This is a genomic window from Streptomyces sp. NPDC086077 (genome assembly GCF_040686175.1).
GTDB lineage: Bacteria > Actinomycetota > Actinomycetes > Streptomycetales > Streptomycetaceae > Streptomyces.
The window spans coordinates 1-56,892 of record NZ_JBFBJT010000008.1 but is presented as its reverse complement, the minus strand read 5'-3'; the positions used below and the strand labels follow the sequence as shown (position 1 = coordinate 56,892).

Sequence of the window (56,892 nt, the reverse complement as noted above, 5' to 3'; positions counted from 1 at the left end):
CGGAGCCCACGACGATGACGTCGTAGTCATAGGCGTCCTGTGGCACGTGTTCTCCTCATTGAGTGTGCGTGCGGGGCCTGGGGGGGGCGTCAGCGGAACCTGAGCGACTTCATCACCCGCAGGCTGCGGCTCATGAACGCCGCGTACTTCTCGTCGTCCATGCCCATCGACGGGGCCATCGGCAGCAGGCGCTGGTGGGCGATCGTCTGGGCCTCGGTGTACTTGAGGATGCCCTCGGAGCCGTGGCGGCGGCCCAGGCCTGAGTCCTTCATGCCGCCCATGGGGGACTGGACGCTGCCGTAGGCCGGCGCGTAGCCCTCGTTGATGTTGACCGTGCCCGTGCGCAGCCGGGCGGCGACCTCGCGGCCGCGGCGGGCGTCCTGCGTCCAGACCGAGGAGTTCAGGCCGTACGGCGTGGAGTTGGCGTGCTCGACCGCCTCGTCTTCGGAGGTGAAGCGGTAGAGGGAGACGACCGGGCCGAAGGTCTCCTCGGTGCAGACGGCCATCGGCGGCTCGACGCCGTCGAGGATGGTCGGCTCGTAGAAGTACGGGCCGATGTCCGGGCGGGCGGTGCCCCCCGCGACGAGCTTCGCGCCCTTGGCCACCGCCTCCTCCACATGCCGCCTGACGGTCTCCAGCTGGCGTTCGCCCACCAGGGAGCCCATGTCGGCGCCGTAGGCGAGGGAGCTGCCGAGCCGCATGGCCTTCGTGCGGGCGGCGAAGCGCTCCAGGAAGGCGTCGGCCACCGACGCGTGGACGTACAACCGCTCGATGGAGATGCACAGTTGCCCGGCGGAGGAGAAACACGCGCGCACGGCGCCGGCCGCGGCCTTCTCCACGTCCGCGTCCTCCAGCACCACCATGGCGTTCTTGCCGCCCAGTTCGAGGGAGACGCCGACCAGACGGGCGGCGGCGCCCTGCGCGACCTCGCGGCCGGTGCGGGTGGAGCCGGTGAAGGAGACGTAGTCGGCGTGCTTGACGACCTCGGGACCGACGACCGGGCCCTCGCCGAGGACGACCTGGAAGACCTCGGCGGGCAGCCCGGCCTCGACGAGCAGGTCGCGGGCCCAGAGCGCGGTGAGGCAGGTCTCCGTGTCCGGCTTCATCACCACCGCGTTGCCCGCGACGAAGGCCGGCAGTGCGTCGCCGACGGACAGCTCCAGCGGGTAGTTCCAGGGAGCGATCTGGCCGACCACGCCACGCGGGTGGCGCAGTTCGGTGACCTTGGTGAGGGTCGGGATGGCGCCCGTGTGCCGCCTGGGCTTCAGATAGGCGGGGGCCTTCCGGCCGTAGTGCCGGGCCGCGACGGCCACGGCCTGCACCTCCTCGTGGGCGTGCAGCCGGGCCTTGCCGGTCTCCAGCTGGATCAGGTCCAGGACCTCGGCCTGGCGCTCCAGCACCAGGTCGTGGAAGCGGAGCAGGACGGCCGCACGCCGCCGTACCGGCGTCCGCGCCCACACGGCCTGTGCGGATCGGGCCGCGGCGAACGCGTGTCGGACGTCCTCCGGCGTGGACTCGGGCAGGTCGGCCAACTTCTCGCCGGTGAACGGCGAGTGGTTGGCTGTCCGGCCGGAACCTGCCACGCCCCGGGTGAGCTGGGCGATCAGCTCGGGGGTGACCACGTCCGCGGCGGTGCGGGCGCCCTCGGGCGAGGGGGCGAGAGGGTTGGTGCCGGTCGTGTGCGTGGCCTGCTCCAGGGCCTGCGAGTCCGTCATGAGCCGCAGGGTATGCCGCGGCGAAGGCTTTGTGTACCCGTCGGTAATAGGGATTCACCGAGTACACACATGCCGCCAGTGATCACTGGCAACAAACGCCCTGATCAGGGCGTTGGCGAGCCCTGACCTGCCTCGATCTCCAGTCGGCCGCGAGCGCCCTTGAACACCGACGTGCCCTTCTTCTCGTCGGGCGTGCCCTTGGGCATGTCGACGCGCAACTCGTACATGCGGCCGCCGTCGGCGAGGATCATCAGCTGCATGACGCGGGAGGGGTCCTCGGCCATGTTGTAGGTGGTGTCGGCGAGGACGGCTTCCCGGCCGCCGAAGGTCGTGCGGGTGTACTGCGTGCGGGCGTCGCCGTCATAACTGTCCCAGGTGGTGTGCGCCGCGCGCGCCAGGGTCATCGGGGAGCCGGGTGCCTTGTCCCAGCGGGTGAGGCGGACCTGGATGGTGTTGTCGAGGTCGTAGACGACCAGACGCGGCGGATCGTCGGCGCTGCCCTCGCGGGCGGCTTCCTCGTAGTCGTCCGGCAGGGAGAGGACGGCGGCCAGGTCCTTCTCGCGGTGCGCGGTCCAGGCGGGGCCGCGGGTCGCGGCGACGCCTGGGGCGGAGCTGCGGGGTGCGGCGGCGCCCGGGGCGGAGCTGCGGGTGGCGGCCCGCTCCGCGGCCTCCGAGTCGTCGGGGTCGGGACGGAAGGAGGATGTCGCGAGCCAGACGCCGCCGGTGACCAGGACGCCGAGCAGGACGGCGGGGACTGGGCGGCGCAGGGGGTGACGGGTCTGCCCGAGGGGCTGTCCGGCGGTCCCTCGGGCCGCATCCGGCGCCGGGGTGGAGCCCGAGGCAGGCGTGGGGCCGCTCTGCGGCAGTCGCGCCGCGTCGCCTTCGGGTACGTCCGCCTCAGCCTCCGGCGCGGGCTCAGGCTTCCCCCGCAGCCGTACCGTTCCCGCGTCGTCCGCGAACCCCTCGAGCGCGGACGCCTCCTGAGCAACCGTCACCGCGTCGCCGGGAACCCCCGGCCAGCCCTCCGCCACCGCGCCCAGCCCCGCGGCGACCTCCTCGGGCGCCGGGCGCCGCTCGGGGTCCTTCGCCAGGAGCCGTACGAGCAGCGGCCCCAGCGGGCCGGCCTGCTTCGGCTCGGGTGGATCCGCGGCGAGGACCGCGGCGAGCGTCGACTCCGGCGTCGTACGGCGGAAAGGAGACCAGCCCTCGACGGCGGCGAACAGCAGAACCCCCAGTGACCACAGGTCGGAGGCCGGGCCCGCGCCGGTGCCGGACATGCGTTCCGGGGCGATGAACTCCAGGGAGCCGACGAACTCGCCGCTGACGGTGAGGGATTCCTCGCCCTGGACATGGGCGATGCCGAAGTCGGTGAGGACGACGCGGCCGTGCCTGCCGAGCAGGACGTTGGCGGGTTTGACGTCCCGGTGCACGATGCCGACCGCGTGGGCGGCGCGCAGGGCGCCGAGGACGGCGAGGCCGATGCGGGCGGACTCGGCGGGCGGTATCGGGCCGCGCCGGAGCATCTCGTGGAGGGACTCGCCCTGGATGAACTCCATGACGATCCACGGGATGCCGTCCTCCTCCACCACGTCGTGGATGGTGACGGCGGACCGGTGGTCGACGCGGGCGGCGGCGCGGGCCTCGCGGTACAGGCGGTGGGCGGCCCGGCGGTGGGCCTCGTCCTCCGGATCGCCCGGCAACCGCGGCTGCTTGACGGCGACTTCACGCTCCACCAGTTCGTCGCGCGCACGCCAGACGGTGCCCATGCCGCCGGAGCCGATGCGTTCCAGCAACCGGTAGCGCCCGCCGACCAGACGTCCGTCGCGCTGGTGTTCGCCGCCGTCACTCATGCCCCATGCCTACCCCGCCGGACACGTGTTTGTCGACGTGGGTTCAGAGCCTGTCGACATCCAGGTTCGCGATCGCCACCCGAGCCACCTCGCGGCCGCGTTCGGTGAAGTCGCCCTTGCTGGGATAGCTGATGGTGAGCTTGTACATGTCGCGGGCGGCGTTCTGGTAGTAGAGGATCTGCATTTCGCGGGGGCGCGGACTCTGGCTGTCGGTCGTCGTGTAGGTGACGGTGTTCTTCGCGGCGTCCTTGCCCTGGTACGTGACCGCGTCGTCCGGCTTGGTGACCGGGTCCGCCGGCATGCTGAAGTCGTAGCTGCCGCTCTCATCGAAGACGCGGTCGTCCTCGTACATCTCGGCGCCCGCGGACCCCTGGATGGAGTTGCCCGTGTCCTCGGACTTCTTGTCGAGGCTCAGCCCGATCCAGATGCTGCCGCTCGGGTCCGTGTACGTCACCCAGTGGCCGTCGTCGGTGTCCTCGGGCACCTTCCGCTCGTAGCCGGCGGGGAACGCGAGGGTCGCGGCGACGTCCTTCTCGGCCTTGGTCTTCCAGCCGTCGGGCAGTGGGCCCGCGAACGGGTCGGCGAGCACCAGGTACGCCGCCACCGCGGCCGCGACGACCGCCGCGCCCAGCCCGAACAGCGTTCCGCGGCCGATCCGGACACCGCCCCCGCGCGCACTGTCACCGCCGACCGTCACGACCTGCGTGGCCACCGGCTCGGGCGGGTTGGCGGCCGCCTCCAGCAGGGAGCGGACCTGGGCGGCGTTCGGGCGGCGGGCCGGGTCCTTCTGGAGCAGGCCGCTGATGACCTCGGCGAGCGGCCCGGAGGCCGACGCGGGCGGTGCGGGCGTGGCGTTGAGGACGGACTGGAGGGTGGCCGGCGTGTTGCTGCGGCGGAACGGCGACACGCCCTCCGTGGCCGCGTACAGCACGACGCCCAGCGACCAGAGGTCCGAGGCCGGACCGGGGCGCTGGCCCAGCACCCGCTCCGGCGCGATGTACTCGGGCGAGCCGACGAAGCCGCCGGTGTCGGTCAGGTTCGTCTCGCCCTCGATCTGCGCGATGCCGAAGTCGGTGAGGACGACGCGGTCGTACCGGCCGAGCAGGACGTTGTCCGGCTTGACGTCCCGGTGCAGGACGCCGGCGGCGTGCGCGGCCTCCAGCGCGCCGAGCACCTCGAGGCCGATCCTGGCCGCCTCGCGGGCGGAGAGGGTGCCCTCCTGGAGAGCGTTGCCGAGGGAACGCCCCCGCACCAGCTCCATCACGATCCACGGCCGGCCGTCCACCACGGCGACGTCGTGCACGTCGACCACCGCCGGGTGGTCGAGCCGGGCCGCGGCGCGGGCCTCGCGGCGCATCCGCTCGAAGGCGTTGTCACGTTCGCGCTCGGGAAGGTGGTCCGGAACGCGGGGTTCCTTGACCGCGACCTCCCGGTCCACCGTCTCGTCCTTGGCACGCCACACCGTGCCCATGCCGCCGTGCCCGAGCTTGGCGAGCAGCCGGTAGCGCCCGGCGATCAGCCGCCCGGCGCCGGGGTCGTCCCGGGCGGGCCGGTGGGCGGGCTGCTGCGGTGCCTGGTGCGTCGGCTGGTGGGGCGCCTGGTGCGCGGGCTGCCCGGGCGCCTGGTGCGGGGGCTGTTGCGACGGCTGCTGGGCGGGCCGCTGCTGCGGCGACGCGGCCTGGGCGGGCGACGCGTACGGATTGTTCGGGTGCGGCACGGCGGCGGGCCGAACCGGCGGTTGCAGACCGAAACTCGTTGGCTCGTCGGCCCCGTAGTGGGCTCCCCCGTCGTTGCTCATACGTCCATGCATATCGCGGCAGGTGGCTTTGCATCCACCGCCAGGAGCCACCGGTCACAGACCCGTGACCCGGCTCGTCGCATATCTGCTATTCCGGTGGGCTGTTGGAACCACTGGCGGACGGCGACGCGGACGTACTCAAGGACGTGCTGGGCGTCGGGCTCACCGGCGGACCGTCGCCGTCCCCGGCACCCCCGTTCACGAACAGCGCCGCCGCCGACACCGCCACCATCGCCGCGACCAGCAGCACGATCACCACACGGTCCCGTGAGGTGCGTTGCGAGCGGACCGGTTCCGGCGCACGGCCCGTCTCGAGGAAGTCCCGCAGCATCCGCTCGGCCTGCGCCGCGTCCAGCCGCCGTTCCGGGTCGCGTTCCAGCAGCCCGAGTACGACGGGCAGCATCGGACCGGCCTGCGCGGGCGGCCGGATCGGCGCGGCGACCACGGCGTGCAGGAGGCCGCCCAGCGAGTCGCGGTGGAAGGGCGACTCGCCGCTGACCGACGTGCACAGCAGCACGCCGAGCGACCACAGGTCGGAGGCCGGGCCCGTCCCCGACCCCGACATCCGCTCAGGGGCGGTGTATTCGGGCGAGCCCACGAACGTCCCCGACTCGGTGAGCGTGGTGGCGCCCTCCACCTGGGCGACGCCGAAGTCGGTGAGGACGACGCGGCCGGTGCCGGACTCGATGAGGACGTTCGCCGGCTTGAGGTCGCGGTGCAGGACACCGGCCTCGTGTGCCGCGCGCAGCGCGCCGAGCAGGGCGATGCCGATCCGGGCGGCCTCGCGGGCGTCGACCGGACCGTCCGCGGCGATGCGGTCGGCGAGGGAGCCGCCGTCGATCAACTCCATCACGATGTAGAGGCGTTCGTCGTCCTCGACCACGTCGTGGACGACGCTGATGTGCGGGTGCCGCAGCTGGGCCAGCGCACGGGCCTCGCGCAGCGTGCGGTCGCGTGAGGAGCGGGCGCGCGCCGCCGACGGGGAGTCGTCCGGGACGAGTTCCTTGACGGCCACCTCGCGGCCGAGCAACTGGTCGGTGGCGCGCCAGACCACGCCCATGCCGCCCCGCCCGACCGTCGCCTGAAGGCGGTAACGGCCCGCGATGACACGCTCGTCGGACCCCTCGCTCCCCATGAGCACATCATGCCCCAGCCGGAGCGCGCCGCTCCGGGCCGAACGGGTGGCATGGCCGACAAACGCCCATGTCGCGCGGGTACGTTGCACGGTCAACGACCTGGCTCGCACCGCTTTCCGGTCAGGCCGGCACGCCGCTCAGGAGGGCTTCACCGGCCGCCATCCCCGCAGCAGCGTGTCGAACTGTTCGCGCGTCGTCTCCCAGTCCGCCGCGGGCGCCGACATGTAGATCGCGTACTCGACCCCGTCACGGGTCAGGTACATCTCCTCGATCGCCCGGCGCGGCCCCGCGTACTCGCCGGGGTCGGTCTCCAGCGCCGTCCACGTGTACTCCCACAGGGACCCCTCGCGGTCCCGGTAGATGTTCTCCTCCATGGTCACGCGCTCGTACCGGGCCAGCCGCTGAAGCTGCTGCTCCAGGTCCAGCTGGTGCTCGTAGGGGGCGTCGAAGTCCGGTGACTTGTCGATGGCGATGCGCACGAAGTGCGTGCCGCCGTCCGGCGAGTAGTCGATCTGCGTCAGATCGCCCTCGACGCCGTAGACCTTCCGTTGCCAGCGATCACTGGGCAGCGAGAGGCTGAAACCCGCCGGGTCGTCCTTGCGCACCCAGGTCGCCGGGACGGAGTCCTGGGGCTCCGGGGCGTCCGGGGACTCCGAGGGGGTGGCGGACGAACCGGCCGACGAGGACACGCCGCCCGGGTCGCGGCCCTCGTCCCACTGCTGCAAGAGCACCGCGCCCGCGCCGCCGACGACCGCCGCCGTGGCCACGACGAGGGCCAGCGTGCGCAGCCTGCGACGCCGCCCGGCCGGCACGGCGGTCGGTGGCGGGCCCAGCGGGTTCGGCCGGGAGTGCTCCCGCGGCTCCTGGCGCACCGGCCCCAGGTCCGGCTGCCCGGCCGGGGGCACGAGCACCTCGGTCACCTGCGGGCGGCCCCCGTCGGCCACCTCGGCGAGCAGCCGCTCCGCCTCGGCGGACGAGGGCCGCGCGGCCGGTTCCTTGCGCAGCAGCGCGGTGATCACGGGCCCGAGCGGACCGGCGTACCGGGGCTCGGCGGGGTGCTCCTCGACGACGGCCTGCATGGTGGACAGCGGCGAGGTGCGGCGGAACGGCGAGGTGCCCTCCACCGCCGTGTACAGCGTCGCGCCGAGCGCCCACAGGTCGGAGGCCGGTCCCGGGTCGTGACCGCGGACCCGCTCGGGGGCGAGGTAGTCGACCGAGCCGACGACCTCTCCGGTACGGGTGATCGTCGTGTCGCCGTCGATCTGCGCGATGCCGAAGTCGGTGAGCAGGACGCGGCCGTCGTCGGCGAGCAGGACGTTGCCGGGCTTGACGTCCCGGTGCAGGACACCGGCGGTGTGCGCGGCCCGCAGGGCGCGCAGCACCCACATGCCGATCCGGGCGGCCTCCGCCGGCTCGACCCGGCCCTGCGCCTTGACCGCGTCGGCGAGCGAGCGGCCCTCGACCAGCTCCATCACGATCCACGGCCGGCCGTCGTGTTCGAGCACGTCATGGACGGTGACGACGGCCGAGTGGTTGATCCGCGCGGCCGCTCGCGCCTCTGCCCGGGTGCGGGCCAGCATGACGGCCTGATCGCTGTCGGAGACGTAGAGGGCGGCGGTCAACTCCTTGATCGCGACAGCCCGGTGCAGCACCTCGTCATGGGCGCGCCACACCCGTCCCATGCCGCCGCTGCCGATGGCGTCGGTGAGCCGGTAGCGGCCTCCGATGAGCAGGCCCTGCATCTGATTCACGTTTCCCCGCAATGTTCTTGACAGGTTCAGCGTAGGGACAGGCCCGCGAACGGGGAACCACGGGGGGCCCAAGGAAACCGCACTGTGACGGTTGTCGCTTTCGGTGACGACAAGCAACCATCGGGCCAACTGCCCCGATGCGTTCAGCCGGTGGCCTGATAGGTCGCCGCCGCCTGCTCGTAGAGCCGGGTCACCTCGTCCCGCTCGGCCTCCGGGCCGCGCACCTGGAGCACGTGGTAGCGCCCGTCCAGGAGCATCGCGAGGTTGCGCACGAACAGGTCGCGGCCGGCGTCGTCACTCCAGGTGAACTGGCCCTCGGCCATCGTCCGCCCGCCCACCTCGATGGTCTTCAGACCGGTGGAGGTGGCCCAGCTCGACTCCCGGTACGGCCGCAGCTCGGGCTCCCGCTCCCGCTGGTACGCCATCGGATCGCCGCCGTACTCGTCCGAACCGTCCCTGCCCGGTACGACGATCAGCTCGAAGTCGCCCTGGGAGTACACGACCTGGCCGCTGCCGTTCTTCGGCGCGCGCTGCCAGCCCTCGGCGACGGCCACGCGGAAGCCCTCCGGGTCGTCGTGCAGGGTGAAGCCCTCGGCGACGTCGGACTGGGTGCCGCTCGGTTCGTCGTCCGGCGAGTTCTGGTCGGGGCGTGGCTCGCTGCTCGCCTCCGGTGTCGGCTCGGGTGCCTCACCGACCTGCCCGGCGGCCCCGGTCCGGTCGGGGCTCGCACCGCCGGCGCCCTCGCCGGCCTTCGGCATGAACAGCATGGCGTACGCGATCGCTCCGGCCAGCGCGAGCAGTATCAGCACGAGCAGCGTGCGTCCCAGGCTGCGCGGCGAACGCGTCTTCTCCCGGTCCCGCTTGTGCCGCCCGTGCCGCGCGGGCAGTCCGGCGCGCCGTCTGCGCACCAGCTCGCCCTTGCGGCGCACGATCGGCAGCCGGCTGGCGTCGGGCGGCGGGGCGGCGACCACGTGCACCCCGGCCTCCGGCTCGGGCGCGGACCGCACCAGCGAACGCAGCCAGCCGCGCAGCTCCTCGAAGTCCAGCCGCTCGGTGGGGTCCTGACGCAGCAGCGACTCCACGACGGGGCGCAGCGGCCCGCACTCCTCGGCGAAGGCGGGCGGCTCGGCACACACCAGCTGCACCAGCTCGGCCGTCGACTCCTCCGGGTAGGGCGCATGCCCCTGTACGGCCCTGAAGAGCAGAGCGCCGAGCGCCCACAGGTCGGTCGCCGGGCCGATGGGCGGCGCGAGCTGCCAGTTCTCGTGCACCGGCCCGGCCTGCTCCGGCGCCCACCGCTCGGTCACCGGTCCGACCACGGCCATCCGCGCCTGCCGCGCCCGCTCCGCGGCCAGCGCGGTGGCGGGACCACGGCGGGACGCGGGGGTTCCGGCCACGAGATCGTCCCAGCGGGTGCCCGTGGGAGAGCCGGCACGGGCCTGGGGTGCTGAGGGCGCCACCTCGTGGGCGGGGGCGGGTACGACGGGGTGGGAGAGGCCGTTGCCGCGGGCCGGGGGCTGCATGCCCGGCCGCGCGAGGCCGTCGCCCTGGGGCGGTACGCCCGGCTGGGCCAGACCGTCGTGGTGCGGCGGCACGCCGGGCTGGGCGACACCGTTGCCGTACGGCGGAACGCCCGGCCCGGCCAGGCCGGTGCCGTGCGGCGGCACCACCGGCTGGGCGAGACCGTTGGCCTGGGACTGGCCGTGGTGCCCGGCTCCGGCACCGGTGTTGCGCGGCGTCGCGCCGTGCCAGGGCGTGGGGGGCACGCCGTACGGGTCCGCTATCCGCCCCGGCGGGTTGCCCTCGGGTCCGCGGGCGTACGGCGGCTGCTCCGTGCCGCCCTCGGGTGCGGGGCGGGCGCCGGGCAGGGCCGCGCGGCCGCTCTGCTCGGCCTCCTGGACCCGGGCCGCGGCCCGCGCTCCCGCCCGGTACGCGGCGATCGCCCCGGCCCGCGCCGCGCGGATGTCCCCTCCGGACTCCTGCGCCCTGCGGGCCGGCGCGGCCGAACCGCCCACGCCCTCCGCGACGTCCGCGCCGGGCACCGGCAGCCCTCCGGCCGCCCGGGCCTCGATGGCGGCCCGCCGGGCGGCCTCGGGGTCACCGCCGCCGAGAGCACCCGCGCCGGGTCCGCCGACCCCGTTCAGCTCGGGTGCCCCGGCGGCCCCGAACGTCCCCCGGGCCGCTCCCAGAGCTCCGGCGGCCCCGCCGCCGTCGCCCCCGCCGCCGTCGTCGTACAGAGGCGCCGGCACCGGGTCGTACCCGCACAGCGCCTCCTCCGCCGCACCCACCGCCAGGCCGGTCAGCATGACCCGTCCGTCGTCGCAGACGAGTACCGTCCGCGCGGTGATGTTCCGGTGCACCCAGCCGTGCGCGTGCAGCACCCGCAGCGCCGTCAGCACGTCGGAGGCGACCTCGGCCGCCCGATAGGGCGTCAGCGGCTGTTCGGCGAGCAGCGCGGCCAGCGACCGCGCGGCCACCAGCTCGCTCACCACCCACAGCGACCCGCCCTCGGCGAACACGTCGAAGACCTGGTCGAGCCGCGGGTGATCGGGGATCGCGGCAGCCGCCTGCGCGGCCTCCACCGCACGCCGGACCGCCGGGTCCGTGGGCCGCCGCACGGCTCCGCCCCGTTGGGCGGGTGGCCGCCGGGCCGCGCGGTCACGCGCCGTGAACCCCTCGGGCAGTCCCTCCGCGTCGAGCACCTCGGCCTCGACGACCTCCGGCAACGGCACCTGCCGTACCAGGACTTCCTGTCCGCTGTAGGTGTCGAAGGCCCGCGTCTCGGTGAGTTCGTACTCGTCGGAGGGGGGCAGCGGCAGGCGGTAGCGGTCGGCGAGCACGCGCCCCGCGTAGTCGTCCACGTTGCCTCCCCCGGCCGCCCGGTGGTCAATTCCGTTCGTGTGGCGTCTCGTTCCCGATGCGTTCCCGATGCGTACGGTTCGCAACCACTCACGATACGTGCCGGAGGCAACCCGCACGGAGGGGATGGGAGATCTCACGAGATCTCATGCGCCCGGCCCGTTCCCGGGCCCCGATCACGCCTTCGGCTGGAAGGAGTCGGTCAACGTCCGCCACGTGGACTTACGCAGCGTGCCGTCCCATGTCGCGGCCTTCGCCGTGTACATCAGCGCGTAGCCCTGCTGCTCGTCGACGACGAACCCGCGGTCGATCGTCCGGTACTTCGTGCCCCCGTCGACGTAGGTGAACTCCCAGTCGGCCGTGTTCCAGCCGCGGTAGTCCACCTCCGCTATGCGGATCCGGTCGTACTGCGAGCGCGTCATGTAGCGCTCCTGGTTCTCCCAGTCCTGGACGGGGTCGTCCTTGGGCGTGGAGGTCCAGGCGATCAGCAGCTTCTGCCCGTCGGGTCCGGTGAACCGGTCGCCCGCCGCGTCCGACGACCCGTACTTCCAGCCCTTGGGCAGTCCTATGGAGTAGCCCTGCCCGCCCTTGTACGTCGACTCGGCGGCCGTGCCGTCCGAGGAGCCCTTGCCGTCCGAAGACCCCTTGCCGTCCGAGGAGTCGTCCGTCTCGTCGCCGCCGTCCCCGGCCGCCGCCCCGCCGCTCGCGCCGGGCGTGTTGCGCGGCGTGGCCCCGGCCGACTCCGTCGCCGCGCCGTCCGTGCGGGTGCCGCCGTCGTCCGACTTGGTGTCGGCGCCCGAGCTCGCCTCGGTCGCCGTCCCGTCGCCGCGGGCGCCGGACCGGTCGGACCCTCCGCCGCCCGCGTTGAGCACGACGGCCAGCACCACACCGAGCACGGCGAGCGCCACGACCACGGCGATGACCACCAAGGTCCGCCGGGGCACCACGTCGGTGAGCGGCGCCCTCGGCACCGGCCGCGGCGGCAGGTCCGGCGGCGTCATCACGGGCCAGCCGGAACTCCGGCCGCCCGAGGTGCCGTTGCCGCCCTGCGCGCCGGAGTCGGACGCCGACCCGGCGCTCGTACGCCCGGCGGCCGCGTCCGGACCGCTCGCGTTCCCGGCGCTCTTCCCGGTGGCCGCGCGCGCCCCGGTCGTCGCGCCGGTCGCCGCAGCGGCCTTGCGGGCCGATCGCAGCGCCCCGCGCAGCCGGTCGGCCCCGTCCCTGCCCTCGCCGCGTGCCGAACTCCCGCTCTTCTCGGGGGCGTCCGGCTGCGGGGGCAGCGGCACGACCTTGGTGGCGTCCGCCGGCTCGGCCGTCTTGGGGTCGGGCGCGTTGATGACCGACTTGAGCATGGCCCGGGCGGCGGCGTCGTCGATGCGCTTCTCGGGGTCCTTGGTGAGCAGCCCGTAGATGACGTCCTTGAGCGGGCCGGCGTGCTTGGGCTCCTCCAGCGGCTCGGTCATCACCGCGGTGAGCGTCGCGATCGCCGAGCCCTTGTCGTACGGCGGGGCGCCCTCGACCGCCGCGTACAGCAGACCGCCGAGCGACCACAGGTCGGCGGCGGGGCCGGGCTTGTGGCCGCGGGCGCGCTCCGGGGAGATGTAGGAGGGCGCGCCGACGAGCATGCCGGTGGAGGTGATGGACGGGTCGCCCTCGACCTGGGCGATGCCGAAGTCGGTGAGCACGACCCGGCCGTCGTCGGCGATCAGCACGTTCGACGGCTTCACGTCGCGGTGCAGGATGCCCTCGCGGTGCGCGGAACGCAGCACGTCGAGGACGGCGAGGCCGACCTCGGCGGCGCGCCGGGGCTTCAGCAGGCCGTCCTCGCGGATGACCTCGGCCAGGGACTTGCCCTCGACCAGTTCCATCACGATCCAGGGCCGGTCGTCCTCGTCGACCACGTCGAAGACCGTCACCGCGCTCGTGTTGCGGATCCGCGCGATGGCCTTGGCCTCGCGCAGCGTGCGCGTGATGAGCCGGCGCTTCTCGTCCTCGTCGATGTTGGTCGGGAACCGCAGTTCCTTCACCGCGACCGTCCGGCCGAGGGTCTCGTCCTCGGCGCGCCACACCGTGCCCATGCCGCCCCGGCCGAGTACGTCTCCCAGCCGGTACCGCCCCGCGAGAAGACGCTCGCTCTTGTCCTGACGAGTGTCCTGACGGGATGTCCCCGCCCGCTCCGCCTCCGACATGCGTCCCCTCATGCAACCCGCCCTGACAGAGCCTCCATTGTCCCTCACCCGACAAGCGGCTCTCGCCCCGGGTGCCCCCCGCTCCTACAACGGCACGATGTCGGGCGCCCCGAGCCTCGCCGCGTCCGCCGTCAGGTCGTCCGGCTGGCGCTGCGACTCGCGCTCGGCCTCCACCCGCTTCTCGTAGTGCTGGACCTCGCGCTCGATCTGGTCCTTGTCCCAGCCGAGCACCGGCGCCATCAACTCGGCCGCCTCACGTGCGCAACGGGTACCCCGGTCGAAGGTCTCTATGGAGATGCGGGTGCGCCGCGTCAGCACGTCGTCCAGATGCCGCGCACCCTCGTGCGACGCGGCGTACACGACCTCGGCGCGCAGATAGTCGTCGGCGCCGGTGAGCGGTTCGCCCAGCGAGGAGTTCCCCCCGATGAGGTCGAACAGCTCCTCCGCCATCGACCCGTACCGGTTCAACAGGTGCTCCACGCGGACCACATGCAGGCCGGTGCGCGCGGCGATCCTTGCCCGCGCGTTCCACAGCGCCCGGTACCCCTCCGCGCCGATCAGCGGTACGTCCTCGGTGACGCACTCGGCGACCCGCAGATCCAGGCCGTGCACCGCCTCGTCCACCGCGTCCTTGGCCATCACCCGGTACGTCGTGTACTTGCCGCCGGCGACGACGACCAGCCCCGGCACCGGGTGCGCGACGGTGTGCTCGCGGGACAGCTTGCTGGTGGCGTCGGACTCTCCGGCGAGCAGCGGCCGCAGACCGGCGTACACCCCCTCGACGTCGTCGCGCGTGAGCGGCACGGCGAGCACCGAGTTCACATGCTCCAGCAGATAGTCGATGTCGGCGCTGGACGCGGCGGGGTGGGCCTTGTCCAGGTCCCAGTCGGTGTCGGTGGTGCCGATGATCCAGTGCCGGCCCCAGGGGATGACGAACAGCACGGACTTCTCGGTGCGCAGGATCAGCCCGGTGCTGGAGTGGATGCGGTCCTTGGGCACGACCAGATGGATCCCCTTGGACGCCCGGACGTGGAACTGTCCCCGCTCCCCCACCATGGCCTGGGTGTCGTCGGTCCACACACCGGTCGCGTTGACTATCTGCTTGGCGTGGATCTCGTACTCCCCGCCTCCCTCGACGTCCTGCACGCGGGCCCCGACCACCCGCTCGCCCTCGCGCAGGAAGCCCGTCACCCGGGCGCGGTTGGCCGCCCTCGCCCCGTACGACACGGCGGTGCGCACCAGCGTGGCGACGAACCGGGCGTCGTCCATCTGGGCGTCGTAGTACTGCAGAGCGCCGACCAGCGCGTCCTTCTTCAGCGCGGGTGCCACGCGCAGGGCGTGACTGCGGCTCAGGTGCCGGTGCACCGGCAGGCCACGGCCGTGCCCGCGGGCCATCGACATGCCGTCGTAGAGCGCGACGCCCGAGCCCGCGTAGAGCCGCTCCCACCCCTTGTGCTGCAAGGGGTAGAGGAAGGGCACCGGCTTCACCAGATGCGGTGCCAGCCGCTCCAGCAGCAGGCCGCGCTCCTTCAGCGCCTCGCGGACCAGGGAGAAGTCGAGCATCTCCAGATAGCGCAGGCCGCCGTGTATCAGCTTGCTGGAGCGGCTCGACGTGCCCGAAGCCCAGTCCCGTGCCTCGACCAGGCCCGTGGACAGGCCGCGTGTCACGGCGTCCAGCGCGGTGCCCGCGCCGACCACTCCGCCGCCCACGACCAGCAGGTCCAGCTCCCGATCGGCCATCGCCGCGAGCGACTCGGCGCGCTGCGCCGGCCCCAGTGTCCCTGTCCTCACTGCTGCCTCCCGCTCATCGCCTCGCGTCGGCCGCACCCGTCGGGCGAGACCCGGTCCACATCCCCCACGCTCAAAGTCTGACCGCGTCGTCCGACTTCAGCCACCACACATCTCCAGCCTGTGGACAACCTGCCCGGAGATCGGCACCCGGAAGCCGCGAGAACGCGGACACGAGCACGGACACGGCCGAGCGCAATACCGCAAAACGGTCATATTTACTCCTAGTCTGACTGTGCGCTCGCTCGTCCTGTCCACAGGGCTTGCGCACCTGTCCCGCTTCGGTTACTGGGAAGGACGGCCCACTCCATGCCCGCAGACCTCGCCGTCATCGGACTCGGCCCGCTCGGCCTGCCGCTGGCCCAGGCCGCTGTCGCCGCCGGCATCCCCACCGTCGGCTACAAGACCGGCCCCGAGCCCGGCTCGCTCAGCCCCGCCGAACTGCGCCGGATGCTCTCGGGGGGCTTCCGGCACGCCGCGGGCCCGAGCGAGCTCGGCCGGGTGCGCACCGCGGTCATCTGCGCTCCGACCCCCAGGAACGCGGACGGCGGACTGGACCTGAGCCAGGTGGAGGCGGCCGCCCGCACCCTGGCCGCCCGGCTGCGCCCGCACACCACGGTCATCCTGGAATCGCCCGTGTACCCGGGCACGACGGAGGAATTCCTGCGCCCCGTGCTCGAAGAGGGCTCACAGCTGCGCGCCGGCCGCGACTTCCACCTCGCGTACTCGCCCAGCCGCGTCGACCCGGGCAACCGCGACTTCGCCCCGGCCAACACGCCCAAGGTCATCGGCGGCCTCACCCCCGCCTGCACCGAGTCGGCCGCCGCCTTCTACGGCCGCCTCACCGACAAGGTCGTCCGCGCGCGGGGCCCCCGCGAGGCCGAGACCGTGCAGCTCCTGGAGACCAACTACCGGCACGTGAACATCGCCCTGGTCAACGAGATGGCCGTCCTCTGCCACGACTTGGGCGTCGACCTGTGGGACGTCATCCGCTGCGCGGAGACCAAGCCGTTCGGCTTCCAGGCCTTCCGTCCCGGCCCCGGCGTCGGCGGCCACGCCGTCCCGCAGGACCTGACCGGCCGCGCGGGCCGCGGCCTGCGCATGGTGGAACTGGCCCAGCAGGTCAACAGCCGGATGCCCCGCTACGTCGTCCAGCGCGCCGCCACACTCCTCAACGAGCACGGCAAGTCGGCCCGCGGCGCGCGCGTGCTCCTGCTCGGCGTCACCTACAAGCCCGACCTCGCCGACCAGCAGGCCACCCCCGCCCAGGAGGTCGCGATCCGCCTGATGGAGCTCGGCGCCTCCGTCAGCTACCACGACCCGCACATCCCGTCCTGGAGCATCCTGGACCGCCCGGTCCCGCGCGTGGACTCCCTCTACGAGGCCGCCGCCGAGGCCGACCTCACGATCCTGCTCCAGAACCACCGCACCTACGACCTGCAGGGCCTTTCGGTGAAGGCGCAGCTCCTGCTCGACACCCGGGGCACGACTCCCACCGGCGCGGCACACCGTCTCTGACCGGCACGTGGGCGAGGAATTCGCTGGTGGAGCGGCCGGGGGTGCCTGTTACTCTTCGGCGTCCCTGTCGCACACCTGTGCGCGGATGCCCATCGTTCATCAGTCCCGTGGGGGGATTTCTGTCATGACCCAGTCAGTGCCACCGCAGCCGACCGACGGCAACCCGTTCGCCCAGCAGCCGGTCCCCGTCCCGCCGGCACCGTCCGCGCCCGCGCGGGGCAACGTCGCCCTCGGCGTCCTCGCCGCCGTCGTGGCTGCCCTGGTCAGTGCCGGGGTCTACGGCGCCGTCGTCGGCGCCACTGAGTACGAGATCGGCTTCGCGGCGATCGGCGTCGGCTTCGTGGTCGGTTTCGCGGCCGGCAAGGTCGGCGGCGCCAACCCGGTGCTGCCCGTGCTGAGCGCCGTGCTCTCCCTGGGTGCCGTCTACCTCGGGCAGCTCGTCGGCGCCGCGATCCTCGCCGCCGATCTGCTCGGCGTCTCGGCGACCGAGATGTTCACCGGCCACATGGACCTGCTGATGGAGGCCTGGCAGGAGTCCGCCGACGCGATGACGTTCCTGTTCCTGGCCATCGGCGCGTTCGCCGCGTACTCGGGCGCCAAGAAGGCGGCCGCGTAGTCGAGCGGACCGAAAGGGCCCGTCCACCGAGCGGTGGACGGGCCCTTTCGCGTAGGGCGGCCTGCCGGCGGCACGCGGACCTACCGGCGGTGCTGCGAGTCCGCCACCGTCACCTCGACGCGCTGGAACTCCTTGAGCTCGCTGTAGCCGGTGGTGGCCATCGCGCGGCGCAGGGCACCGAAGAGGTTCATCGAGCCGTCCGGGGTGTGCGACGGGCCGGTGAGGATCTCCTCCAGGGTGCCGACCGTGCCGAGGTCGACCTTCTTGCCGCGCGGCAGTTCCTCGTTGACGGCCTCCATACCCCAGTGGTGGCCCTTGCCCGGGCCGTCGGTCGCGCGGGCGAGCGGGGAGCCCATCATCACCGAGTCGGCGCCGCAGGCGATCGCCTTGGCCAGGTCGCCGGACCAGCCGACACCGCCGTCCGCGATCACGTGCACATAGCGGCCGCCGGACTCGTCCATGTAGTCCCGCCGGGCCGCCGCCACATCGGCGACCGCCGTGGCCATGGGGACCTGGATGCCCAGGACGTTGCGCGTGGTGTGCGCGGCGCCGCCGCCGAAGCCGACCAGCACGCCGGCCGCGCCGGAACGCATCAGGTGCAGGGCCGCGGTGTACGTGGCACAGCCGCCGACGATCACCGGCACGTCCAGCTCGTAGATGAACTGCTTCAGGTTCAGCGGCTCGTGCGAGCCGGAGACGTGCTCCGCCGACACCGTCGTACCGCGGATGACGAAGATGTCCACGCCCGCGTCCACGACGGCCTTCGAGAACTGCGCCGTGCGCTGCGGGGAGAGCGCGGCCGCGGTGACCACGCCCGAGTCGCGCACCTCCTTGATGCGCCGGCCGATCAGCTCCTCCTTGATCGGCGCGGCGTAGATCTCCTGGAGGCGGCGGGTCGCGCTGCCGGCGTCCAGCTCGGTGATCTCGTCGAGCAGCGGCTGCGGGTCCTCGTACCGCGTCCACAGGCCTTCGAGGTTCAGCACGCCCAGGCCGCCGAGCTCGCCGATGCGGATGGCCGTGGCCGGTGAGACGACCGAATCCATGGGAGCGGCCAGGAAGGGCAGCTCGAAGCGGTAGGCGTCGATCTGCCAGGCGATCGAGACCTCCTTCGGGTCCCGCGTACGGCGGCTGGGGACGACGGCGATGTCGTCGAAGGCGTACGCCCGGCGGCCGCGCTTGCCGCGCCCGATCTCGATCTCAGTCACGTGTGTGGCCTTTCCCTGATGCGTTACAGCGCCTTCCAGTATCCCCGACGGGTACGCCAAGGGCGGCCCCGGAACCCCGGGACCGCCCTTGAGCAGGCCTCGCGCGCGCGTGGCCGACACCTACTGCGCTACTTGCGGCTGTAGTTCGGCGCCTCGACCGTCATCTGGATGTCGTGCGGGTGGCTCTCCTTCAGGCCGGCGGAGGTGATCCGCACGAAACGGCCCTTGGTCTCCATCTCCTCGATGGTGGCGGCGCCCACGTAGCCCATGGTCTGGCGCAGACCGCCGACGAGCTGGTGCAGCACGTTGGCCAGCGGGCCGCGGTAGGGCACCTGGCCCTCGATCCCCTCGGGCACGAGCTTGTCGTCGGAGGCCACCTCGGCCTGGAAGTAGCGGTCCTTCGAGTACGACCTGCCCTGGCCGCGGGACTGCATGGCACCCAGCGAGCCCATCCCGCGGTACGACTTGAACTGCTTGCCGTTGATGAACAGCAGCTCGCCCGGCGACTCCTCGCAGCCGGCGAGCAGGCTGCCCAGCATCACCGTGTCCGCACCGGCGGCGAGCGCCTTGCCGATGTCGCCGGAGTACTGCAGGCCGCCGTCGCCGATCAGCGGGATACCCGCCGGACGGGCCGCGAGCGAGGCCTCGTAGATGGCGGTGACCTGCGGGACGCCGATGCCCGCCACCACGCGCGTGGTGCAGATCGAACCGGGGCCCACGCCCACCTTGATGCCGTCGACACCGGCGTCGATCAGGGCCTGCGCGCCGTCGCGGGTGGCGACGTTGCCGCCGATCACGTCGACGTTCACACTCGACTTGATCTTCGACATCCAGCTCAGGGCGTTGCTGCTGTGGCCGTGGGAGGTGTCCACGACCAGGAAGTCCACACCGGCCGCGGCAAGCGCCTGGGCGCGCTCCAGCGCCTCGGGGCTGGCACCCACGGCGGCGCCGACGAGCAGGCGGCCCTCGGCGTCCTTGGCGGCGTTCGGGTACTTCTCCGCCTTGACGAAGTCCTTGACCGTGATCAGGCCCTTGAGGACGCCCGCGTCGTCGACCAGCGGCAGCTTCTCGATCTTGTGGCGTCGCAGCAGCTCCATGGCGTCCTGACCGGAGATGCCGACCTTGCCGGTGACCAGCGGCATCGGGGTCATGACCTCACGCACCTGACGGCTGCGGTCGCTCTCGAAGGCCATGTCGCGGTTGGTGACGATGCCCAGCAGCCGGCCGGCCGGGTCGGTGACGGGCACACCGCTGATGCGGAACTTGGCGCACAGCGCGTCCGCCTCGGCGAGCGTGGCCTCCGGGTGCACCGTGATCGGGTCGGTGACCATGCCCGACTCGGATCGCTTCACCAGGTCGACCTGGTTCACCTGGTCCTCGACGGACAGGTTGCGGTGCAGCACACCGACGCCGCCGAGACGGGCCATCGCGATCGCCATGCGCGACTCGGTGACCTTGTCCATGGCGGCGGACAGGAGCGGGATGTTGACGCGGACATTGCGGGAGATGCGGGACGAGGTGTCGACCGCGTTGGGCAGCACCTCGGACGCGCCCGGCAGCAGCAGCACGTCGTCGTAGGTCAGCCCGAGGGTCGCGAATTTTCCGGGCACTCCGTCGACGTTGGCAGTCATGACACCTTCCCCAAATGGCCTTGCTCGGTGCGGATGTCCATGCTAACGGGAAGCACGGCCGGCAAATTCCACGGTTGTGGACGGTTGAGGGCTTCGTATGTTCGTACGGAAGGCCGCTCGCGCATGTTCATCCGCCGGGCCCGTCTACTGTTCGGCGAGCGCTCGCAGTCTGCTGAGCGCGCGGTGCTGGGCCACCCGGACCGCGCCTGGTGACATTCCCAACATCTGACCGGTCTCCTCCGCCGTGAGGCCCACGGCGATGCGCAGCAGAAGCAGCTCGCGCTGGTTCTCGGGCAGGTTGGCCAGCAGTTCCTTGGCCCACTCGGCGTCACTGCTGAGCAGCGCCCGCTCCTCGGGACCGAGCGAGTCGTCCGGCCGCTCGGGCATCTCGTCGGAGGGGACCGCCGTCGAGCCGGGGTGCCGCATGGCCGCCCGCTGGAGATCGGCGACCTTGTGCGCGGCGATGGCGAAGACGAAGGCCTCGAAGGGGCGTCCGGTGTCCCGGTAGCGCGGCAGCGCGAGCAGGACGGCGACGCAGACCTCCTGGGCCAGGTCCTCCACGAAGTGGCGCGCGTCCCCCGGAAGGCGGGAGAGCCGGGTGCGGCAGTAGCGCAGCGCCAAGGGGTGCACATGGGCAAGCAGGTCGTGCGTGGCCTGCTCGTCCCCCTCGACCGCGCGGTGGACGAGCGCACCGATCGCCCCTGGGGCTGTGGCCGCCTCGTCGTCACGCATCGGTCCATGGTGCCTTGCGGCCGGATGGTCCGCGGCACTGCCTCCGTTGTTGTGCACCGAAGCGTTATGAGTAGGTGCGCCGGAAGTCATCCCCTGCGCCCTCCCCTTCCGCTCGACCGACTCGTCCCCGAGGAACTCCACACCTCAAGGATGCGGCATCCGCGCCGAAACAAGCAGCGTCCGTCCTCCGGAACGCCCCGCCACGACTGCCGCCCGCGGGGGATCCGGGCCGCCCCGGTCCCTCGGCGCGACCCCTGTGACCACGTACGACAGCACTCAGGACGACGCGATCACCCGTACGCCGGAATGCCACCGGCCGCACGACGAAATCCGTGGCCCGTCGGTCGTCCCCACGGACACGTGACCCGTCCGAGCACCTGGTACGGATCCGGCGGGCCGTCGCCCCGGAAGCGCGCCGGGCACCGACCCGACACACCACCCAAGCGCCTGGGCGCCCGGCATGCGGGACGGAAGCCGGCGGGTTCCGCACGGGCCCGGTGTGGGCGGCGCCGTGCGGCGGGCCGGCGTTCCCGGACCGGCAGGGAGGTACCCCCATCGTGTCGCCTCCTCCCCCATCCGAGCGGGGGCTCGTCGCCGCCCCCGCTCACCGGGACACGCGTCAGCGCACCAGACCCCAGCGGAAACCGAGCGCCACCGCGTGTGCGCGGTCCGAGGCGCCGAGCTTCTTGAACAGACGGCGGGCGTGGGTCTTGACCGTGTCCTCGGAGAGGAACAGCTCGCGGCCGATCTCGGCGTTGGAGCGGCCGTGGCTCATGCCCTCCAGCACCTGGATCTCACGCGCGGTGAGCGTCGGCGCCGCACCCATCTCGGCGGACCGCAGCCGCCGCGGGGCGAGCCGCCAGGTCGGGTCGGCGAGCGCCTGCGTGACCGTGGCACGCAGCTCCGCCCGCGAGGCGTCCTTGTGCAGGTACCCGCGAGCGCCGGCGGCGACCGCGAGGGCCACTCCGTCGAGGTCCTCGGCGACGGTGAGCATGATGATGCGCGCACCGGGGTCGGCTGACAGCAGCCGCCGCACCGTCTCGACGCCGCCCAGTCCGGGCATGCGTACGTCCATCAGAATCAGATCCGAGCGGTCGGCACCCCAGCGGCGGAGGACTTCCTCGCCGTTGGCCGCCGTCGTCACGCGCTCGACACCGGGCACGGTCGCGACCGCGCGGCGGAGCGCCTCTCGGGCAAGCGGGGAGTCGTCGCAGACGAGGACGGAAGTCATGGCCGCCCTCCGCAGCTGATGCGCGTCACCTTGAGCCTCCAGGCTGGTACGAAATCGTCACCTGTGCGGTCGACCGTCTCGGACGCCTGCCCGAGCGCTTGTGTTTTCAACCGCCTCCGCACTCTCAACGACGGTCACTCGAAAGAGTTACGGGGCCGTGTGCCATCTTCGGCACTCTACGTGAGGGCGCGGACACGGTGCAGACATGCACGAGGGACCCGCAATCTTTCATCACAACCCATGCCCCATTTAGACCCATTTCTTCCCATCTACTGGTGTCTGAGGCTAGATTCGCAATGAGTCATATTTTCATCTCCTTAGATCGTAGATGTACGGTCGTGGGCACCGTATCCGCTCAGAACGGCTACAAGGGGTCACACAATGGCAGATTTCTCCCGCCTTCCCGGACCGAACGCGGACCTGTGGGACTGGCAGCTCCTCGCTGCCTGTCGCGGGGTCGACAGTTCGCTCTTCTTCCATCCGGAGGGCGAGCGCGGGGCGGCGCGGAGCGCTCGCGAGAACTCGGCCAAAGAGGTCTGCATGAGGTGCCCTGTCCGCGCCCAGTGCGCGGCACACGCCCTTGCGGTGCGCGAACCGTACGGCGTGTGGGGCGGGCTGACCGAGGACGAGCGCGAGGAGCTCATGGGTAGGGCCCGTCACCGGCTGGTGCCGGCGTCGACGGGCGGCAACACCGCTTCGAACACCTGAAGGAACGTTTCTCCAGATGGAGCACGCCCGAGCGTGTCTCTGACCTCCGACGCGCGTGGCTAGCGGGTCGCCGCCCGCGCCAGCTGATCCAGCGTCGCCCGCACCGCCGGCACCTGCGCCAGATCGGGCAGCGTCAGCGCGACGATCTCCCGCCGCACCGCCGGTTCCAGCGTCACCGCGCGCGCCCCCCGGGGCCGTACGGACTCGATCGCCAGTTGTGGCAGTACCGCCACCCCCAGCCCCGCGCCCACCAGGCCGATCACCGCCGGATAGTCGTCGGTGGCGAAGTCGATGCGCGGCGTGAAGCCGGCCCCCGCGCACACCTCGATCAACTGGCCGCGGCAGCGCGGGCAGCCCGCGATCCACGGCTCGTCCACGAGTTCACCGATGGCGACGGACCGTGACCGCGCGAGCCGGTGCCGTTCGGGCACCAGCGCGACCAGGCGGTCGCTCAGCAGCGGCCGTACGACCAGGTCGTCCCATTCCTCGGCGCCCACCGCACCCTCGTAGCGGAACGCGAGCGCGACGTCGCAGTCGCCGGCCCGCAGCTTGTCGACGGACTGGGGCGGCTCGGCCTCCTCCAGGGACACCCGGGTGCCGGGGTGTGCGGCACGCAGGGCGGCGAGGGCGGTCGGCACGAGCGTCGAGCTGCCGCTGGGGAAGGACACCAGCCGGACCCGTCCGGCGCGCAGCCCGGCGATCGCGGCGACCTCCTCCTCGGCGGCGGTGAGCCCGGCGATGATGCCCGCGGCGTGCCGTACGAGCGCCTCGCCGGCCTGCGTCAGCCGCATCTCCCGTCCGGTGCGCACCAGCAGGGGCGTGCCCACGGAGGTCTCCAGCGCCTTCATCTGCTGACTGACGGCGGGCTGTGTGCAGCCCAGCTCGCGCCCCGCCGCGGAGAAGGAGCCGGTGGCGGCGACGGCGCGCAGGACGCGCAGATGACGAGCCTCGATCACCCTCCAAGCATAAGCGAGTCTTGGGTACCACGGCGAATAATGCGTGGACGCTTTGGCCCTTGTCGCCTACCGTTCCGCCATGAGGCTTCTGTCTGTGAACCTGGGCCGCGCCAAGGCCGTCACCTACACGGACCACCCCCAGGGCATCACCGGGATCGACAAGCGCCCGGTCGACGAACCCGTACGCGTGGCGGCACCCGGCCCGAAGGGCGTCGGGGCGAGCGGGCTGGCCGGGGACGCGGTGTGCCACACCCGTCATCACGGCGGCGACGACCAGGCCGTGTACGCGATGGCGCGCGAGGACCTCGACGCGTGGGAGCGCGAGCTGGGACGCCCCCTGACCAACGGCCGCTTCGGCGAGAACCTCACGACGTCGGGCCTCGACGTCTCCGGGGCGCTGATCGGCGAGCGCTGGCGGATCGGGCGCGAGGTGCTGCTGGAGATCACCTCGCCGCGGATCCCCTGCCGAACCTTCCAGGGCCATCTGGATGAACGGGGATGGGTGAGGCGGTTCACGCGTCGGGCGGCTCCGGGGGCGTATCTGCGCGTCCTGGAGCCCGGCGAGATCCGTGCGGGCGACCCGGTCGAGATCGTGCACCGGCCGGCCCATGAGGTGAGCGTCGCGCTGGCGTTCCGCGCGGGGACGACGGAGCGGACGCTGCTGCCGCGGCTGCTGGAGGCCGGCGCGTCCCTGCACCCGGAGTGGCTGGACATGGCGAGCGGGTACGCGGCGCCCCAGGACGCCTGACCGCAGGTCACGAGGGTGTAACCCGCGAAAACTTCACTGTCGGCGCCCGTCGGCGCGCAGCCCGGGTCACTACCCTTGGCCCATGACAACGGCTCTGATTACGGGATCGACCGCGGGAATCGGCGCCGCGTTCGCGCGGCGGCTGGCGGCGGACGGGCACAACCTCGTCCTGGTGGCCCGCGACACCAAACGCCTCCGCGAGCAGGCGACCGAACTGCACGACCGGCACGGCATCGAGGCCGAGGTACTCGGCGCCGACCTGGCGACCGACGCCGGCATCGAGGCGGTCGCCTCCCGTCTCGCCGACCGCAAGAACCCCGTCGACCTCCTGATCAACAACGCCGGTTTCGGCAACAAGGGCCGCTATCTCGACGTCTCCATGGACGACGAGCTGAAGATGCTCAAGGTGCACTGCGAGGCCGTCCTGCGGCTGACGTCGGCGGCGACCGACGCGATGCGGGAGCGGGGCCGCGGCGGCGTCGTGAACGTCGCCTCGGTCGCGGCCTTCCTGCCGCGCGGCACCTACGGCGCGTCCAAGGCCTGGGTCGTCCAGTTCACCCAGGGCGCGGCCCGCGACCTGGCGGGCACCGGCGTACGGCTGATGGCGCTGTGCCCCGGCTTCGTCCGCACCGAGTTCCACGAGCGGGCCGGTATGGGCACGGACAACATCCCGGGCTGGATGTGGCTCGACGCGGACAAGCTGGTGGCCTCGGCCCTCGCGGACCTGGCCCGTGGCAAGACCCTCTCGGTCCCGGACCCCCGCTACAAGGCCCTCATGGGTGTGGTGAAGGTGGCGCCGCGCGGACTTCTCGGCGGCGTCAGCTCGCGGGCGGGACGGAAGTACGGGCCTCAGTAGCCGGTGTCACCGCGCTCCGGCGTGGTCGCGGGGCCGCCGCTCCTCGGTGGCGGCCAGGCGCCGGGCGGAGCTGGTGGGACAATGGAGCCGTGCACCGGGACCCAGGGGGGACGGGAGGCGGGCCATGACATTCGTACAGGTCATCGACTGCAAGACCACCCGGTTCCAGGAGCTGGATCGGCTGATGGACGCCTGGGTCGAGCAGACCAAGGGCAAGCGGACCGCGACGCACAGCCTGATCGGGAAGGACCGGGGCGACGCGTCGCACTTCATCGAGATAGTGGAGTTTCCGTCGTACGAGGAAGCGATGCGGAACTCGACCCTCCCGGAGACCGACCGGATCTTCCAGGACATGATCGCCCTGTGCGACGAGACGCCGACGTTCACCGATCTGGACGTGATCCGGGACGAGCAGTTGTCCAGCGCCACGGTCCGGCGGTTCTTCGACCTGGCGGGGACGCCCGGTCAGCTGCCGCCGCTGGACGAGGTGATGACGGAGCACTACCGCGGTCATGATCCTGCGAACGTGGAGGACACGATCGGGATGGATCACGTCCGGCGCGAGATGCGGGTCTGGCGGGACGGGTTCGACTTCGCCTTCAGCATCGAGGATCTGATCGCCGAGGGCGACCGGGTGTGCGCGCGGTGGTTCTGGAAGGGCACGCACAAGGGCGAGTTCCTGGGGATCGCGGCCACCGGGAAGGCCGTCACGATGACGGGTACCACGGTCTTCCGGTGCGGCGGGGACGGAAAGCTCGCCGAGGGATGGTGGGAGTACGACCGGCTGGGGCTGATGGAACAGCTGGGCGCCCTCGACGAGATGGAGCGTTAGGGCCGCCGAGCAGGTACTGGCCGAAGAGGTACTGACAGACCCGCGAGGGGAAACAGCGAGGCCCGGCACCCATCGGGTGCCGGGCCTCGCCAGGTGTGGCCGAGGTCAGTGCGCGTGACCGTGACCGTGGCCGTGGCCCGCGGCCTCCGGCTCCTCTTCCTTCTTCTCGACGACCAGGGTCTCGGTCGTCAGCAGCAGGGAGGCGATGGAGGCGGCGTTCTCCAGGGCGGAGCGGGTGACCTTGACCGGGTCGATGACGCCGGACTTGATCAGGTCGCCGTACTCACCGGTGGCGGCGTTGTAGCCGCTGCCCTTCTCCAGCTCGGCGACCTTGGAGACGATGACGTAGCCCTCCAGGCCGGCGTTCTCGGCGATCCAGCGCAGCGGCTCGACGGCGGCGCGGCGAACGACGGCGACACCGGTGGCCTCGTCGCCCTCCTTGCCGAGGTTGTCGTCGAGCACCTTCACGGCGTGGACGAGCGCGGAGCCACCACCGGAGACGATGCCCTCCTCGACCGCGGCGCGGGTCGCGGAGATGGCGTCCTCCAGACGGTGCTTCTTCTCCTTGAGCTCGACCTCGGTCGCGGCGCCGACCTTGATCACGCACACGCCGCCGGCCAGCTTCGCGAGGCGCTCCTGGAGCTTCTCGCGGTCCCAGTCGGAGTCCGTGGCCTCGATCTCGGCCTTGATCTGCGCGATGCGGCCCTCGACGTCCGCCTTCTTGCCGGCACCGTCGACGATCGTGGTGTCGTCCTTGGTGACGGTGACGCGGCGGGCGCTGCCGAGGATGTCCAGACCGACCTGGTCGAGCTTGAGGCCGACCTCCTCGGAGATGACCGTGGCGCCGGTGAGGGTCGCCATGTCCTGGAGCATCGCCTTGCGGCGGTCGCCGAAGCCGGGGGCCTTCACCGCGGTGGCGTTGAAGGTGCCGCGGATCTTGTTCACGACGAGGGTGGAGAGGGCCTCGCCCTCGACGTCCTCGGCGATGATCAGCAGCGGCTTCGAGGCGTTGCTCTGGATGATCTTCTCCAGCAGCGGCAGGAGGTCCGCGATCGCGGAGATCTTGCCCTGGTGGATGAGGATGTACGGGTCGTCGAGGACGGCCTCCATACGCTCCTGGTCCGTCACGAAGTACGGCGACAGGTAGCCCTTGTCGAAGGCCATGCCCTCGGTGAAGTCCAGCTCCAGACCGAAGGTGTTGGACTCCTCGACGGTGATGACACCGTCCTTGCCGACCTTGTCCATCGCTTCGGCGATCAGCTCGCCGACCTGCTGGTCCTGGGCGGACAGCGCGGCGACGGCGGCGATGTCGGACTTCTCGTCGATCGGGCGGGCGGAGGCCAGCAGGTCCTCGGATACGGCCTTGACCGCGGCGTCGATGCCCTTCTTCAGGGCGGCCGGGGAGGCGCCGGCGGCGACGTTCTTCAGGCCCTCACGGACCAGCGCCTGGGCCAGGACGGTCGCGGTGGTCGTACCGTCACCCGCGATGTCGTTGGTCTTGGTCGCCACCTCCTTCACCAGCTGGGCGCCGAGGTTCTCGTAGGGGTCCTCGACCTCGACCTCGCGGGCGATGGTGACGCCGTCGTTGGTGATGGTGGGGGCGCCGAACTTCTTGTCGATGACGACGTTGCGGCCCTTGGGGCCGATCGTCACCTTCACCGTGTCGGCGAGCTTGTTGACGCCGCGCTCGAGGGCGCGACGGGCGTCCTCGTCGAACTTCAGGATCTTCGCCATGGCAGCGGGAGCCCTCTCGGAAAGTCTGCGGTAAATGAACTGCGCCCCGGACGCCCGGCTTCGTTATCGGTCGCGGGGGCCAGGGGCGCAGCTCAAACGGTGTGCTGTGGGTGAACTACTTCTCGATGATCGCGAGGACGTCGCGAGCCGAGAGGACGAGGTACTCCTCGCCGTTGTACTTCACCTCGGTGCCGCCGTACTTGCTGTAGAGAACGACGTCGCCGACGGAGACGTCGAGCGGAAGACGGTTGCCGTCCTCGAAGCGGCCCGGGCCCACGGCCAGGACGACGCCCTCCTGGGGCTTCTCCTTGGCGGTGTCCGGAATGACCAGGCCAGAGGCGGTGGTCTGCTCGGCGTCGAGCGGCTGGACCACGATGCGGTCCTCGAGCGGCTTGATGGCAACCTTGGAGCTGGTGGTCGTCACGATCCGACCTCCCCCTTCGGAGATCTCACGGGGTTAACTGTCTGAGGTGGCGACCAGGTGGATCCGTCGTCGCGGGTGCCGGACCTGCCCGTCGCTGTGTTGGCACTCTCCAGTGGGGAGTGCCAGAGCCGAGACTATGACTGCGGTTAGCACTCGGTCAAGCGGAGTGCCAATTGGCCGCGGCGCGTCGGCCGTGGCGACCGGTGCCGCACCTCAGAGGTAGTCCTCCAGCCGCCCCACCGTCAGCCCCGCCTCCTGGACCCGCCGGAGCAGGAGGGTTGTGCGCTCGCGGAGCATGGGCTCGGGCGTCTCGGTCGAGGGGACCGAGACGATGTCGCCGGGGCGCAGGCGGACGGGGCCCTTCATGAAGGTGAGGTCGGCCGCGTTCATCGTGGCGCGCCACAGGACGATCGCCTTGATGCCGCAGTCCACGGCCGCCTTCCGGGTCGTCGTGTCGTACGTGCCGTAGGGCGGGCGGAACAGATGCGGGCGGACGCCGAAGCGGACGCGGAGCTTCTGCTGCTGGCCGCAGATCTCGGCGCGCTGGCCGGCGTACGGCAGCCCGCGCAGGGCGGCGTGGTCGAGGGTGTGGTTCTGGACGCTCGCGCCGACCGCGCGGAGCCGCGCGAAGTGGCCGTAGCCGGGGCCGACGACGCTGTCGGTGAGGAACATGCTGACCGGCAGGCGCAGTTCGCGGACCATGTCGACGAAGCGCGGGTCCTTCTCGGCGCCGTCGTCGAAGGTGAGGAAGACGACCTTGTGGGAGGTCGGGATGCGGTCCAGGACCGGGGCCAGTCCGTCCACCGGCCGGGCGACGTGGCGCAGCGGCGAGGGCGGCGGGGAGAGCGGCGCGGACAGCCCCCAGCGGCGGTGGGGCGGGGGCTGCGAGGCCGCGGAGCCGGGTGCCGCCCCCGCTTCCACGGACCGCCCGTGCGGGCCGTCGGGCAGGGCGCAGCTGGTCAGCAGGGCCAGCAGCAGCGCGGCCCCGGCCGTCCACCCGCGCCGAATCACAGGTAGTCCTCCAGGCGGCCCACCGCGTATCCCTTCGCCGTGACCTTGTCGAGGAAGACTCGGATCATGTCGGGCATCTCGCCCGCCCAGTCGTCGGTGCCCCGGAAGTGGCTGAGGACGATGTCGCCGGGGTGGATGTCGCGGTCCCACTCGCGGTAGTCCCAGCGGTCCACGAAGACCTCCTCGTTCCACAGCGGGACGTGGGTGACGCCGCAGTCCTTGGCGGCGTGCAGGGTGTCGGAGTTGTAGTTGCCGTAGGGCGGGCGGAACAGGAGCGGGCGTTTGCCGTAGCGCTCCTCGATGACGTCCTGCATGCCGCAGATCTCGCGCTTCTGCTCCTCGTAGGACAGGCCGGGCAGGTAGGGGTGGTTGAGGGTGTGGTTGTTCAGGCCGACCCCCCTGGCCTGCATCTTCCGGAAGTAGCCGTAGTCCTCGCTCACCAGGTAGTCGCTGAGGAACGCGGTGTACGGGATCTTCAGGTCGCTCATCATCCGCAGGAACGCCGGGTCCTTCTCGGCGCCGTCGTCGATGGTGAGGAAGACGACCTTCTCCTTGGTGGGGACGGTGGTGAAGACCGGCGGAAGCCCCTGCTCCTCGTGTCCGTCCACCTCGAAGCCGTCGCGGGTGGTGATCTCCGGTTTCCGGGCGGGCGGTGCCGGTGCCCGCAGCGGGGTCTCCTTCAGGCCCCAGCGCTTCGCGGCGGCGACCCGGGCGGCCTGCTCGGCGCGGAGTTTGGCGGCGTATCCGTCCAGGGCGCGGGCCGGAGGCGCCTTGAGGGGCGGCGGCGCCTCGGTGCTCCGGGTGCACCCCGAGGCGATGGCGGCTGCGGTCAGTACGGCGACCCCCGCCATGGTCGTCGTGGCCCTCCGGCGGCCATTCGGCCCTTTTTTGTCATTTTGTACTACTAGTTCCATGGGGCCGGATCCTCCCAGGCCCCGCCCCCGAACCCCCGCTGACACCGCCGCCGGAGGCGGACCATCCACCGACTGGCCGACAATGTCCCGGTGAACGACCTCGCCCCTCTCCTCACACCCGAAGGCCGGGCCCTCCTCGACGAGGTGCGCGGCACCGACCCCGCCCGCGAACTCGCCGTCGCCACCCGGCTGCGCCGCGACCATCCGGCCGATCTGGTGTCGGCGGCGCTCGGCCAGGCGCGGTTGCGGCAGCGCGCGGTGGCCAAGTTCGGGACGGCGGACGCGGAGCGCATGTACTTCACGCCCAACGGGGTCGAGCAGTCGACACGGGCGAGCGTGGCGGCGTATCGCGCGCGGCGCTTCGTCGAGCTGGGCGTGACCTCCGTGGCCGACCTGTGCTGCGGGATCGGCGGGGACGCGATCGCCCTCGCCCGCGCCGGGATCCGCGTCCTCGCCGTGGACCGCGACCCGCTGACGGCGGCCGTCGCGCGGGCGAACGCCGAGGCGCTGGGCCTGGACGGGCTCGTCGAGGTGCGCGAGGCGGACGTCACCGAGGTGGACGTGTCGGCGTACGACGCGGTCTTCGTGGACCCGGCGCGCCGCGGCGGGCGGGGCCGGATCTTCGACCCGGAGGCCTACTCGCCGCCCCTGTCCTGGGCGGTCCGGGCGGCCGCGACCGCCCCGCACGCCGCCCTCAAGGTCGCGCCCGGCATCCCCCACGAGGCGGTGCCCGACGCCGCCGAGGCGGAGTGGATCTCGGACGGCGGGGACGTGAAGGAGGCGGTGCTGTGGTTCGGCACCGAGCCCGGCCTGGTGCGCGCCACCCTCCTCCCCGGCCCGCGCACCCTCCGCTCGCGCGGCCTGCCGAATCCGGCGGTACGCCCGGTCGGGCGCTATCTGTACGAGCCCGACGGCGCCGTCGTCCGCGCCCATCTGGTCGCCGAGGTGGCCGCCGAGGTCGGTGGCGGGCTGGTCGACGAGACCATCGCGTACGTCACCTCCGACGAAGCGCACCCGACGCCGTACGCCTCCGCCTACGAGATCACCGACCGACTCCCTTTCAACGTCAAGAAGTTGAAGGCCCTGTTGCGGGAGCGGGAGGTGGGGATCCTGACCGTGAAGAAGCGGGGCTCGGCGGTCGAGCCGGAGGAACTCCGCAGGAAGGTGAAGCCGCAGGGCCCCCACTCCGCGACGGTGTTCCTGACCCGGGTCGCGGGGGCCCCGACGATGCTGATCGGCCACCCGGCGAACTGACCGGCCCCCGAGGCGGCCGCAGCCGCGGTCAGCCGCAGTCGGCCGCCCGGCGCAGCAGCAGCTCACGCTCCCGCTCGTTGCGGGCCAGGGCCGCCGCGCGCTCGAACTCCGCGCGGGCCTGCTTCCTGCGGCCCAGCCGGCTCAGCAGGTCGCCGCGGACGCTCGGCAGGAGGTGGTAGTCGCGCAGGGCGGGTGCGGCGGACAGGGCGTCGACCATCTCCAGGGCGCGGGACGGGCCTTCGGCCATGGAGACGGCCACGGCTCGGTTGAGTTCGACGACCGGCGACGGGGCGCGGTCGGCGAGCAGGCCGTACAGCGTCGCGATGCGCGGCCAGTCGGTCTCCTCGTACGTGTACGCGTGGGCGTGGCACGCGGCGATGGCGGCCTGGAGGGCGTACGGGCCCGGGGCGCCGGTGGCGGTGGCGCCGGCGCGGGTCAGGGCCGTGATGCCGCGGGCGACGAGGAGGCGGTTCCAGCGGCGCCGGTTCTGGTCCTTGAGGAGCACGGGTTCACCGTGCGGGCCGGTGCGGGCGGCCGTGCGGGACGCCTGGAACTCCAGGAGCGCGGTCAGGCCGTGGACCTCGGGCTCCTTCGGCATCAGACCGGACAGCACGCGCGCCAGGCGCAGGGCGTCCTCGCACAGGCCGGGCCGCAGGAGATCGTCGCCTGCCGTGGCCGCGTAACCCTCGTTGAAGATCAGGTAGATGACGTCCAGGACGGAGGACAGACGCGCCTCGCGGTCGGGGCCGTAGGGCACCTCGAAGGCGATGTTCCTGTTCGCGAGCGTGCGCTTGGCGCGGACGACGCGCTGGGCGACCGTCGCCTCCGGGACCAGGAAGGCGCGGGCGATCTCGGGTGTCGTCAGGCCGCCGAGCAGGCGCAGGGTGAGGGCGATGCGGGCCTCGGAGGACAGCACCGGGTGGCAGGCCGTGAAGACCAGCCTCAGCAGGTCGTCGTCGATGCCGTCCGGGTCGGCGGGCTCCTCCGGCGGGGCCGCGCCCGGCAGGTCCCGGCCGATCTCCTGGAGCTTGCGGGCGTAGTTCTCCCGGCGCCGGACCAGGTCGACGGCGCGATGCCGGGCGGTGGTCATGAGCCAGGCGCCGGGGTTGTCGGGCACACCGTCCCGCGGCCACTGCTCCAGCGCCGCGACCAGTGCGTCCTGCGCGAGTTCCTCGGCGATGCCGACGTCCCGGACGATCCGGGCGACGGCGGCGATGATCCGGGGCGACTCGATGCGGAAGACGGTCCCGACGGTGTGCCGGGCTGCGTCCGCGCTGCCGCCCGGGGCGGCGGTGGGCTGTGGTTCCACAGCCCACCATCGAACACCCCGCGCGGCCCCGGGCCAAGCGGGACCGGGGTGGACTCAGCCCTCGGCGACCTCGCGCACCTCGCAGGTCACCGTCCAGTGCGCCTCGTGCACCTTCAGGAACCGCTTGGTCCACTCGATCGCCTCGGCCATGTCCTTGGCCTGCACCAGGGCGTATCCGCCGACGACCTCCTTGGTCTCGGTGAACGGCCCGTCGGTGACGGAGATCTGACCGCCCTCGTAGCGCACGCGGGTGCCCTGCGCGGACGGCGTCAGCCCGGCGGTGTCGAGCAGCACGCCGGCCTTGGTCATCTCCTCGATCAGTTCCCCCATCCGCCGCATCAGCTCGGGGCTCGGGCCCTCGGCGGGCGCGTTCCTCTCGTCGATCTGCACGAGCGACAGGTAACGGGGCATGGTGGCTCCCTCGGTAGTCGTGTTGGCTCCTCACCCATGCGTCGAACGGCGTCCGCGCGGATCGACACCCTCGCCGAATTTCCTCGGAACTTTTTCCGCGACCCCTTCCGCCCGCCCGCGGGCCCGCCCACGCCCTACCGCAGCGACTTCCACAACTCCCCCGCCTCCGGCTCGTCGGCCACCACCCGGTTCGGGTCCGAGGCCGCCGGGAGGACCGGCATCATCACCGTCTCCATGGCGTCCGCCGGCAGCCCCCGCAGGCTCTCCCCGAACCCCACCAGCTCGGACAGCGAGTCCAGACCGGTGTCGGTCGTCAGGCTCCCGGTCACCGCGTCGGCGACCTCGTACAGTCGGGTCGGGTCCGACAGCAGGCTGGTCGACGCGATCTGCTCCAGCAGCGCCTTCACGAGCAGGTGCTGAAGGCCTATGCGCCCCAGGTCGCTGCCGTCCCCGATGCCGTGCCGGGTGCGGGCCAGGGCGAGGGCCTGCTCGCCGTCGAGGTGATGGGTGCCGGCCGTCAGGGTCAGATGGCTGTCCTCGTCGTCGATGTCCTGCCCGGTGGTGACGGTGACCCCGCCGAGGGCGTCCACCAGCTGGGCGAAACCGGCGAAGTCGATCTCGATGTAGTGGTCCATACGGACGTCGGTCATCGACTCGACGGTCTTCACCGCGCACACCGGACCGCCCAGCTCGTACGCGCTGTTGAACATGACGCCATGGGCCTCGGCCGACTCACCACCCGACTCCAGCGGGCAGGACGGGCGGGTGACCAGGGTGTCGCGCGGGATGCTTACCACGCTGGCCTCGGTGCGCCCGGCGCCGAGGTGCACGACCATCGCCGTGTCGGACCGGGCGCCCTCGCTGTCTCCGCCCCCGAGGGCCTGGTTCCGGGCGCTCCCGCGTGAGTCCGAGCCCAGCACCAGGATGTTCAGGGCCTCCTGGGGCGGTGTCGAGGCGGATGAGGGGAGGGCGTGCGTCGGCTTCGCCGGGCGGTCGTCGCCCAGGGCGCTGTTGATGTCGACGCTCGTGATGTTGTCGTTCAGCCGCCAGTAGACCCAGCCCGCCCCGGCGCCCCCGAGCACCAGCGCGGCCGCGAGCACCAGCCCCGCGGCCTTCAGCGCCCTCGGCCGTCGGCCTCTCGGGCCCTCGTCCCCGTCCCCGCCGTGTTCCGTTATGTGTCCCGTCACGGACAGGAACGTACGTCCGAATTGTTACCAGCGGGGACCCCGAACCCTGTTTTCTTCGGAAAATCTAAGACTTCTCCAGCGCTCGGTGATCCGAAAGTTTCGACGGTGCGGCCGTACTGCTGCGCACCACCAGGCTCGTGGCCAGCTCCACCCGCGTCGTGGCGGCGGCCGCGTCCCCGCGCCCCAGGTCCAGCACCAGCCGGGCCGCCGCCTCCGCCATCTCCGTCAGCGGCTGCCGTACGGTCGTCAGCGGCGGCCCCACCCAGCGCGCCACCGGCAGGTCGTCGAACCCCACCACGCTCACGTCCTCCGGCACCCGCAGCCCCAGCTCACGCGCCGCCTCGTACAGCCCGAGCGCCTGCAGGTCGTTGCCCGCGAAGACGGCGGTCGGCCGGTCCGGGCGGCGCAGCAGCTGAAGGCCGAGCCGGTAGCCGGCGTCGTGGTGGAAGTCGCCGGCCACGACCAGTGAGGGGTCGACCGGCAGTCCGGCGGTCTCCAGCGCGGCCCGGTAGCCGTCCACGCGGGCCCTGCTGCACAGCATCCGCGACGGCCCGGTGATCGCGCCGATCCGGGTGTGCCCCAGCTCGACCAGGTACCGGGTCGCGGCGAGGCCGCCCTGCCAGTTGGTGGCGCCGATCGAGGGCACGTCGGTGCCCGGGTCGCCCGCCGGATCCATCACCACGAACGGGATGGAACGGCTGGTCAGCAGCGCCCGCTGGGACTCGTCGAGCTCGCTCAGCACCAGGATCACGCCGTGCGGGCGACGGGCGGCGACCTGGTCGGCCCAGGTCCGCCCGGGCGTCAGCCGGCCCGCGCTCTCGGAGAGCACGACGCTCAGACCGGCCTCCCGGGCCACGTTCTCCACCCCCCGGATGACCTCCAGGGCCCAGGCGCTGTCCAACTCGTGGAAGACCAGGTCGATCAGCGGTGAGCGGGTCGCCTCGGCCCGGCGCCGCCGGTAGCCGTGGGCGCGCAGCAGGCCCTCGACGCGGTGGCGGGTGGCGGGGGCGACGTCGGCCCGGCCGTTGAGCACCTTCGAAACAGTCGGCGCGGAGACTCCGGCCTCGCGGGCGATCTCGGCGAGGGTCGCGGTCTGGGCGGACCGCCGTGCCGTCCGGGTCTGAGGGCTTTCCGGGGGAGTCATGGCGGCGATCGTATCCCTGCGCGACCTCTTGACGGACCCCATGCGGCGCCATACGTTCCCGGAACATTCGAGCTTCTGGCCGAAACATTCGGTCATCGAGCAACGTTCCGCGCACGAAGAGAGTCGCGAGAGGATGCGTGCTGTCATGGGGTCTGGGTCCCTGGGGTCCACCACGTCGCCCGACGGCGGGCGTACGTTCAGCAGGCGCTGGATGCTCGGCGCCGGTGCCGCCACCGTGCTCACCACGGGCCTCACCGCCTGCGGTTCCGGCGGTGACTCCGGCGGCGCGGGCGGCGCGCTCACCGCCCTGGTGTACGGCGACGACGCGGCGAAGGTGCAGCAGGCGGCCGTCGAGCGGTTCAACGCCTCCAAGGCGGCGAAGAACACGGGCGGCACCGTCAGGCTGGAGAAGGTACCGGGCTCCGAGTACCCGGCCAAGCTGCGCACGGCGATGGGCTCGCCCAACGCCCCTGACGTCTTCTTCAACTGGGGCGGCGGCTCCATCAAGGCCTACCAGGAGGCCGGCCAACTGGTCGACCTGACCGACGTCATCGAGGGCGACCCGATCCTCAAGGACGGCTTCCTGCCTTCGGTGCTGGACGCGGGCGCCCTGGGCGGACGCCGGTACGGCATACCGATGCGCGGCATGCAACCGGTGATCCTCTTCTACAACAAGGCCGTCTTCGCCGAGCACAAGCTGCAGCCGCCGACCACCTGGGACCAGCTCCTCGACACCAACGCCAAGCTGAAGAAGGCCGGCATCACCCCCTTCGCGCTGGGCGGCACCGACATCTGGCCCGAGCTGATGTGGCTGGAGTACCTGGTCGACCGCATCGGCGGCCCCGAGGTGTTCGCCCGGATCCAGAACGGCGACTCCGCCGGCTGGGGCGACCCGTCCGTCCTCAAGGCGGCCGAGACGGTCCGCGATCTCGTGGACGCCGGCGCCTTCGGCAAGGGCTTCAACTCCGTGTCGTACGTCAACGGCGGCGCCCCGGCGGTCTTCGCGCAGGGCAAGGCGGCCATGCACCTGATGGGGTCCTGGGAGTACTCCACGCAGCTCGGCAAGTTCCCGGACTTCGCCAAGAAGCACCTCGGCTGGGCGGCGTTCCCCGCGTTCGACGGCGGCACCGGGGACGTGCGCAACGTCGTCGGGAACCCCACCAACTACTGGTCGGTCAACGCCCGCACCCGCAACAAGGACGCCGCGATCGCCTTCCTCAAGGACTGCGCGTCGCAGGCGTACGCCAAGGACCTGGTCGCCAACGGGGACATCCCGACCACTTCCAACGCGGCCGAGCTGCTGAAATCGGCGCCCAACCCCGAGTTCGCGGCGTTCCAGTACGAGATGGTCGAGCGGGCGCCCGCCTTCACGCTGAGCTGGGACCAGGCGGTGGACCCGGGCGTCCAGACGCCGATGCTCACAGAGATCAACAAGCTGTTCGTCGGCCAGTCGACGCCGAGCCGGTTCGTGTCCGCGCTGAAGGAGCTGAAGTGAGCGCTCCCGGCGCGGCCCCCCGCACCGGCCGGCCGCACGCCGTCTGGGCCCTGCCCGGCGTCCTGTTCTTCGCGTTCTTCGCGGTGGCGCCGATGGTGCTGGCCTTCCTGCTGTCCTTCACCGAGTGGAACGGCCTCGGCGACCCGAGGCCGGTGGGACTGGCCAACTGGCGCCGGCTCCTGGACGACCCCCGCCTGACCCAGTCCCTCTGGCTGACGGTTCTGCTGACCGTCGTCAGCTGGGCGTTCCAGACCGTCGTGGCATTGCTGCTGGGTGTCTGGGCGGCGGGCCGGCAGCGCAACCGGGCGATCCTGTCGGCGGTCTTCTTCGTGCCGTTCCTGCTCTCCTCGACGGCGATCGCCCTGCTCTTCTACGCGCTGCTCGACCCGAACTTCGGCATTGTCCAGAAGGACACCCTGGGCTCCTCCAGCGGCGCGTTCCTCGCGATCGTCTTCGTCGGTGGCTGGCAGTTCATCCCGTTCCACACGCTGATCTACCAGGGCGGCGCCCGCCAGATCCCGCCCGTGCTCTACCAGGCGGCGGCGATCGACGGCGCAGGCCGCTACCGCCGGTTCGTCTCCGTCACCCTGCCGCAGCTGCGCCACACCGTCACGACGTCCAGCGTCCTGATGGTGGTCGGCTCGCTGACCTACTTCGAGACGGTCCTGATCCTCACCCAGGGCGGCCCCGGCACGGACACCGCGATCCTGCCGTACCTGATGTACGAGGCGGGCTTCAAGAGCTACGACTTCGGCTACGCCAGCGCCATCGCCTCCTTCCTGGTGGCGGCGGCGACCGCGCTGTCGCTCCTGCTGGTCCGGCTGTCCGGCTTCGGCGCCATGCGCAGCGTCCGGGAAGGGATGTGACGCCATGGCGCACGACACGCTGCCGCACCCCGTGAAGACCTCCCGTCGCGACCGGCCGTCCGCCCCGGCGCCGCGCCGCCGCCGCTTCTGGCCAAGGCACGTCAACCCGCTGGCCGGGCTCGGCTCGGTGCTCTGGCTGGCGGTCGTGATCGTCCCGATCTACGCGATGATCTCGGCCTCCCTCACCCACCAGGACGAGGCGCTGGGCCGCAACGCCCTCCAGCCGCCCACCCGTCCCACCCTCGACAACTACAACACCGTTCTGAACAGCGGCTTCGGCCACTTCCTGGCCAACACGGCGCTCGTCGCGGCAGCGGTCGTGGCCATCGTCCTGGTCCTGGGTACGCCGCTCGCCTACGTCGCCGTACGCACCCGCACCCGGTGGTCGGGCGCCGCCTTCCGGCTGTTCCTGCTGGGCGTGGCGATCCCGGCGCAGGCGGTCGTGGTCCCGCTCTACCTGATGATCGCCAAGCTGAACCTCTACGACAGCCTGCTCGCCGTCATCCTGCCCACGGCAGCCTTCGCGATGCCGGTGTCCGTCCTCATCCTGACCGGCACCCTGCGCGACATCTCGGAGGAGCTGTACGAGGCAATGGCCCTGGACGGCGCCTCCCCGCTGCGGATGCTGTTCCAGCTGACGATCCCGCTGGCCAAGGGCGGCATCAGCACGGTCGTCATCTACGCCGCGCTCCAGGCCTGGAACGGCTTCCTCTTCCCGCTGATCTTCACCCAGTCCGACGGGCCGCGCGTCCTCACCCTCGGCCTGTTCAACTACGTCAGCCAATTCGGCGTGAACGTCCCCGCCCTGCTCGCCTCGGTCGTCCTGTCGGGCGTCCCGATCTTCGCCGTCTACTTGGTGGCGCGGCGGGCCCTGGTGGGCGGCCTGATGGGCGTCGGTGGCAAGTAGCGCCCTCCCTACGCGTTCGACGACAGGAGTTTCATGACCACCGCCCCTTGGCGTGACCCCGGCCTGCCCGCGGACGTCCGTGTCGCGGACCTGCTCTCCCGGATGACCCTCGAAGAAAAGACCGCCCAGCTCTACGGCGTGTGGGTGGGCGCCGGCACGGACGGCGACGGAGTCGCCCCGCACCAGCAAGAGATGAGCGACGACTTCGACTTCGACGAGCTGATCCGGCACGGCCTCGGCCAGCTCACCCGCCCGTTCGGCACCGCCCCCGTCGACCCGGAGGCCGGCGCCCGCTCCCTGGCCCGCGCCCAGCGGCGGATCGCCGCGTCCGGCCGCTTCGGCATCCCGGCGCTCGTCCACGAGGAGTGCCTCGCCGGCTTCACGGCCTGGCGCGCGACGGCGTACCCGGTCCCGCTGGCCTGGGGCGCCACCTTCGATCCGGAACTGGTGGCGGAGATGGCCCGGCGGATCGGCGCCGACCTGCGCTCGGTCGGCGTCCACCAGGGACTGGCGCCCGTGCTGGACGTGGTCCGCGACCCACGCTGGGGCCGGGTCGAGGAGACGATCGGCGAGGACCCGTACCTGGTCGGCACGATCGGCGCCGCCTACGTGCGCGGCCTCGAGTCGGCCGGGGTCGTGGCGACGCTGAAGCACTTCGCCGGGTACGCCTCCTCCGCCGGGGCCCGCAACCTGGCGCCCGTCCGGGCCGGGACCCGCGAGTTCGCGGACGTCACGCTGCCGCCGTTCGAGCTGGCGTTGCGCGAGGGCGGCGCGCGCTCGGTGATGGCGGCGTACACGGAGACGGACGGGGTGCCGGCCTCGGCGGACATGACCCTGCTGACGGAACTCCTGCGCGAGGAGTGGGGTTTCACCGGCACGGTCGTCTCGGACTACTTCGGCGTCGGCTTCCTCCAGACCCTGCACCGCGTGGCGGGCACGGACGCCGAGGCCGCGCACGCGGCGCTGGCGGCCGGGATCGACGTGGAGCTGCCGACCCTGAAGTGCTACGGGCGGCCGCTGGCGGAGGCGGTCGGGGCGGGCGAGGTGCCGGAGTCACTGGTGGACCGGGCGGCCGGGCGGGTGCTGCTCCAGAAGTGCGAGCTGGGGCTGCTGGACGAGGACTGGCGGCCCGAGCCGCCGGAGCGGCCCGTCGATTTGGACTCGGCGGCGAACCGGGCCCTGGCCCGCCGGCTGGCGGAGGAGTCGGTGGTCCTGCTCGACAACCCGGACGGACTGCTGCCTCTTCCGCCCGACACCCGCGTCGCCGTGGTCGGCCCCCGCGCGGCCGACCCGCTCGCGATGCTCGGCTGCTACTCCTTCCCCTCCCACGTCCTGCCCCGCCACCCCGAGGTTCCCACCGGCATCGAGATCGCCCCGCTGCTGGAGGCCCTGCGCACGGAACTCCCGGACGCCAAGGTGACGTTCGCGCAGGGCTGCGAGGTCGCGGAGCCAGACCCGTCCGGCATCGAGGAGGCGGTGGCGCGGGCGGCGGAGGCGGATGTGTGCGTGGCGGTCCTGGGCGACCGGGCGGGCCTGTTCGGCCGCGGCACGTCGGGCGAGGGCTGCGACGCGAGCGACCTCCAGCTCCCCGGCGTCCAGGCGGACCTGCTGGACGCGCTGGTGGAGACGGGCGTCCCGGTCGTCCTCGTCCTGCTGACCGGCCGCCCGTACGCGCTGGGCCGCTGGCAGGGCCGCCTCGGAGCGGTGGTCCAGGCCTTCTTCCCCGGCGAGGAGGGCGGCCCCGCGGTGGCGGGCGTCCTCTCCGGCCGCGTCAACCCCTCGGGCCGCCTCCCGGTGAGCGTGCCGCGCGACCCGGGCGGCCAGCCCTGGACGTACCTCCAGCCGCCCCTGGGCCTGGCGGGCGAGGTCAGCAACCTGGACCCCACGCCGCTGTACCCCTTCGGCCACGGCCGTTCGTACACGGCGTTCACCTGGGAGGACGTCGCCGGCGGCGACCCTCGGGTCCCGACGGAGGGCTCCTACGAGCTGTCCGTCACCGTCCGCAACACGGGCGACCGCGAGGGCGCGGAGGTCGTCCAGCTCTACCTGCACGATCCGGTGGCCTCGGTGACCCGTCCCGACGTCCGCCTGATCGGCTACCGCCGGGTGACCCTGTCCCCGGGCGGGGCGGCCCGCGTCACCTTCCACTTCCACGCGGACCTGTCGTCCTTCACGGCCCGCTCGGGCCACCGCGTCGTGGAACCCGGCGCGCTGGAACTCCGCCTCGCGGCGTCGAGCACGGACGTCCGCCACACGCGACGCCTGACGCTGCACGGCCCGCGGCGGCTACTGGGACCGGCCCGACACCTGGTGTGCGAGACGGATGCCCGTCCCCTCGACTGACCGGCCCGGACGGCCGCCGAGCCCCGCCCTCACTCCTCGTCCACCGACTCGAACCGCCACCGATGCACCGCCCGCGTGACCAACCCGCCGTCCGGCTCCGGCAGTTCCGGCAGGCCGGCGTCGGGGGCCGCGTCCCACCACGTGATGACGAGGACCCGGTCCTGCGGTGCGCGGAAGGTCTCCCGGCGCAGCGGGCCGGGGTCGAGGCGCTGTGCGCGTGCCCACGCCAGCAGTTCCTCCCCCCGGCCGGGCACCGCCCGCGCCTCCCACATCAACGCGACCGTCACGAGTACAGGTTCTCCTTGCTGACCTCGTGCACGTGGTCGTGCCCCGGCACGTGCGGGTCCGTCACCGGCAGCGACGAGTCCGCCGACAGGTCCCAGCTCGACGCCGGCCGGTTGCGCGCCACCATCTCCGCGCCCAGCGCCGCGACCATCGCCCCGTTGTCGGTGCACAGCTTGGGCCGGGGCACCCGCAGCCGGATTCCCGCCGCCTCGCACCGCTCCGCGGCGAGGGCCCGCAGCCGGGAGTTGGCGGCGACACCACCGCCGATCATCAGGTGGTCGACGCCCTCGTCACGGCAGGCCCGCACGGCCTTCCGGGTCAGCACGTCCACGACCGCCTCCTGGAAGGACGCCGCCACGTCGCGCACCGGCACCTCCTCCCCGGCCGCCCGCCTGGCCTCGATCCAGCGGGCCACGGCCGTCTTCAGACCGGAGAAGGAGAAGTCGTACGCCGCGTCGCGCGGGCCGGTCAGACCGCGGGGGAAGGCGATCGCGTCCGGGTCGCCCTCTCGCGCGTAGCGGTCGATGACCGGACCGCCGGGGAAGCCCAGGTTCAGCACCCGGGCGATCTTGTCGAAGGCCTCACCCGCCGCGTCGTCGATGGTGGCGCCCATCGGCCGTACGTCGGAGGTGATGTCGGAGGACAGCAGCAGCGACGAGTGGCCGCCGGACACCAGCAGCGCCATCGTCGGCTCGGGCAGCGCCCCGTGCTCCAGCTGGTCGACGCAGATGTGCGAGGCGAGGTGGTTGACACCGTACAGCGGCTTGCCGAGCGCGTACGCGTAGGCCTTCGCCGCCGACACGCCGACCAGCAGCGCGCCCGCCAGTCCCGGACCGGCCGTCACCGCGATGCCGTCGAGGTCCTTCGCGCTGACCCCCGCCTCCTTCAGCGCCCGGTCGACGGTGGGGATCATCGCCTCCAGGTGGGCGCGGGACGCGACCTCGGGCACCACACCGCCGAAGCGGGCGTGCTCGTCGACGCTGGAGGCGACGGCATCCGCCAGCAGGGTGGTGCCGCGGACGACGCCGACGCCGGTCTCGTCGCAGGAGGTCTCGATCCCCAGGACCAGGGGTTCGTCAGCCATGTCGGATCTCGGTTCCTTGTACAGAGGTTGCAGGGTCGGTCAGGCGCATCACCAGGGCGTCGACGTTGCCGGGCTGGTAGTAGCCGCGCCGGAAACCGATCGCCTCGAAGCCGAAGCGCTCGTAGAGCTTCTGGGCGCGGACGTTGTCGACCCGGCATTCGAGCATCACCTCGGCGCACTCGAACGCGGTCGCCGCCCGCAGCAGTTCGGTCAGCAGCCGCCCGCCGAGGCCGGTGCCCCAGTACTCGCGGGCCACGGCGATCGTCTGGACGTCGGCGATGTCACCGGCGGAGGCGAGCCCGGCGTACCCGGCGACGCGGTCGCCGTCCTGGGCCACGAAGTACCGCCGGGTCGCCCCGGGGCCCCGAGCGTGGGCGAGCTCGGACCAGAACATGCCCCGCGACCAGGCGTCGTCGGGGAACAGATCCCGCTCCAGCTCCAGCACGGGATCGAGGTCCCACCAGCGCATCTCCCGCAGCACGGGCGTCACGGGCTCGGTCACCTCGGTCACTTGGGGGTGACCACCTTGTAGTTCTTGGGCACCTGCGCGTCCGGGCGGCGCAGGTAGAGCGGCCGGGCGGGCGGCAGTTCCTCGCCCTTGTCCAGCCGCTCGACGGCCAGCCGGGCGAGCGCTGCGGCCGAGACGTGCTCGGGCTCGTACGCGACCGGGAAGGTGTCCGGGTACAGCAGCGCGCCCGCGCCGACCGCGGGCAGGCCCGCGACCTCGGCGGCGATGTCGGCGGGCCGGTCGACGGCCGGGTCCGTGACGCGGGTACGGGAGTCGTCGTACCGCGCCCAGTAGACCTCCTTGCGGCGGGCGTCGGTCGCCACGACGAAGGGGCCTTCCCTGTCGGCGGCGTAGGCGAGGCCGTCCAGCGTGCACACGCCGTGCACGGGGACCCCGAGCGCCAGCCCGAAGGTGTCGGCGGTCATCAGCCCGACGCGCAGCCCGGTGTACGGCCCCGGGCCGATCCCGACGACGATCCCGGTGACGGCGCCGAGTCTCAGACCGGCGTCGGTCAGGACGCGGTCGACGGCCGGAAGCAGCAGCTCACCGTGCCGGCGGGCGTCCACCTGGCTCGACGAGGTGATGACGTCCGTGCCGTCGTGCAGGGCGACGGTCACGGCGGGGGTGGCGGTATCCAGAGCGAGCAAGAGCACGCAATCAGCGTACGGCTCCTCGTGGCCGGTGGCGGACGCCATGGCGTCGACGGCCCGTCCGGGCTCCGACACGGTGCCCGGTCGCGGGCACGGCCGCCCGGATCCACCCGCTTTGTGCTGCTACCGTCACCTACGGTAACCACAAGCCAGGACTTACGAGACGCGGAGGTGGCGCCGTGGCCAGCACCAGCGCCGGCATCGTGACCGGGCTGACGGCGGCCGCCCTCACGGCGGTCGGCTTCCTCGCCTATCAGGCGGCGGCGACCGTCCCCGCCGAACTGAGCGCGTCGCCGAACGGCGCCGGCGGATCACCCGCGGCGGCCGCGTCCAAGGCCCCCCGCGACAAGCGGCACCCCACCGCCCTGCCCAGCGGCTCCGGCGTCGGCGAACGGGTCGTGTACTCGCTCGACGACGACCGGGTGTGGCTGGTCGGCCCGCGCAACCGGGTCCAGCACACGTTCAGGGTGATGCCGAGCGCGGTCGACCCGGCGCCGGGCACCTACGCGGTGACGTCCCGCTCGGGCGAGACCACCGGCTCCGACGGCACCCAGGTCGAACACGTCGTCCGCTTCACCAGCGTGGACGGCGTGGTCATCGGCTTCAGCGCGGCGGTGGACGGCAGCACCGCGCCACCCGACCCGGCCGTGCGGACCGGGGGCATCCGGGAGACGCGGGAGGACGGGGACGCGATGTGGATGTTCGCGACGATCGGTCAGAAGGTCGTCGTCATCCGGTAGGTGCCGCAGGTGCGCGGCGTCGCGGGTCAGCCGACAGCGGGCGTCATGGGGTCAGCCGACAGCCGCCGCGTCACGGGCAGCCGGCGCTATGCCGCTTCGCGGTGGTCCACGTCCCGCCGGGGCGCCGGCGGCTCAGGGGCGCGCGGCGGAGTGGAGATCGCCTTCGCGGCGGCGCAGGAGGCCAGCAGATCGCGCATGGACACCCCGGCGGGCGCGAGGGGGCGCGGCTGCGGTGTGCGGTCCGTGGTCGGCATGGACGCCTCCTGAGGGCGGGGGCGGAGCCAGTGGGTGCAACTTAGGCACACCTAACTAGCGACTGGATACCATGTGACCACGTCCGGGACGCCGGGCGCAACATCTTGCCGACGTCTTGTCGGAATGCTCATGCCGTCACGCGGACAGCGACTCCAGGTCCACCGGTGCCCAGCGCTCACCGAGGCCCGTGAGCGTCACGCGCCGCACCTCGTCCGTCGTGTCACCGACGGCCCGGTGGATGGTGACCTGCAGCCGCTCCTCGGTCAGCTCCTCGACCTTGCCCTCTCCCCACTCCACGACGACCACGGACTCGGGCAGCGAGACGTCGAGGTCGAGGTCCTCCATCTCGTCCAGCCCGCCACCCAGGCGGTAGGCGTCGACATGGACGAGTGGCGGCCCGTCCACGAGGGACGGATGCACACGGGCGATCACGAACGTCGGTGAGGTGACCGCTCCGCGCACGCCGAGCCCCTCGCCGAGCCCCCGGGTCAGCGTGGTCTTGCCCGCGCCGAGCTCGCCGCTGAGCATGACGAGGTCTCCGGCGCGCAGCAGTTTGGCGAGCCGGCGGCCGAGGTCACGCATCTGCTCGGGCGAGTGGACGATCAGCTCGGTCTCAGCCGGGTTGTGCGGTGCCGCTGGTGCTTCCATAGCCACCCACGGTAGCCCCTGCGGGCACGGCACCCGCGCGTGTGAGCAGGTCGGCGAGCCGGTCGGTGACCACTTCCGGGTGCTCCAGCATCACCAGATGCCCGGCGTCGGGCACGAGGACCAGTTCCGCGTCGGGCAGGAGACCGGCGATGGCCTCGCTGTGCTCGCTCGGCGTGACGAGGTCCTTGAGCCCGGCCAGCACCAGCACCGGCAGATCCGCGAAGTGGGCGAGCGCCTCGGTCTTGTCGTGGTCGGTGAACGCCGGATAGAACTCGGCGACGACGTCGATGGGCGTGCCCTCGATCATCCGCTCCGCGAATCGCGCCACGGCCGGGTCGATGTCCCGGGTGGCGAACGAGTACCGTTTGATGATCCCGGCGAAGAGATCGGCGACCGCCCGCCGCCCCTTCTCCACCAGCTCCGCCTGCTGCCCCAGCGCCCGCAGCACGCCGGGCAGCACCCGCCGCACCGCGTTGACTCCGGCGACGGGCAGCCCGAAGTTGACCTCGCCGAGCTTCCCCGAGGACGTACCGACGAGCGCGACCGCGACGACCCGGTCCCGGATCAGCTCGGGACACTGGTCGGCCAGGGCCATCATGGTCATGCCGCCCATGGAGTGCCCGACCAGCACGATCGGCCCCTCGGGCACGGCCGCGTCGATCACGGCCTTCAGATCCCGGCCCAGCTGGTCGATGGTGACCGGCGCACCGTCCTGGACCTGCGCCGCCCCGCGCCCGGAGCGGCCGTGGCTGCGCTGGTCCCAGTGCACGGTCCGTACGACCCCCCGCAGCGCCGCCCGCTGGAAGTGCCAGGAGTCCTGGCTGAGGCAGTAGCCATGGCTGAAGACGACGGTGACGGGCGCGGGTGCCTTGCGCCCGAAGAGCCGGCGCCGCCGCGGCGAGACGCCGGCCTCGGCCTCCACCTCGTCCACCTCGTAGTACAACTCGGTGCCGTCGTCGCCGTAGGCCCGGCCGGGCGTGCCGCGCAGCGCGCCGTACGGCCCCGTCGAGTCGAGGGCGAGCCGGGCCTTCCTTCGCATGCCGCGGCCGACGGTCATCCGCTCTATCGCGACGCCGGCGGCCGCCCCGGCGGCGATCACACCTATGGCGGCGCCGGCGACGCCGGTCACCTTGCGCCAGTTTCCGGCCACCCCCGTGGCGGAAGCGACGGCCGCGGCGGCGTCGGCGACGCCCTCCGCACTGCTCTCGCTCACGTACCGCTCCTCTTCGCCGGATCTGTTGTCGTACGCCGGTCCTGCTGGTTCCGGGCCCCGTCGGGTCAGCTGGTGCGGGCCCGCCCCGCGGGACGGGGTGGCCCCGGCCCGGATACCCGTCCTGTTTTCCGTTCACCTACCCCTGAGGGGCTGTTCCCGGCCGACCTGTTTCCGCCCGCCCCGCCGGCGGCTCCCCATCGACGTCGACGTAGACGCGCGGGACGCGCGTTCCGATGCGGGTCACGATCTCGTACGCGATCGTCCCCGCCGCCTGCGCCCAGTCCTCTGCGGTGGGCTCGCCCCGGTCGCCGGGCCCGAACAGCACGGCCTGCGCACCCACCGGCGGCTCGTCTCCCCCCAGGTCGACGACGAACTGGTCCATCGCGATCCGTCCCGCGACGGTCCGCCACTTCCCGCCGATCAGCACCGGACCGGTCCCCGAGGCGTGCCGCGGGATGCCGTCGGCGTAACCGAGCGGGACGAGGCCGAGGGTGGTGTCGCCGGGCGTGGTGTACCCGTGGCCGTAACTGACCCCGTGCCCCCCGGGCACCTGCTTGACCAGTGCCAACGACGCCGACAGTGTCATCACCGGCCGCAGCCCGAAGTCGGCCGGTGTGCCGATCTCGGGGCTGGGCGAGATGCCGTAGAGGGCGATCCCCGTGCGTACCAGATCGAAGTGGGCCTCGGGAAGCGTGAGGGTGGCGGGCGAGTTGGCGATGTGCCGCACCTCGGGGCGGGCGCCCTCCCCCTCGGCGTACGACACCATCTCCCGGAAGCGGCCGAGCTGGAGGGCGATGGAAGGGTGCCCCGGCTCGTCGGCGCACGCGAAGTGCGACCACAGGCCCGTGACCCGGACGAGCCCCTCGGCCTCGGCCTGTACCGCCGCCGCGACGAGCTCGGCCCAGTCGTCGCCGGGCTGGCATCCGTTGCGCCCGAGCCCCGTGTCGGCCTTGAGCTGCACGCGGGCGGGCCGGCCCGCGCGCCGGGCGGCCTCGATGACCTCGCGCAGAGCCCACATACCGCTCACGGACACGTCGATGTCGGCCTCGACGGCCGCACGCCAGGGCCCGCCGGGCGTCCACAGCCAGCACATGATCCGGACATCAGCCGGGATGCCCTCGGCCGCCCGCAACGCCAGGGCCTCCTCGGGCGTGGCGGTGCCCAGCCAGCCGGCCCCGGCCGCCACGGCCGCCCGCGCGCAGGGCAGCGCGCCGTGCCCGTACGCCTCGGACTTCACCACGGCCATCAGGGCCGCGCCGGGCGCATGGGCGCGCAGCGCCCGCACGTTGGCGCGCAGCGCGCCAAGATCGATCTCAGCCCGACCGCGCAACGGCGCGGTGCTCGGCAACTGTGCAGTGGTACTCATCGCGCCCAGTCTCTCAGAGCGATCGGACATCCCTTCGACCCCGACCCCGTGGACCGGGGCCGCGCCACCTGCCTGCCCCTACCGGTGGTTCCGGACCTCTCTCCGGCCTTCCCCCCGCTCGGCGCGGCCCCGTAGCCCCCCGTGGGGGTTCACTGCTCAATCCCGCCGCACATCCCGCCAGGCCCCCGGAATCGCCTCCGCCACATCGAGGGCCCCCACCGGCGCGCCGTCGGCCGCGAGCCTTCCGGCCAGCCCATGCAGGTACGCCCCCACGCTCCCCGCGTCCCGCGCCGAGAGCCCGGCCGCCAGCAGCGACCCCGCGAGCCCCGACAGCACGTCGCCGCTCCCGGCGGTGGCCAGCCAGCCCGTCCCGGTCGGGTTCACCCGTACGGCGACTCCGCTCCCCGCGTCGGCCACCAGCGTCGTGGATCCCTTCAGCAACACCGTCGCCCCGTACCGGCCCGCCAACTCCCGCGCGGCGCCGAGCCGGGCGCCCTCGACCTCTTCCCGGCTCACCCCCAACAACGCCGCCGCCTCGCCCGCGTGCGGAGTCATCAACGTCGGCGCGCTCCGCCCCCGCACCGCCCCGGCCTCCGCCAGCCGCAGCCCGTCCGCGTCCACCAGCACCGGCACATCGGCCCTCAACGCCTCGGCGACCGTGCCCGCGTCGTCCCCGGCCCCCGGCCCCACGACCCACGCCTGTACACGCCCCGCCCGCCGCGGCCCCTGGTCCGACACCAGCGTCTCGGGGAACCGCGCGATCACCGCGTCCGCGGCAGGCCCGACGTACCGCACGGCCCCCGCCCCACCTCGCAGCGCCCCGGCGACCGCAAGCACGGCGGCGCCCGGATACCGGGGCGACCCGGCGGCGATCCCTACGACCCCGCGCCGGTACTTGTCGCTCTCAGGAGCCGGCACCGGCAGCAACGGGGCCACGTCCGCGTACTGGAGGGCCTCCAACTCGGCGCTCCCGCGCGGCAGCTCCAGTCCGATCTCGACGAGCCGCACCGACCCGGCGTACTCCCGCGCGGGATCCACCAGCAGCCCCGGCTTGTGCGTCCCGAACGTCACCGTCAGCTCCGCCCGGACGGCCGCCCCCCGCACCTCCCCGGTGTCGGCGTCGACCCCGCTCGGGAGGTCGACGGCCACCACGGCCGCCCGCGCCCGGGCAGCGGCCTCCGCCAACGGCACGGCCTCGGACCGCAGCCCGCCCTTCCCCCCGATCCCCACAATCCCGTCGACGACGAGATCGGCCCGCCCGATCAGCGCCTCGGCGCCGTCCACCCCCGCGAGGGAACCTCCGGCCCGCCGCAGCGCGGCGAGCCCGCCCGCATGAGCCCGCTCCGGCGAGAGCAGCACGGCGGTCACCCCCGCGCCCCGCCGGGCCAACCGCGCCCCGGCGTAGAGCGCGTCACCCCCGTTGTCCCCGCTCCCGACCAGCAGCACCACGCGGCTGCCGTACACCCGTCCCAGCATCTCCGCGCAGGCGACCGCGAGCCCGGCCGCCGCCCGCTGCATCAACGCCCCCTCCGGAAGTCGCGCCATCAACTCCCGCTCGGCCGCCCGGACCGTCTCCACGCTGTACGCAGTACGCATACGCCCGAGTCTCCCGCACACCACCGACACCGGCCCACCCAGCGACGGGTTGCCACCCCATTGCCCTGGACAACCCCCGGTCGACCGGCCGACGCGTCCGCCCCTCGACCCGGCCCGGGGGTCTCACCCTTCCGCGATGACGACGGCGGAGGCCACCCCGGCGTCGTGGCTGAGCGACACGTGCCAGGACCGCACGCCGAGTTCCGCCGCCCGCGCGGCGACCGTCCCGGCCACCCGCAGCCGCGGCTGCCCGCTCTCCTCGACGTAGACCTCGGCGTCGGTCCAGTGCAGCCCGGCCGGCGCGCCGAGCGCCTTGGCGACCGCCTCCTTCGCGGCGAACCGCGCCGCCAGCGAGGCGATACCCCGGCGCTCCCCGCTCGGCAGCAGCAACTCGCTCCGCAGGAACAGCCGCTCGGCCAGCGCGGGCGTCCGCTCCAGCGACGCCCGGAACCGATCGATCTCGGCCACGTCGATCCCGACCCCGATGATGCTCATGCCGAGCACCCTAAGCGCGAGGCCGGGCGCCGGCATGGAGGCGCTGGTTCCCTTGCGCACCGGCGCCCGGTGCGACGCGGGTGCCCGCCGGGCGGGAAGTGATGCCCGATTTCACACATTCCGCGCACTGTGCGCCCTGGCGGGTCACATCACCCGGGAGGGAACGCCCGAAGGGCCCGGTCAGTGACCGGGCCCTTCGTTGCGACGCGCACCCTTCGGAACGCTCTACCAGCGATACCAGCGGCCACGCTTCCCACCTGTGCCTGCGGGCCGGACCAGGAAGCCCAGCAGCCACAGGACGATCACGATGATCGCGATCCACCACAGCGCCTTCAGTGCGAAGCCGGCACCGAAAAGGATCAGAGCCAGCAGAAGAACGAGAAGAAGGGGAACCATATCTATCAACCTCCAGGACGACGAGTTCCCCGCTTCCGAGCGGACAAGCACACGGGATTTCCGATCGTTTAGCCCTTGCCGATGCGGTAACCCGGACATCACCAAACGCCGTGACGACGTTGGGATGTGGAAACTCATGACTGGCAACCAGAAGGCGAAGGCCAAGGCAGAGCAGCTGGTGGGCATGGCGAAAGAGGCCCTCGGCCGCACGTCCGGCAACCGCCGCATGCACGCTTCGGGCCGCTCGAAGAGCGCCCAAGGCGACGCACGCCAGGCCTGGGAGAAGGCGAAGGACGCCTTCCGCCACTGAGCCCGGACGGGACACCGGGACAGGGACGGTAATGGGTGCGGGCCCCTTTTCGATCGGGGTCCCGCACCCATTACCGTCCCTTTTCATGCCGCACGGATCTCACGCCACACGAATTTCCCCCGATCACCCTCCCGCGCCAATGGCTGCCACCCCCACACATCGGCGCACGCCCGCACGAGCGCCATCCCCCGCCCCGCCTCCACCTAGCTGTGAGGCGCGAACCAACGGCACGCCAGCTCCGCCTGGCGACCGAGCTGCGCAGACTCCGCGAGTCGGCGGGCCTCAACGCCCGCCAGGCGGCCGCGCTGCTCGGCGTGAGCCCCGCCCAGATCACGCACATCGAGTCCGCACTCGCAGGAGTGAGCGAGAAGCGCCTTCGCCGTCTCGCGTCGCACTACGCCTGTACGGACGACGAGTTCGTCGACGCCCTGGTGGCGATGGCGACCGACCGAGCACGTGGCTGGTGGGAGGATTACCGGGGCCTGCTGCCGACGTCGTTCCTCGACCTGTCCGAGCTGGATCACCACGCCTCGTTCCGGCACGACGTCGCCATCCTCTTCGTACCGGGCGTATTACAGACGGAGAACTACGCGCGCGCCGTCTTCTCGTCCAGAGTCCCCGAACTGACCACCGAGGAACTGGAACTACGCATCCGCCACCGAATGGCCCGCCGGGTGATCATCGAAGGCTCCTCGCCCATCCCGTACGGGGCGGTGATTCACGAGGCGGCGCTACGGATCAGGGTCAGCGACCGCGCGACCTCACAAGCCCAACTCGCCCGCCTCCTCGAACTCTCCGACGCGGAAGACATCACCTTGCGCGTCATCCCCTTCGACCTGGACGGTTTCTCCAGAGCCTCAAGCACCATGACGTACGTGGGTGGCCCACTGCCCAAGCTGGACACCGTGGTGCGCGACGCACCCCACGGCTCGGTCTTCATCGACTCCGAAGCGCAGCTCAACGCCTATCGAACGCGCTTCCGTAAAGTGGAAGCCGTGTCACTTGAGCCCGCACGGTCGCGCGAGTTCATCCACAAGCTGGCGAAGGAGCTGTGAGGCACCATGACCACCACCCCCGGCAACTGGCGGAAGTCCTCCTACTCGGGCGAGGGCGACGGCAACGATTGCGTCGAAATCGCCAACTCCCCCACCCACGTAGCCATACGTGACTCGAAGACCCCCTCCGCCACCCTCACCGTCCCCACCGAAGCCTTCTCCACCTTCGTGAAGGCCCTCAAGATCACCCGCGCATGACCGGCGGAGCAGCCCTCACTCCACCGTCACCGACTTGGCCAGGTTCCGAGGCTGGTCGACCTCATTTCCGCGCGCCGTCGCCAGCTCGCACGCGAACACCTGCAACGGCACCGTCGCCACGAGCGGCTGAAGCAGCGTCGGTGTCACCGGGATCCGGACGAGGTGGTCGGCGTACGGCACCACCGCCTCGTCGCCCTCCTCCGCGATCACGATGGTGCGCGCGCCCCGGGCCCGGATCTCCTGGATGTTGGACACGATCTTGTCGTGGATCAGGGACCGCCCCCGAGGTGAGGGGACGACGACCACCACGGGCAGGTCCTCCTCGATCAGCGCGATCGGCCCGTGCTTGAGCTCGCCCGCCGCGAAGCCCTCGGCGTGCATGTACGCCAGTTCCTTGAGCTTCAGCGCCCCTTCGAGGGCGACCGGATACAGGACGTGCCGCCCCAGGAACAGCACCGTGTTCTTCGCGGCGAGCGAGCGCGCCAGCTCCCGTACCGGCTCCATGGTCTCCAGGACCCGCTCCACCGCTCCACCGATGTTCGACAGGTCCCGGATCACGTCCTGGACCTCGTCACCCCACTTTGTGCCCCGCACCTGGCCGAGATACAGCGCGACGAGGTAGCAGGCCACCAACTGCGTGAGGAACGCCTTCGTTGACGCCACCGCGACCTCCGGCCCGGCGTGCGTGTAGAGCACCGCGTCCGACTCGCGCGGGATCGTCGAGCCGTTGGTGTTGCAGATCGCCAGCACCCTGGAGCCCTGCTCGCGGGCGTGCCGCAGCGCCATCAGGGTGTCCATGGTCTCGCCGGACTGGGAGATGGCGATGACCAGCGTCTGCTGGTCGAGGATCGGGTCCCGGTAGCGGAACTCACTCGCCAGCTCCACCTCGCACGGGACACGCGTCCAGTGCTCGATGGCGTACTTCGCGATCAGCCCCGCGTGGAACGCCGTACCGCACGCGACGATGACGACCTTGTCGACCTCCCGCAGCGCCCCCGCAGGGATCCGCACCTCGTCCAGCGTCAGCGAGCCGGACGCGTCGATGCGCCCCAGCAACGTGTCGGCGACCGCCTTGGGCTGCTCGGCGATCTCCTTGAGCATGAAGTAGTCGTAGCCCCCCTTCTCCGCGGCCGACGCGTCCCAGTCGATGTGGTACGAACTCACCTCCGCGGGGCGGCCGTCGAAACCCGTCACCCTGACACCGTCCCGGCGCAGCTCCACCACCTGGTCCTGCCCCAGCTCGATCGCCGACCGCGTGTGGGCGATGAACGCGGCGACGTCGGAGGCGAGGAAGGACTCGCCCTCACCGACGCCCACCACCAGCGGCGAGTTCCGCCGCGCCCCCACCACCACGTCCGGCATGTCGGCGTGCACCGCGACCAGCGTGAACGCCCCCTCAAGCCGCCGGCACACCAGCCGCATCGCCTCGGCGAGGTCCGCGCTCGCCGCGAACTCCTCGGCAAGCAGATGGGCGACGACCTCGGTGTCGGTCTCGGACGTCAGGTCGTGCCCGCGCTCCGCCAGCTCGGCCCGCAGGCTCGCGAAGTTCTCGATGATGCCGTTGTGGACCACGGCGACCCGCCCGGCGTTGTCGAGATGCGGATGCGCGTTCGCATCCGTGGGGCCGCCGTGCGTGGCCCACCGCGTGTGCCCGATCCCCGTCGAGCCGGTCGGCAGCGGCCGTTCCACCAGCTCCTTCTCCAGGTTGAGCAGCTTCCCGGCCCGCTTCGCCGACGCCAGCCCGCCGTCCGCGAGCACGGCGACGCCCGCCGAGTCGTAACCCCGGTACTCCAGCCGCCTCAGCCCGGCCGTCACGACCTCCAGCGCCGACTGCGACCCCACGTAACCCACGATTCCGCACATGACGGGCAGCCTACGATCCGACAGCCACCCAAAAAGGCTTCCGCGTGCCCGAAATCGGAAATACCCACGAGAGTACGAACGCCTCGATCGCGATTCTCCCGTCTCCGACCCCTCGGACAGACAGGTGCGGAATCCGGCCAACTTGCCCGGCCACGCCCAGGCCACCGAAGCCTCGCAGGCACAGGAACTACACAGAAGTCCCTTATCTGTGAAGGGATCTCGCGGCGATGTGCGCAGCGCCGGGCCGCCCACTTTCGCCGCAGCATTCACGCCAACCCCGCCGGACTCCGCAACCGCCTCTATGTTCGAACGCCGCCCTGTGCCTAAGGTTGCGCCGCGCGTATGACCGGATCATGACCAATCCTGTCTCCGCGCACGTCATTCAGCGACCGGGGGAACGATGTCGCTACGGGGGAGGGGACCTTTCATGCCGCTGGATCTGCCGCATCCACCGCACCCACGGGCCACGTGCCCCGCGCCTTTCGGCCCTGCCCGGCACCTCTGACGCCGGGCCCCGGGGCCACGCAGCCCGTTCCCACACCACCCGAGCCACACCGGCAGACCACCGGTCGTTCTCCTCGCGATGAAGGGATGCGCTCTTGCGTTCCAGATCACCGCTCTTCCCGACGTCAGGGTCCGGAAGACGCAGGCTGTCCACCCGTTTCCTCCTGTTGCTGACCGCCGTAACCGTCCCGGCCACGCTCGTCACGGGCCCAGAGCTCGCGGGCCTGCCCACGGCATCGAGCACCACACGCTCCAGCGACCGGCCGGACGACTGGTACGAGACCACGGCGGACGAGCAACTCCGGTTCGACCAGTGCCTGATGGCCGACTCACTGCGCCTGGGCGGGCCGCGCATGTACAGCTTCGCCCAGAACGCCCTCAACCAGACGCCCGAGAAACTGCGCGAACTGGCCACCCTCGACGGCGCCTTCGACGGCCCGCTGCGCCAGGAGCACGAGAAGGACAACACGGACTGGAGGGCGACCTGGGATCGTCTCCACTCCCGCCGGGACGCGTGGGAGAAGCCCCTCGACGGCCTGGAGACCCCGGGCGGGTTCACCGTCACCGAGTTCGAGTGGGTGCCGGGCGTCCACGAGGGCGATGACTTCTACGACCAGACGGGCCTGGGCAAATGGGCCGGCGGCCCCAACTGGAGTGAGGAGTTCGACTTCTACGACCCGACGCCGGAAGCCGACGAGCAGACGGTGAAGGCCGTCAAGGGTCTCGGCACGCCGCTCTACGGCACGGACCCGGATCCGAGTCTGCCCAGCGGCGAGTGGAACCGCGCGCTCTACGAGCAGAACGCCTTCGAGCACCTCACGGACTGGTCCCTGGAGCCCACGGGCGCGGACAACGCCCGTATCTTCCTCGCCTCCGGCGGGTTCCCCCGTACCGCTCCGCAGCCGGACAGCCCCGAGTTCCGTATCGCGGTCGAGGACCTGAAGACCCGGTTCGCCTCGTGCGCCTGGCGAGACCCGATCGACCCCAACAAGGCCCTGCGCCAGGTGGAGGACGTCGCCGCGGCCGAGTGGCAGCAGGAGATCGCCTCCCAGACCACCCAGCGCAACCAGATACTGGGCGCCAACCGCGACGCGACCACCGCCCTCACCAAGGCGTCCGAGTCGATGGCCGACATGCTCGGCCAGTCCTGGATCGCCGACCACCTCGCCCGCTGGCAGGACTACTGGTCCGCCGGCGGCATCGGCTGGATCGGCGACTCACCGTCGGTCATCCAGGTCGAGGCCGCCAAAGGCAAGTGCCTCGACGTCCAGAGCGGCGCGAAGACCAACGGCACGCCCGTGCAGATCTACACCTGCAACGGCAGCGCGGCACAGCAGTGGCAGTTCCACGGCTACCACGACGGCTACGCCCTGTACAACGTCAACGCGCAGAAGTGCCTCGACGTGCAGAGCGGCAACAGCGCCAACGGCACGAAGATCCAGATCTGGACCTGCAACGGCAGCAAGGCGCAGCAGTGGAACTTCGACGTCCGCGCCGCAGCCGGGCTGCGCAACGCCGCCACCGACAAGTGCCTGGACCTGAACAAGTTCGACAACGGCCATGACGCGTGGCTGTGGGCCTGCAACGGCGGCAATCCGCAGAAGTACCGGATCGTCCCGCAGGGTCACAAGGGCACCGACAGCCTGAGCTACCCGGACAAGGCACAGTTCGACAAGGCCAAGAAGGGCATCACCGACGCCCAGACGCAGGCCAAGAAGCAGCTCGCCGCCATCAAGGCGCAGCTGGAGATCGCCAAGAAGTCCGCCACGACCTCGGACACCGCGACCCAGGCCGCGTACGTCGTCGCCGACTCGAGCGGCGCCCCGCGCGGCCGTGGTCTGCTGGCCGGTCAGCAGAAGGCGCAGGTCACCAAGGGTGCCGTAGCCGCGCTGGAAGCGCTGGTGAAGGCCGCCGAGACCGCCGAGGCGGCAACCCGTGCCTCCGCCGGGGACAGCGAGACCATCGCGCAGCGGGCCCTGGCGCAGGCCGCGCAGTCGAAGGCGGAGTTCCGCAAGGAAGCCGCCCGCATCGCCGAGTTGCAGGCGAAGGCGGCGTCCGACGCGGCGAAGGTCCACCGGGACAACGCCAAGAAGGACAAGGAGACCGCCGAGGCCAAGCTGGCCGTGGCGCTGAAGGCGGAGGCCGACGCGAAGGCGGCGGCCGCGGACGCCCACGCCAAGCGGCTGGCCGCCGAGGCCGAGGAGCAGACGGCCAAGGCGGAGAAGGAAACCGCCGCAGCCAAGCAGGCCGAGGCCGCGCGGCACCGGCGGACCGCCGAGACGGAGGCGACGAACGCCAAGGACGCCAAGACCAGGGCACAGTCCGCCGAGGCGACGGCGGTCGAGAAGAGGGACGCCGCGGTCAAGGCCCGCGACAACGCCCGCGACCTGCGGGACGACGCCTGGGACGCCGAGCAGAAGGCCGACGCCGCGCGCGCCAAGGCCGACGCCAAGGAGGCCTACGCCCAGGCCCACGAGTCCGACAGCAACGCCCAGGAGGCCAGGGCTGCGGCCGACGCCGCGGCCGGGCACAGAGGACAGCGTTCCGCTTGGGCCCCTGGCGGGACGCCGGAAAAAGGTGACGACGATTCAGGACACAGGGCGGGAAT

General features: G+C 72.1%; 50 protein-coding genes and 1 pseudogene (1 of these 51 only partly in view). 16 read left to right on the top strand and 35 right to left on the bottom strand.

Annotated elements, in window-relative coordinates; translation table 11 throughout:
* The 9 genes from AB0O67_RS04240 to AB0O67_RS04200 all read right to left on the bottom strand — a co-directional run.
* A protein-coding gene (locus AB0O67_RS04240) for a GMC family oxidoreductase (protein ID WP_365445796.1) crosses the window boundary here: on the bottom strand, positions 1-46 show its start. It extends 1,733 nt beyond the left edge of the window; 46 of the gene's 1,779 nt are visible here — the first part of the coding sequence; its start codon is at positions 44-46; its stop codon lies beyond the left edge, outside the window.
* 43 nt (positions 47-89) lie between these two features.
* Positions 90-1,715, bottom strand: coding sequence for a succinic semialdehyde dehydrogenase (locus tag AB0O67_RS04235; protein WP_365445793.1), 1,626 nt, complete (start codon positions 1,713-1,715; stop codon positions 90-92).
* A 104-nt stretch (positions 1,716-1,819) separates the two neighbouring features.
* Positions 1,820-3,565 (bottom strand): protein kinase, encoded by a 1,746-nt coding sequence (locus AB0O67_RS04230; RefSeq protein ID WP_365445790.1) that lies wholly within the window; start codon positions 3,563-3,565, stop codon positions 1,820-1,822.
* Positions 3,566-3,608: 43 nt separating this feature from the next.
* On the bottom strand, positions 3,609-5,363 hold the full coding sequence (locus AB0O67_RS04225; RefSeq protein WP_365445787.1) for a serine/threonine-protein kinase: 1,755 nt from the start codon (positions 5,361-5,363) through the stop codon (positions 3,609-3,611).
* Between the two features lie 88 nt (positions 5,364-5,451).
* Positions 5,452-6,498, bottom strand: a complete 1,047-nt coding sequence (locus tag AB0O67_RS04220) for a serine/threonine-protein kinase (protein ID WP_365445784.1) — start codon at positions 6,496-6,498, stop codon at positions 5,452-5,454.
* A gap of 138 nt (positions 6,499-6,636) precedes the next feature.
* Positions 6,637-8,241 (bottom strand): serine/threonine-protein kinase, encoded by a 1,605-nt coding sequence (locus tag AB0O67_RS04215; RefSeq protein ID WP_365445903.1) that lies wholly within the window; start codon positions 8,239-8,241, stop codon positions 6,637-6,639.
* A gap of 152 nt (positions 8,242-8,393) precedes the next feature.
* On the bottom strand, positions 8,394-11,111 hold the full coding sequence (locus AB0O67_RS04210) for a protein kinase (protein WP_365445781.1): 2,718 nt from the start codon (positions 11,109-11,111) through the stop codon (positions 8,394-8,396).
* A 174-nt stretch (positions 11,112-11,285) separates the two neighbouring features.
* Positions 11,286-13,298 (bottom strand): serine/threonine-protein kinase, encoded by a 2,013-nt coding sequence (locus tag AB0O67_RS04205; RefSeq protein WP_365445778.1) that lies wholly within the window; start codon positions 13,296-13,298, stop codon positions 11,286-11,288.
* Positions 13,299-13,382: 84 nt separating this feature from the next.
* On the bottom strand, positions 13,383-15,089 hold the full coding sequence (locus AB0O67_RS04200; RefSeq protein ID WP_365445775.1) for a glycerol-3-phosphate dehydrogenase/oxidase: 1,707 nt from the start codon (positions 15,087-15,089) through the stop codon (positions 13,383-13,385).
* A gap of 306 nt (positions 15,090-15,395) precedes the next feature.
* Between AB0O67_RS04200 and AB0O67_RS04195 the strand changes: the two genes are divergently transcribed.
* Both AB0O67_RS04195 and AB0O67_RS04190 read left to right on the top strand, forming a co-directional pair.
* The gene (locus tag AB0O67_RS04195; protein WP_365445772.1) at positions 15,396-16,604 is read left to right on the top strand and encodes a nucleotide sugar dehydrogenase; all 1,209 of its coding nucleotides are present in this window, start codon (positions 15,396-15,398) and stop codon (positions 16,602-16,604) included.
* 124 nt (positions 16,605-16,728) lie between these two features.
* Positions 16,729-17,220, top strand: coding sequence for a hypothetical protein (locus AB0O67_RS04190; RefSeq protein ID WP_365445769.1), 492 nt, complete (start codon positions 16,729-16,731; stop codon positions 17,218-17,220).
* Positions 17,221-17,300: 80 nt separating this feature from the next.
* Here AB0O67_RS04190 and AB0O67_RS04185 read toward each other — a convergent pair whose 3' ends face one another.
* The 4 genes from AB0O67_RS04185 to AB0O67_RS04170 all read right to left on the bottom strand — a co-directional run bounded on the left by AB0O67_RS04185 (position 17,301) and on the right by AB0O67_RS04170 (position 22,019).
* Positions 17,301-18,425 (bottom strand): GuaB3 family IMP dehydrogenase-related protein, encoded by a 1,125-nt coding sequence (locus tag AB0O67_RS04185; protein ID WP_365445766.1) that lies wholly within the window; start codon positions 18,423-18,425, stop codon positions 17,301-17,303.
* A gap of 128 nt (positions 18,426-18,553) precedes the next feature.
* Positions 18,554-20,056: an IMP dehydrogenase gene (gene guaB, locus AB0O67_RS04180; protein WP_365445763.1), complete on the bottom strand. Its 1,503-nt coding sequence runs from the start codon at positions 20,054-20,056 to the stop codon at positions 18,554-18,556.
* Between the two features lie 144 nt (positions 20,057-20,200).
* Entirely contained in the window at positions 20,201-20,788 is a 588-nt protein-coding gene (locus AB0O67_RS04175) for a sigma-70 family RNA polymerase sigma factor (protein ID WP_365445760.1), read from the bottom strand.
* A 619-nt stretch (positions 20,789-21,407) separates the two neighbouring features.
* The gene (locus AB0O67_RS04170) at positions 21,408-22,019 is read right to left on the bottom strand and encodes a response regulator transcription factor (RefSeq protein WP_003948568.1); all 612 of its coding nucleotides are present in this window, start codon (positions 22,017-22,019) and stop codon (positions 21,408-21,410) included.
* A 381-nt stretch (positions 22,020-22,400) separates the two neighbouring features.
* Here AB0O67_RS04170 and AB0O67_RS04165 point away from each other — a divergent pair, with 381 nt between their 5' ends.
* Complete coding sequence (locus AB0O67_RS04165) at positions 22,401-22,727, top strand: WhiB family transcriptional regulator (protein ID WP_365445757.1); 327 nt, start codon at positions 22,401-22,403, stop codon at positions 22,725-22,727.
* 59 nt (positions 22,728-22,786) lie between these two features.
* On the opposite strand, the gene AB0O67_RS04160 is transcribed toward AB0O67_RS04165, so the two are convergent.
* A complete protein-coding gene (locus tag AB0O67_RS04160) occupies positions 22,787-23,683 on the bottom strand; it encodes a LysR family transcriptional regulator (RefSeq protein WP_365445754.1) in 897 nt (298 codons plus the stop codon).
* Between the two features lie 79 nt (positions 23,684-23,762).
* Here AB0O67_RS04160 and AB0O67_RS04155 point away from each other — a divergent pair, with 79 nt between their 5' ends.
* The 3 genes from AB0O67_RS04155 (at position 23,763) to AB0O67_RS04145 (ending at position 26,119) form a co-directional block, all read left to right on the top strand.
* Positions 23,763-24,431: an MOSC domain-containing protein gene (locus AB0O67_RS04155; protein WP_365445751.1), complete on the top strand. Its 669-nt coding sequence runs from the start codon at positions 23,763-23,765 to the stop codon at positions 24,429-24,431.
* 82 nt (positions 24,432-24,513) lie between these two features.
* Positions 24,514-25,287, top strand: a complete 774-nt coding sequence (locus tag AB0O67_RS04150; protein ID WP_365445748.1) for an SDR family oxidoreductase — start codon at positions 24,514-24,516, stop codon at positions 25,285-25,287.
* Positions 25,288-25,411: 124 nt separating this feature from the next.
* Positions 25,412-26,119: an ester cyclase gene (locus AB0O67_RS04145; RefSeq protein WP_365445745.1), complete on the top strand. Its 708-nt coding sequence runs from the start codon at positions 25,412-25,414 to the stop codon at positions 26,117-26,119.
* Between the two features lie 105 nt (positions 26,120-26,224).
* On the opposite strand, the gene groL is transcribed toward AB0O67_RS04145, so the two are convergent.
* From groL to AB0O67_RS04125, 4 genes are all read right to left on the bottom strand, one after another.
* Positions 26,225-27,853: a chaperonin GroEL gene (groL, locus tag AB0O67_RS04140; protein ID WP_365445742.1), complete on the bottom strand. Its 1,629-nt coding sequence runs from the start codon at positions 27,851-27,853 to the stop codon at positions 26,225-26,227.
* A gap of 115 nt (positions 27,854-27,968) precedes the next feature.
* Positions 27,969-28,277: a co-chaperone GroES gene (gene groES, locus AB0O67_RS04135; RefSeq protein ID WP_053135717.1), complete on the bottom strand. Its 309-nt coding sequence runs from the start codon at positions 28,275-28,277 to the stop codon at positions 27,969-27,971.
* 213 nt (positions 28,278-28,490) lie between these two features.
* Positions 28,491-29,198 carry a polysaccharide deacetylase family protein gene (locus AB0O67_RS04130; RefSeq protein WP_365445900.1) on the bottom strand — a complete coding sequence of 236 codons (708 nt, stop codon included), beginning with the start codon at positions 29,196-29,198 and terminating at the stop codon, positions 28,491-28,493.
* Between the two features lie 86 nt (positions 29,199-29,284).
* Positions 29,285-30,139 carry a polysaccharide deacetylase family protein gene (locus AB0O67_RS04125; RefSeq protein ID WP_365445739.1) on the bottom strand — a complete coding sequence of 285 codons (855 nt, stop codon included), beginning with the start codon at positions 30,137-30,139 and terminating at the stop codon, positions 29,285-29,287.
* A 153-nt stretch (positions 30,140-30,292) separates the two neighbouring features.
* Between AB0O67_RS04125 and AB0O67_RS04120 the strand changes: the two genes are divergently transcribed.
* Positions 30,293-31,456, top strand: a complete 1,164-nt coding sequence (locus AB0O67_RS04120; RefSeq protein ID WP_365445736.1) for a methyltransferase domain-containing protein — start codon at positions 30,293-30,295, stop codon at positions 31,454-31,456.
* Between the two features lie 28 nt (positions 31,457-31,484).
* Here the strand turns inward: AB0O67_RS04120 and AB0O67_RS04115 are convergent, their stop codons facing one another.
* The 4 genes from AB0O67_RS04115 to AB0O67_RS04100 form a co-directional block, all read right to left on the bottom strand.
* Positions 31,485-32,765 (bottom strand): DUF6596 domain-containing protein, encoded by a 1,281-nt coding sequence (locus AB0O67_RS04115; RefSeq protein ID WP_365445733.1) that lies wholly within the window; start codon positions 32,763-32,765, stop codon positions 31,485-31,487.
* 54 nt (positions 32,766-32,819) lie between these two features.
* Entirely contained in the window at positions 32,820-33,176 is a 357-nt protein-coding gene (locus tag AB0O67_RS04110; protein WP_365445730.1) for a YciI family protein, read from the bottom strand.
* A 134-nt stretch (positions 33,177-33,310) separates the two neighbouring features.
* Positions 33,311-34,363, bottom strand: coding sequence for an LCP family protein (locus AB0O67_RS04105; protein WP_365445727.1), 1,053 nt, complete (start codon positions 34,361-34,363; stop codon positions 33,311-33,313).
* A gap of 64 nt (positions 34,364-34,427) precedes the next feature.
* Entirely contained in the window at positions 34,428-35,507 is a 1,080-nt protein-coding gene (locus tag AB0O67_RS04100) for a LacI family DNA-binding transcriptional regulator (protein WP_365445724.1), read from the bottom strand.
* A gap of 145 nt (positions 35,508-35,652) precedes the next feature.
* Between AB0O67_RS04100 and AB0O67_RS04095 the strand changes: the two genes are divergently transcribed.
* From AB0O67_RS04095 to AB0O67_RS04080, 4 genes are read left to right on the top strand one after another with little or no spacing between them, the layout of a single operon-like run.
* On the top strand, positions 35,653-37,002 hold the full coding sequence (locus AB0O67_RS04095; RefSeq protein WP_365445721.1) for an extracellular solute-binding protein: 1,350 nt from the start codon (positions 35,653-35,655) through the stop codon (positions 37,000-37,002).
* Positions 36,999-37,868, top strand: a complete 870-nt coding sequence (locus AB0O67_RS04090; protein ID WP_365445718.1) for a sugar ABC transporter permease — start codon at positions 36,999-37,001, stop codon at positions 37,866-37,868. The genes AB0O67_RS04095 and AB0O67_RS04090 overlap by 4 nt, the downstream gene beginning before the upstream one ends.
* A 4-nt stretch (positions 37,869-37,872) precedes the next feature.
* Positions 37,873-38,775 carry a carbohydrate ABC transporter permease gene (locus AB0O67_RS04085; RefSeq protein WP_365445715.1) on the top strand — a complete coding sequence of 301 codons (903 nt, stop codon included), beginning with the start codon at positions 37,873-37,875 and terminating at the stop codon, positions 38,773-38,775.
* 33 nt (positions 38,776-38,808) lie between these two features.
* Positions 38,809-41,118 (top strand): glycoside hydrolase family 3 N-terminal domain-containing protein, encoded by a 2,310-nt coding sequence (locus AB0O67_RS04080; protein ID WP_365445712.1) that lies wholly within the window; start codon positions 38,809-38,811, stop codon positions 41,116-41,118.
* Positions 41,119-41,147: 29 nt separating this feature from the next.
* Here the strand turns inward: AB0O67_RS04080 and AB0O67_RS04075 are convergent, their stop codons facing one another.
* From AB0O67_RS04075 to tsaB, 4 genes are read right to left on the bottom strand one after another with little or no spacing between them, the layout of a single operon-like run.
* Positions 41,148-41,405, bottom strand: coding sequence for a hypothetical protein (locus tag AB0O67_RS04075; RefSeq protein WP_365445709.1), 258 nt, complete (start codon positions 41,403-41,405; stop codon positions 41,148-41,150).
* Entirely contained in the window at positions 41,402-42,487 is a 1,086-nt protein-coding gene (gene tsaD, locus AB0O67_RS04070; protein ID WP_365445706.1) for a tRNA (adenosine(37)-N6)-threonylcarbamoyltransferase complex transferase subunit TsaD, read from the bottom strand. Before tsaD ends, AB0O67_RS04075 begins: the two co-directional genes overlap by 4 nt.
* Positions 42,480-42,989, bottom strand: a complete 510-nt coding sequence (rimI, locus tag AB0O67_RS04065; protein ID WP_365445897.1) for a ribosomal protein S18-alanine N-acetyltransferase — start codon at positions 42,987-42,989, stop codon at positions 42,480-42,482. Before rimI ends, tsaD begins: the two co-directional genes overlap by 8 nt.
* 5 nt (positions 42,990-42,994) lie before the next feature.
* Positions 42,995-43,648: a tRNA (adenosine(37)-N6)-threonylcarbamoyltransferase complex dimerization subunit type 1 TsaB gene (tsaB, locus tag AB0O67_RS04060; protein ID WP_365445703.1), complete on the bottom strand. Its 654-nt coding sequence runs from the start codon at positions 43,646-43,648 to the stop codon at positions 42,995-42,997.
* A gap of 176 nt (positions 43,649-43,824) precedes the next feature.
* Between tsaB and AB0O67_RS04055 the strand changes: the two genes are divergently transcribed.
* Positions 43,825-44,385: a hypothetical protein gene (locus tag AB0O67_RS04055; protein ID WP_365445700.1), complete on the top strand. Its 561-nt coding sequence runs from the start codon at positions 43,825-43,827 to the stop codon at positions 44,383-44,385.
* Positions 44,386-44,471: 86 nt separating this feature from the next.
* Here AB0O67_RS04055 and AB0O67_RS04050 read toward each other — a convergent pair whose 3' ends face one another.
* The 7 genes from AB0O67_RS04050 to AB0O67_RS04020 all read right to left on the bottom strand — a co-directional run bounded on the left by AB0O67_RS04050 (position 44,472) and on the right by AB0O67_RS04020 (position 50,354).
* Entirely contained in the window at positions 44,472-44,639 is a 168-nt protein-coding gene (locus tag AB0O67_RS04050; RefSeq protein WP_365445697.1) for a hypothetical protein, read from the bottom strand.
* A gap of 136 nt (positions 44,640-44,775) precedes the next feature.
* Positions 44,776-45,288, bottom strand: a complete 513-nt coding sequence (tsaE, locus tag AB0O67_RS04045) for a tRNA (adenosine(37)-N6)-threonylcarbamoyltransferase complex ATPase subunit type 1 TsaE (RefSeq protein ID WP_365445694.1) — start codon at positions 45,286-45,288, stop codon at positions 44,776-44,778.
* Positions 45,254-46,501 carry an alpha/beta hydrolase gene (locus tag AB0O67_RS04040; RefSeq protein ID WP_365445691.1) on the bottom strand — a complete coding sequence of 416 codons (1,248 nt, stop codon included), beginning with the start codon at positions 46,499-46,501 and terminating at the stop codon, positions 45,254-45,256. The genes tsaE and AB0O67_RS04040 overlap by 35 nt, the downstream gene beginning before the upstream one ends.
* A gap of 136 nt (positions 46,502-46,637) precedes the next feature.
* On the bottom strand, positions 46,638-47,867 hold the full coding sequence (gene alr, locus AB0O67_RS04035) for an alanine racemase (RefSeq protein ID WP_365445688.1): 1,230 nt from the start codon (positions 47,865-47,867) through the stop codon (positions 46,638-46,640).
* Positions 47,868-48,023: 156 nt separating this feature from the next.
* On the bottom strand, positions 48,024-49,463 hold the full coding sequence (locus tag AB0O67_RS04030) for an NAD(P)H-hydrate dehydratase (RefSeq protein ID WP_365445685.1): 1,440 nt from the start codon (positions 49,461-49,463) through the stop codon (positions 48,024-48,026).
* A 123-nt stretch (positions 49,464-49,586) separates the two neighbouring features.
* Entirely contained in the window at positions 49,587-49,958 is a 372-nt protein-coding gene (locus AB0O67_RS04025; RefSeq protein ID WP_365445683.1) for a holo-ACP synthase, read from the bottom strand.
* A 225-nt stretch (positions 49,959-50,183) separates the two neighbouring features.
* A complete protein-coding gene (locus AB0O67_RS04020) occupies positions 50,184-50,354 on the bottom strand; it encodes a hydrophobic protein (RefSeq protein WP_365445680.1) in 171 nt (56 codons plus the stop codon).
* Positions 50,355-50,490: 136 nt separating this feature from the next.
* Here AB0O67_RS04020 and AB0O67_RS04015 point away from each other — a divergent pair, with 136 nt between their 5' ends.
* Entirely contained in the window at positions 50,491-50,664 is a 174-nt protein-coding gene (locus AB0O67_RS04015) for a CsbD family protein (protein WP_365445677.1), read from the top strand.
* 83 nt (positions 50,665-50,747) lie between these two features.
* On the opposite strand, the pseudogene AB0O67_RS04010 reads toward AB0O67_RS04015, so the two are convergent.
* Positions 50,748-50,864 (bottom strand): annotated as a pseudogene (locus AB0O67_RS04010) (ATP-binding protein); the annotation flags it as partial.
* A 9-nt stretch (positions 50,865-50,873) separates the two neighbouring features.
* On the opposite strand from AB0O67_RS04010, the gene AB0O67_RS04005 reads away from it, so the two are divergent.
* Both AB0O67_RS04005 and AB0O67_RS04000 read left to right on the top strand, forming a co-directional pair.
* The gene (locus AB0O67_RS04005; protein WP_365445674.1) at positions 50,874-51,719 is read left to right on the top strand and encodes a helix-turn-helix transcriptional regulator; all 846 of its coding nucleotides are present in this window, start codon (positions 50,874-50,876) and stop codon (positions 51,717-51,719) included.
* A 6-nt stretch (positions 51,720-51,725) separates the two neighbouring features.
* Positions 51,726-51,917, top strand: coding sequence for a DUF397 domain-containing protein (locus AB0O67_RS04000; protein WP_365445671.1), 192 nt, complete (start codon positions 51,726-51,728; stop codon positions 51,915-51,917).
* A 15-nt stretch (positions 51,918-51,932) separates the two neighbouring features.
* Here AB0O67_RS04000 and glmS read toward each other — a convergent pair whose 3' ends face one another.
* A complete protein-coding gene (glmS, locus tag AB0O67_RS03995; protein ID WP_365445668.1) occupies positions 51,933-53,780 on the bottom strand; it encodes a glutamine--fructose-6-phosphate transaminase (isomerizing) in 1,848 nt (615 codons plus the stop codon).
* A gap of 728 nt (positions 53,781-54,508) precedes the next feature.
* Between glmS and AB0O67_RS03990 the strand changes: the two genes are divergently transcribed.
* Positions 54,509-56,892 (top strand): RICIN domain-containing protein (locus AB0O67_RS03990; RefSeq protein ID WP_365445894.1); only part of this gene is annotated, 2,384 nt, incomplete at its 3' end.

What these genes read in the sequence shown, in the direction of transcription:
- AB0O67_RS04235 (WP_365445793.1), bottom strand. Translation starts at nt 1,715, where the DNA reads ATGACGGACTCGCAGGCCCTGGAGCAGGCCACGCACACGACCGGCACC.
- AB0O67_RS04145 (WP_365445745.1), top strand. Translation starts at nt 25,412, where the DNA reads ATGACATTCGTACAGGTCATCGACTGCAAGACCACCCGGTTCCAGGAG.
- AB0O67_RS04150 (WP_365445748.1), top strand. Translation starts at nt 24,514, where the DNA reads ATGACAACGGCTCTGATTACGGGATCGACCGCGGGAATCGGCGCCGCG.
- tsaE (WP_365445694.1), bottom strand. Translation starts at nt 45,288, where the DNA reads ATGGAAGCACCAGCGGCACCGCACAACCCGGCTGAGACCGAGCTGATC.
- groL (WP_365445742.1), bottom strand. Translation starts at nt 27,853, where the DNA reads ATGGCGAAGATCCTGAAGTTCGACGAGGACGCCCGTCGCGCCCTCGAG.
- tsaD (WP_365445706.1), bottom strand. Translation starts at nt 42,487, where the DNA reads ATGGCTGACGAACCCCTGGTCCTGGGGATCGAGACCTCCTGCGACGAG.
- AB0O67_RS04215 (WP_365445903.1), bottom strand. Translation starts at nt 8,241, where the DNA reads ATGCAGGGCCTGCTCATCGGAGGCCGCTACCGGCTCACCGACGCCATC.
- AB0O67_RS04100 (WP_365445724.1), bottom strand. Translation starts at nt 35,507, where the DNA reads ATGACTCCCCCGGAAAGCCCTCAGACCCGGACGGCACGGCGGTCCGCC.
- AB0O67_RS04175 (WP_365445760.1), bottom strand. Translation starts at nt 20,788, where the DNA reads ATGCGTGACGACGAGGCGGCCACAGCCCCAGGGGCGATCGGTGCGCTC.
- AB0O67_RS04165 (WP_365445757.1), top strand. Translation starts at nt 22,401, where the DNA reads ATGGCAGATTTCTCCCGCCTTCCCGGACCGAACGCGGACCTGTGGGAC.
- AB0O67_RS04110 (WP_365445730.1), bottom strand. Translation starts at nt 33,176, where the DNA reads ATGCCCCGTTACCTGTCGCTCGTGCAGATCGACGAGAGGAACGCGCCC.
- AB0O67_RS04190 (WP_365445769.1), top strand. Translation starts at nt 16,729, where the DNA reads ATGACCCAGTCAGTGCCACCGCAGCCGACCGACGGCAACCCGTTCGCC.
- AB0O67_RS04015 (WP_365445677.1), top strand. Translation starts at nt 50,491, where the DNA reads ATGACTGGCAACCAGAAGGCGAAGGCCAAGGCAGAGCAGCTGGTGGGC.
- AB0O67_RS04220 (WP_365445784.1), bottom strand. Translation starts at nt 6,498, where the DNA reads ATGGGGAGCGAGGGGTCCGACGAGCGTGTCATCGCGGGCCGTTACCGC.
- AB0O67_RS04170 (WP_003948568.1), bottom strand. Translation starts at nt 22,019, where the DNA reads ATGACTTCCGTCCTCGTCTGCGACGACTCCCCGCTTGCCCGAGAGGCG.
- AB0O67_RS04195 (WP_365445772.1), top strand. Translation starts at nt 15,396, where the DNA reads ATGCCCGCAGACCTCGCCGTCATCGGACTCGGCCCGCTCGGCCTGCCG.
- AB0O67_RS04080 (WP_365445712.1), top strand. Translation starts at nt 38,809, where the DNA reads ATGACCACCGCCCCTTGGCGTGACCCCGGCCTGCCCGCGGACGTCCGT.
- AB0O67_RS04020 (WP_365445680.1), bottom strand. Translation starts at nt 50,354, where the DNA reads ATGGTTCCCCTTCTTCTCGTTCTTCTGCTGGCTCTGATCCTTTTCGGT.
- guaB (WP_365445763.1), bottom strand. Translation starts at nt 20,056, where the DNA reads ATGACTGCCAACGTCGACGGAGTGCCCGGAAAATTCGCGACCCTCGGG.
- AB0O67_RS04125 (WP_365445739.1), bottom strand. Translation starts at nt 30,139, where the DNA reads ATGGCGGGGGTCGCCGTACTGACCGCAGCCGCCATCGCCTCGGGGTGC.
- AB0O67_RS04085 (WP_365445715.1), top strand. Translation starts at nt 37,873, where the DNA reads ATGGCGCACGACACGCTGCCGCACCCCGTGAAGACCTCCCGTCGCGAC.
- AB0O67_RS04205 (WP_365445778.1), bottom strand. Translation starts at nt 13,298, where the DNA reads ATGTCGGAGGCGGAGCGGGCGGGGACATCCCGTCAGGACACTCGTCAG.
- AB0O67_RS04095 (WP_365445721.1), top strand. Translation starts at nt 35,653, where the DNA reads ATGGGGTCTGGGTCCCTGGGGTCCACCACGTCGCCCGACGGCGGGCGT.
- AB0O67_RS04025 (WP_365445683.1), bottom strand. Translation starts at nt 49,958, where the DNA reads ATGAGCATCATCGGGGTCGGGATCGACGTGGCCGAGATCGATCGGTTC.
- AB0O67_RS04230 (WP_365445790.1), bottom strand. Translation starts at nt 3,565, where the DNA reads ATGAGTGACGGCGGCGAACACCAGCGCGACGGACGTCTGGTCGGCGGG.
- AB0O67_RS04155 (WP_365445751.1), top strand. Translation starts at nt 23,763, where the DNA reads ATGAGGCTTCTGTCTGTGAACCTGGGCCGCGCCAAGGCCGTCACCTAC.
- AB0O67_RS04050 (WP_365445697.1), bottom strand. Translation starts at nt 44,639, where the DNA reads ATGCCGACCACGGACCGCACACCGCAGCCGCGCCCCCTCGCGCCCGCC.
- AB0O67_RS04030 (WP_365445685.1), bottom strand. Translation starts at nt 49,463, where the DNA reads ATGCGTACTGCGTACAGCGTGGAGACGGTCCGGGCGGCCGAGCGGGAG.
- AB0O67_RS04225 (WP_365445787.1), bottom strand. Translation starts at nt 5,363, where the DNA reads ATGAGCAACGACGGGGGAGCCCACTACGGGGCCGACGAGCCAACGAGT.
- glmS (WP_365445668.1), bottom strand. Translation starts at nt 53,780, where the DNA reads ATGTGCGGAATCGTGGGTTACGTGGGGTCGCAGTCGGCGCTGGAGGTC.
- AB0O67_RS04000 (WP_365445671.1), top strand. Translation starts at nt 51,726, where the DNA reads ATGACCACCACCCCCGGCAACTGGCGGAAGTCCTCCTACTCGGGCGAG.
- alr (WP_365445688.1), bottom strand. Translation starts at nt 47,867, where the DNA reads ATGAGTACCACTGCACAGTTGCCGAGCACCGCGCCGTTGCGCGGTCGG.